The organism is Peteryoungia rhizophila, assembly GCF_004912145.1.
In the GTDB taxonomy this organism is placed as follows: Bacteria; Pseudomonadota; Alphaproteobacteria; order Rhizobiales; family Rhizobiaceae; genus Allorhizobium; species Allorhizobium rhizophilum.
Genome location: NZ_STGT01000001.1, coordinates 1,135,131 through 1,192,097 on the forward strand (window position 1 = coordinate 1,135,131; position 56,967 = coordinate 1,192,097).

Annotated in this window: 57 protein-coding genes (2 of these 57 running past the window's edge); 36 read left to right on the forward strand and 21 right to left on the reverse strand. The window is 61.6% G+C overall.

Annotated features, from left to right (window positions below):
- From E9677_RS05395 to deoA, 10 genes are all read left to right on the forward strand, one after another.
- A protein-coding gene (locus tag E9677_RS05395) for a hypothetical protein (RefSeq protein ID WP_235882853.1) crosses the window boundary here: on the forward strand, positions 1–68 show its 3' portion. Its footprint begins 223 nt before the window's first position; 68 of the gene's 291 nt are visible here — the last part of the coding sequence; its start codon lies beyond the left edge, outside the window; the stop codon is at positions 66–68.
- Positions 69–260: 192 nt separating this feature from the next.
- Positions 261–920: a peptide-methionine (S)-S-oxide reductase MsrA gene (gene msrA, locus E9677_RS05400; protein ID WP_136557020.1), complete on the forward strand. Its 660-nt coding sequence runs from the start codon at positions 261–263 to the stop codon at positions 918–920.
- A 256-nt stretch (positions 921–1,176) separates the two neighbouring features.
- Positions 1,177–2,169 carry a BMP family lipoprotein gene (locus E9677_RS05405; protein ID WP_136557021.1) on the forward strand — a complete coding sequence of 331 codons (993 nt, stop codon included), beginning with the start codon at positions 1,177–1,179 and terminating at the stop codon, positions 2,167–2,169.
- A 68-nt stretch (positions 2,170–2,237) separates the two neighbouring features.
- The gene (locus tag E9677_RS05410; protein WP_136557022.1) at positions 2,238–3,758 is read left to right on the forward strand and encodes an ABC transporter ATP-binding protein; all 1,521 of its coding nucleotides are present in this window, start codon (positions 2,238–2,240) and stop codon (positions 3,756–3,758) included.
- A gap of 7 nt (positions 3,759–3,765) precedes the next feature.
- Positions 3,766–4,869 (forward strand): ABC transporter permease, encoded by a 1,104-nt coding sequence (locus E9677_RS05415; protein WP_136557023.1) that lies wholly within the window; start codon positions 3,766–3,768, stop codon positions 4,867–4,869.
- A gap of 10 nt (positions 4,870–4,879) precedes the next feature.
- Positions 4,880–5,851 (forward strand): ABC transporter permease, encoded by a 972-nt coding sequence (locus tag E9677_RS05420; RefSeq protein WP_136557024.1) that lies wholly within the window; start codon positions 4,880–4,882, stop codon positions 5,849–5,851.
- Between the two features lie 2 nt (positions 5,852–5,853).
- Entirely contained in the window at positions 5,854–6,246 is a 393-nt protein-coding gene (locus E9677_RS05425) for a cytidine deaminase (protein ID WP_102020612.1), read from the forward strand.
- Positions 6,243–7,049: a purine-nucleoside phosphorylase gene (locus E9677_RS05430; protein WP_136557025.1), complete on the forward strand. Its 807-nt coding sequence runs from the start codon at positions 6,243–6,245 to the stop codon at positions 7,047–7,049. The genes E9677_RS05425 and E9677_RS05430 overlap by 4 nt, the downstream gene beginning before the upstream one ends.
- Positions 7,036–7,812, forward strand: a complete 777-nt coding sequence (gene deoC, locus E9677_RS05435; RefSeq protein ID WP_408014678.1) for a deoxyribose-phosphate aldolase — start codon at positions 7,036–7,038, stop codon at positions 7,810–7,812. Before E9677_RS05430 ends, deoC begins: the two co-directional genes overlap by 14 nt.
- Before the next feature lie 3 nt (positions 7,813–7,815).
- Entirely contained in the window at positions 7,816–9,132 is a 1,317-nt protein-coding gene (gene deoA, locus E9677_RS05440; RefSeq protein WP_136557027.1) for a thymidine phosphorylase, read from the forward strand.
- Positions 9,133–9,145: 13 nt separating this feature from the next.
- Here deoA and E9677_RS05445 read toward each other — a convergent pair whose 3' ends face one another.
- The 7 genes from E9677_RS05445 to E9677_RS05475 all read right to left on the reverse strand — a co-directional run bounded on the left by E9677_RS05445 (position 9,146) and on the right by E9677_RS05475 (position 14,511).
- The gene (locus E9677_RS05445) at positions 9,146–9,664 is read right to left on the reverse strand and encodes a TIGR02281 family clan AA aspartic protease (RefSeq protein ID WP_136557028.1); all 519 of its coding nucleotides are present in this window, start codon (positions 9,662–9,664) and stop codon (positions 9,146–9,148) included.
- A gap of 124 nt (positions 9,665–9,788) precedes the next feature.
- Positions 9,789–10,418, reverse strand: coding sequence for a uracil phosphoribosyltransferase (upp, locus tag E9677_RS05450; protein WP_006725188.1), 630 nt, complete (start codon positions 10,416–10,418; stop codon positions 9,789–9,791).
- Between the two features lie 106 nt (positions 10,419–10,524).
- Complete coding sequence (locus E9677_RS05455) at positions 10,525–11,493, reverse strand: adenosine deaminase (RefSeq protein WP_136557029.1); 969 nt, start codon at positions 11,491–11,493, stop codon at positions 10,525–10,527.
- Positions 11,490–12,710, reverse strand: coding sequence for a phosphopentomutase (locus E9677_RS05460; RefSeq protein WP_136557030.1), 1,221 nt, complete (start codon positions 12,708–12,710; stop codon positions 11,490–11,492). The genes E9677_RS05455 and E9677_RS05460 overlap by 4 nt, the downstream gene beginning before the upstream one ends.
- Before the next feature lie 89 nt (positions 12,711–12,799).
- Positions 12,800–13,411 carry a TadE/TadG family type IV pilus assembly protein gene (locus E9677_RS05465; RefSeq protein ID WP_235882854.1) on the reverse strand — a complete coding sequence of 204 codons (612 nt, stop codon included), beginning with the start codon at positions 13,409–13,411 and terminating at the stop codon, positions 12,800–12,802.
- A complete protein-coding gene (locus tag E9677_RS05470) occupies positions 13,408–14,049 on the reverse strand; it encodes a TadE/TadG family type IV pilus assembly protein (protein ID WP_136557031.1) in 642 nt (213 codons plus the stop codon). The genes E9677_RS05465 and E9677_RS05470 overlap by 4 nt, the downstream gene beginning before the upstream one ends.
- 108 nt (positions 14,050–14,157) lie before the next feature.
- Complete coding sequence (locus tag E9677_RS05475) at positions 14,158–14,511, reverse strand: pilus assembly protein N-terminal domain-containing protein (protein WP_408014687.1); 354 nt, start codon at positions 14,509–14,511, stop codon at positions 14,158–14,160.
- Positions 14,512–15,052: 541 nt separating this feature from the next.
- On the opposite strand from E9677_RS05475, the gene E9677_RS05480 reads away from it, so the two are divergent.
- From E9677_RS05480 to E9677_RS05520, 9 genes are all read left to right on the forward strand, one after another.
- Positions 15,053–15,232, forward strand: a complete 180-nt coding sequence (locus tag E9677_RS05480) for a Flp family type IVb pilin (RefSeq protein ID WP_136557033.1) — start codon at positions 15,053–15,055, stop codon at positions 15,230–15,232.
- 145 nt (positions 15,233–15,377) lie between these two features.
- Positions 15,378–15,890, forward strand: a complete 513-nt coding sequence (locus E9677_RS05485) for an A24 family peptidase (RefSeq protein ID WP_136557034.1) — start codon at positions 15,378–15,380, stop codon at positions 15,888–15,890.
- A 114-nt stretch (positions 15,891–16,004) separates the two neighbouring features.
- Positions 16,005–16,817 carry a Flp pilus assembly protein CpaB gene (gene cpaB, locus E9677_RS05490; protein ID WP_136557035.1) on the forward strand — a complete coding sequence of 271 codons (813 nt, stop codon included), beginning with the start codon at positions 16,005–16,007 and terminating at the stop codon, positions 16,815–16,817.
- A 70-nt stretch (positions 16,818–16,887) separates the two neighbouring features.
- Positions 16,888–18,384 (forward strand): type II and III secretion system protein family protein, encoded by a 1,497-nt coding sequence (locus E9677_RS05495; protein WP_168801139.1) that lies wholly within the window; start codon positions 16,888–16,890, stop codon positions 18,382–18,384.
- Between the two features lie 59 nt (positions 18,385–18,443).
- The gene (locus tag E9677_RS05500; RefSeq protein WP_136557037.1) at positions 18,444–19,121 is read left to right on the forward strand and encodes a CpaD family pilus assembly protein; all 678 of its coding nucleotides are present in this window, start codon (positions 18,444–18,446) and stop codon (positions 19,119–19,121) included.
- A gap of 33 nt (positions 19,122–19,154) precedes the next feature.
- Complete coding sequence (locus E9677_RS05505; protein WP_136557038.1) at positions 19,155–20,444, forward strand: AAA family ATPase; 1,290 nt, start codon at positions 19,155–19,157, stop codon at positions 20,442–20,444.
- Between the two features lie 26 nt (positions 20,445–20,470).
- Positions 20,471–21,955, forward strand: a complete 1,485-nt coding sequence (locus E9677_RS05510; RefSeq protein ID WP_136557039.1) for a CpaF family protein — start codon at positions 20,471–20,473, stop codon at positions 21,953–21,955.
- A gap of 5 nt (positions 21,956–21,960) precedes the next feature.
- Entirely contained in the window at positions 21,961–22,977 is a 1,017-nt protein-coding gene (locus E9677_RS05515; RefSeq protein WP_136557040.1) for a type II secretion system F family protein, read from the forward strand.
- Positions 22,978–22,989: 12 nt separating this feature from the next.
- Positions 22,990–23,976: a type II secretion system F family protein gene (locus E9677_RS05520; protein ID WP_136557041.1), complete on the forward strand. Its 987-nt coding sequence runs from the start codon at positions 22,990–22,992 to the stop codon at positions 23,974–23,976.
- Positions 23,977–23,989: 13 nt separating this feature from the next.
- Here the strand turns inward: E9677_RS05520 and E9677_RS25135 are convergent, their stop codons facing one another.
- The 9 genes from E9677_RS25135 to E9677_RS05560 all read right to left on the reverse strand — a co-directional run bounded on the left by E9677_RS25135 (position 23,990) and on the right by E9677_RS05560 (position 33,471).
- Positions 23,990–24,148, reverse strand: a complete 159-nt coding sequence (locus tag E9677_RS25135; protein ID WP_168801078.1) for a hypothetical protein — start codon at positions 24,146–24,148, stop codon at positions 23,990–23,992.
- Between the two features lie 92 nt (positions 24,149–24,240).
- The gene (locus E9677_RS05525; RefSeq protein WP_136557042.1) at positions 24,241–24,705 is read right to left on the reverse strand and encodes an SRPBCC family protein; all 465 of its coding nucleotides are present in this window, start codon (positions 24,703–24,705) and stop codon (positions 24,241–24,243) included.
- Between the two features lie 105 nt (positions 24,706–24,810).
- Entirely contained in the window at positions 24,811–26,115 is a 1,305-nt protein-coding gene (gene pncB, locus E9677_RS05530; protein ID WP_136557043.1) for a nicotinate phosphoribosyltransferase, read from the reverse strand.
- 132 nt (positions 26,116–26,247) lie between these two features.
- On the reverse strand, positions 26,248–26,547 hold the full coding sequence (locus tag E9677_RS05535) for a hypothetical protein (RefSeq protein ID WP_136557044.1): 300 nt from the start codon (positions 26,545–26,547) through the stop codon (positions 26,248–26,250).
- A gap of 102 nt (positions 26,548–26,649) precedes the next feature.
- Positions 26,650–27,612, reverse strand: a complete 963-nt coding sequence (locus tag E9677_RS05540; RefSeq protein ID WP_136557045.1) for a 2-hydroxyacid dehydrogenase — start codon at positions 27,610–27,612, stop codon at positions 26,650–26,652.
- A gap of 13 nt (positions 27,613–27,625) precedes the next feature.
- Positions 27,626–29,263: an ABC transporter ATP-binding protein gene (locus E9677_RS05545; protein WP_136557046.1), complete on the reverse strand. Its 1,638-nt coding sequence runs from the start codon at positions 29,261–29,263 to the stop codon at positions 27,626–27,628.
- The gene (locus E9677_RS05550) at positions 29,260–30,396 is read right to left on the reverse strand and encodes an ABC transporter permease (RefSeq protein ID WP_136557047.1); all 1,137 of its coding nucleotides are present in this window, start codon (positions 30,394–30,396) and stop codon (positions 29,260–29,262) included. The genes E9677_RS05545 and E9677_RS05550 overlap by 4 nt, the downstream gene beginning before the upstream one ends.
- A complete protein-coding gene (locus tag E9677_RS05555; protein WP_136557048.1) occupies positions 30,396–31,490 on the reverse strand; it encodes a microcin C ABC transporter permease YejB in 1,095 nt (364 codons plus the stop codon). Before E9677_RS05555 ends, E9677_RS05550 begins: the two co-directional genes overlap by 1 nt.
- 142 nt (positions 31,491–31,632) lie before the next feature.
- On the reverse strand, positions 31,633–33,471 hold the full coding sequence (locus tag E9677_RS05560) for an extracellular solute-binding protein (RefSeq protein ID WP_136557049.1): 1,839 nt from the start codon (positions 33,469–33,471) through the stop codon (positions 31,633–31,635).
- Positions 33,472–33,667: 196 nt separating this feature from the next.
- Here E9677_RS05560 and mepA point away from each other — a divergent pair, with 196 nt between their 5' ends.
- From mepA to E9677_RS05590, 6 genes are all read left to right on the forward strand, one after another.
- Positions 33,668–34,729, forward strand: coding sequence for a penicillin-insensitive murein endopeptidase (mepA, locus tag E9677_RS05565; RefSeq protein WP_136557050.1), 1,062 nt, complete (start codon positions 33,668–33,670; stop codon positions 34,727–34,729).
- An 87-nt stretch (positions 34,730–34,816) separates the two neighbouring features.
- A complete protein-coding gene (locus E9677_RS05570) occupies positions 34,817–35,197 on the forward strand; it encodes a methylglyoxal synthase (protein ID WP_136557051.1) in 381 nt (126 codons plus the stop codon).
- Between the two features lie 28 nt (positions 35,198–35,225).
- Positions 35,226–36,266, forward strand: coding sequence for a glucokinase (locus E9677_RS05575; protein WP_136557052.1), 1,041 nt, complete (start codon positions 35,226–35,228; stop codon positions 36,264–36,266).
- Between the two features lie 99 nt (positions 36,267–36,365).
- Positions 36,366–38,165: an ABC transporter ATP-binding protein gene (locus tag E9677_RS05580; RefSeq protein ID WP_136557053.1), complete on the forward strand. Its 1,800-nt coding sequence runs from the start codon at positions 36,366–36,368 to the stop codon at positions 38,163–38,165.
- A gap of 18 nt (positions 38,166–38,183) precedes the next feature.
- Complete coding sequence (dapB, locus tag E9677_RS05585; protein WP_168801141.1) at positions 38,184–38,996, forward strand: 4-hydroxy-tetrahydrodipicolinate reductase; 813 nt, start codon at positions 38,184–38,186, stop codon at positions 38,994–38,996.
- 21 nt (positions 38,997–39,017) lie between these two features.
- Positions 39,018–39,653: a 2,3-bisphosphoglycerate-dependent phosphoglycerate mutase gene (locus E9677_RS05590; protein ID WP_136557055.1), complete on the forward strand. Its 636-nt coding sequence runs from the start codon at positions 39,018–39,020 to the stop codon at positions 39,651–39,653.
- 69 nt (positions 39,654–39,722) lie between these two features.
- On the opposite strand, the gene pcaD is transcribed toward E9677_RS05590, so the two are convergent.
- Complete coding sequence (pcaD, locus tag E9677_RS05595) at positions 39,723–40,517, reverse strand: 3-oxoadipate enol-lactonase (protein ID WP_136557056.1); 795 nt, start codon at positions 40,515–40,517, stop codon at positions 39,723–39,725.
- Between the two features lie 65 nt (positions 40,518–40,582).
- Positions 40,583–43,558 carry a DNA polymerase I gene (polA, locus tag E9677_RS05600; protein WP_136557057.1) on the reverse strand — a complete coding sequence of 992 codons (2,976 nt, stop codon included), beginning with the start codon at positions 43,556–43,558 and terminating at the stop codon, positions 40,583–40,585.
- 426 nt (positions 43,559–43,984) lie between these two features.
- On the opposite strand from polA, the gene E9677_RS05605 reads away from it, so the two are divergent.
- From E9677_RS05605 to dnaJ, 7 genes are all read left to right on the forward strand, one after another.
- On the forward strand, positions 43,985–44,431 hold the full coding sequence (locus tag E9677_RS05605; protein ID WP_136557058.1) for a MarR family winged helix-turn-helix transcriptional regulator: 447 nt from the start codon (positions 43,985–43,987) through the stop codon (positions 44,429–44,431).
- Between the two features lie 106 nt (positions 44,432–44,537).
- Complete coding sequence (locus E9677_RS05610; protein ID WP_136557059.1) at positions 44,538–45,926, forward strand: dipeptidase; 1,389 nt, start codon at positions 44,538–44,540, stop codon at positions 45,924–45,926.
- A 314-nt stretch (positions 45,927–46,240) separates the two neighbouring features.
- Entirely contained in the window at positions 46,241–46,699 is a 459-nt protein-coding gene (locus E9677_RS05615) for a YbaK/EbsC family protein (RefSeq protein ID WP_136557060.1), read from the forward strand.
- A 181-nt stretch (positions 46,700–46,880) separates the two neighbouring features.
- On the forward strand, positions 46,881–49,106 hold the full coding sequence (locus E9677_RS05620; RefSeq protein ID WP_136557061.1) for a transglycosylase domain-containing protein: 2,226 nt from the start codon (positions 46,881–46,883) through the stop codon (positions 49,104–49,106).
- A 290-nt stretch (positions 49,107–49,396) separates the two neighbouring features.
- Positions 49,397–51,310, forward strand: coding sequence for a molecular chaperone DnaK (dnaK, locus tag E9677_RS05625; protein WP_136557062.1), 1,914 nt, complete (start codon positions 49,397–49,399; stop codon positions 51,308–51,310).
- A 146-nt stretch (positions 51,311–51,456) separates the two neighbouring features.
- Entirely contained in the window at positions 51,457–51,780 is a 324-nt protein-coding gene (locus tag E9677_RS05630) for a hypothetical protein (protein WP_235882855.1), read from the forward strand.
- A gap of 4 nt (positions 51,781–51,784) precedes the next feature.
- Positions 51,785–52,939 carry a molecular chaperone DnaJ gene (gene dnaJ / locus E9677_RS05635; protein ID WP_136557064.1) on the forward strand — a complete coding sequence of 385 codons (1,155 nt, stop codon included), beginning with the start codon at positions 51,785–51,787 and terminating at the stop codon, positions 52,937–52,939.
- 67 nt (positions 52,940–53,006) lie between these two features.
- Here dnaJ and E9677_RS05640 read toward each other — a convergent pair whose 3' ends face one another.
- Complete coding sequence (locus E9677_RS05640) at positions 53,007–53,258, reverse strand: hypothetical protein (protein ID WP_136557065.1); 252 nt, start codon at positions 53,256–53,258, stop codon at positions 53,007–53,009.
- Between the two features lie 98 nt (positions 53,259–53,356).
- Between E9677_RS05640 and E9677_RS05645 the strand changes: the two genes are divergently transcribed.
- A complete protein-coding gene (locus E9677_RS05645) occupies positions 53,357–53,971 on the forward strand; it encodes a TetR/AcrR family transcriptional regulator (RefSeq protein WP_136557066.1) in 615 nt (204 codons plus the stop codon).
- On the opposite strand, the gene E9677_RS05650 is transcribed toward E9677_RS05645, so the two are convergent.
- Both E9677_RS05650 and E9677_RS05655 read right to left on the reverse strand, forming a co-directional pair.
- Positions 53,965–54,174, reverse strand: a complete 210-nt coding sequence (locus tag E9677_RS05650) for a SlyX family protein (protein ID WP_136557067.1) — start codon at positions 54,172–54,174, stop codon at positions 53,965–53,967. The genes E9677_RS05645 and E9677_RS05650 overlap by 7 nt on opposite strands.
- Positions 54,175–54,251: 77 nt before the next feature.
- Positions 54,252–54,539 (reverse strand): hypothetical protein, encoded by a 288-nt coding sequence (locus E9677_RS05655; RefSeq protein ID WP_136557068.1) that lies wholly within the window; start codon positions 54,537–54,539, stop codon positions 54,252–54,254.
- 158 nt (positions 54,540–54,697) lie between these two features.
- Between E9677_RS05655 and recF the strand changes: the two genes are divergently transcribed.
- The 3 genes in view from recF to E9677_RS05670 are tightly spaced (at most 42 nt apart) and all read left to right on the forward strand, a layout consistent with a single transcriptional unit that may run on beyond the window.
- Positions 54,698–55,825 (forward strand): DNA replication/repair protein RecF, encoded by a 1,128-nt coding sequence (recF, locus tag E9677_RS05660; RefSeq protein WP_136557069.1) that lies wholly within the window; start codon positions 54,698–54,700, stop codon positions 55,823–55,825.
- 42 nt (positions 55,826–55,867) lie between these two features.
- On the forward strand, positions 55,868–56,626 hold the full coding sequence (locus tag E9677_RS05665; protein WP_136557070.1) for a molybdopterin-synthase adenylyltransferase MoeB: 759 nt from the start codon (positions 55,868–55,870) through the stop codon (positions 56,624–56,626).
- Positions 56,623–56,967, forward strand: the 5' portion of a protein-coding gene (locus E9677_RS05670) for a GNAT family N-acetyltransferase (protein ID WP_136557071.1). The gene runs 132 nt beyond the window's last position; the window shows 345 of its 477 coding nt (coding positions 1–345); its start codon is at positions 56,623–56,625; its stop codon lies beyond the right edge, outside the window. The genes E9677_RS05665 and E9677_RS05670 overlap by 4 nt, the downstream gene beginning before the upstream one ends.

Sequence of the window (56,967 nt, forward strand, 5' to 3'; positions counted from 1 at the left end):
TGCTGTCGCTGGTATTCTGGATGATCGGCTACAAGAAGCCTTCGCCGGCCGGGCGTTTCGCCGCCTGACCGGATTGCGACCGCCGCGAAAGGCGCAAGCCGCGCAGGGCGTCGGAATGGCCGAACTGTAAGTTTCGGGCGGTTGCCCCGACAAACAACACATGCACTGGAATTGCCACCGACGTGGCGTCCGGCACTCCGTCTCAAGGCGGAACTTCACACAACAAGAATGGGCCGACGTGCGGCCTCAGGAGGTAACAAATGTTCCTGATCGACATGTTCAACAAGAAGACGGCCATGCCGACCGCAGAAAACGCCCTGCCCGGCCGGGCAGAGCCAATCCCGACGGCAGCAACCCATTTCATCTCCGGACTGCCGCTCAAGGGACCGACGCCTGACGGCATGAAGACCGTCTATCTCGGCATGGGCTGCTTCTGGGGCGCCGAACGGCTGCTCTGGCAGACGCCCGGCGTCTATCTGACCGTCTCCGGCTATCAGGGTGGGATCACGCCCAATCCAACCTATCAGGAAACCGTGACGGGTCTGACCGGCCATACCGAAGTGGTGAAGCTGGTCTACGAGCCTGCGAAAATCTCGTTGGAAGGACTGCTGAAGATCTTCTTCGAGGCACATGACCCGACCCAGGGCATGCGCCAGGGCAACGATATCGGCACCACCTATCGCTCGGCCATCTATGTCGAGAACGAAGAGGACATGGCGGTTGCCTTGGCCATTCGCGACCGGTTCCAGGAAGCTCTGGTCAAGGCCGGGCGCAACAGCCGGGTGACAACGGAGATCGCCCATGCCGGGCCGTTCTACTATGCGGAAGACTATCACCAGCAGTATCTGGCGAAGAACCCGAACGGCTATTGCGGCTTGCGCGGGACGGGTGTCTCCTGCCCGATCGAGCCCGCAGCCTGAGGGCAAATGCCCAAAGCGGCAGCATAAATCCCATTGATCTGACTGATTTTTCAGCGCCCGGCGCTGAAAAATCAGCAGGCTTGTGAATCTTTACCAGATGAAAAAAATCTGGTGAATTTTCGTACCAGCCATGCAAGGATGAAAGCCAGCCAGGACCTCCGGAACAGGGGGCGGCGGTTCCGCAGACATGTCTTTCTCTTCAGGAAAGGCTTGCGGGAGGACCCAACAAGATCAATAGAAACAACAGGGCTGCACCATGAAGAAAACCCTCCTCAGTCTCTTTGCATTGGCCGCGATGTCGGCGACCGCGCTTGCGGCCGATGTCAAGCCGGCGCTGGTCTACGGCACGGGCGGCAAGTTCGACAAGTCGTTCAACGAAGCTGCTTACGGTGGCGCCGAGAAGTTCAAGGCCGAAACCGGCATCGACTATCGCGACTTCGAGCCGACCAGCGACACCCAGGGCGAACAGGCGATCCGTAACTTCGCTTCGCGCGGCTTCAACCCGATCGTCGCCGTTTCCTTTGCCTGGACGTCTGCCGTCGAGAAGGTCGCCGCAGAATTCCCCGACACCCAGTTCGTGATCGTCGACTCGGTCGTCGACAAGCCGAATGTCCGCTCTGTCGTCTACAAGGAAGAAGAAGGTTCGTACCTCGTCGGCCTGCTGGCCGGCATGGCATCGACCACCGGCAAGGTCGGCTTCGTCGGCGGCATGGACATTCCGCTGATCCGCAAGTTCGCCTGCGGCTACGAGCAGGGCGCACGCGCTGCCAACGCCGACATCCAGGTCTTCCAGAACATGACCGGCACGACGGGCGCTGCCTGGAACGACCCGGTTCGCGGCGGTGAGCTGACCAAGAACCAGATCGACCAGGGTGCTGACGTCGTTTACGCGGCAGCCGGCGCCACCGGTCTCGGCGTTCTGCAGACTGCTGCCGACAACGGCAAGCTGTCGATCGGCGTCGATTCCAACCAGAACCACCTGCATCCGGGTTCGGTCCTGACGTCCATGGTCAAGCGCGTCGACCTCGCCGTCTACAACGCCTATGCCGATTCCAAGGGCGACAAGTTCACCCCCGGCCTGCAGGTTCTCGGCGTGGCACAGGAGGGTGTTGCCTATGCGCTCGACGACAACAATGCCAAGCTGATCACCGAAGAGATGAAGGCTGCCGTCGAGAAGGCCAAGGCCGACATCGCCGCCGGCACCGTGAAGGTCCACGACTACATGTCGGACAATTCCTGCCCGAAGTGATTTGAGAAACGGGCGCAGGACGGCTCCATTGTCGTCTTGCGCCCTTATTGTATGTCTGGGGGACCGGAATGAGTGCAACGAACCAGGCACCAGCGATCGAACTGATCGGCATCGACAAGAAGTTCGGTGCGGTGCATGCCAACAAGAACATCAATCTGACGGTCGCCAAGGGCTCCATCCACGGCATCATCGGTGAAAACGGCGCAGGAAAATCGACGCTGATGTCGATCCTCTACGGCTTCTATCAGGCCGACCAGGGATCCATCCAGATCGACGGCAAGCCGATTACGATCAAGGACAGCCAGGCCGCCATCCATTCCGGGATCGGCATGGTGCATCAGCACTTCATGCTGGTTGAAAATTTCTCGGTGCTCGAAAACCTGATGCTCGGCGCCGAAGGCGGTGTCCTACTCGGCAAGGGCACGGATGCTGCGCGCGCATCACTGAAGAAGCTGGAAGAAGATTACGAACTGGAAGTGGATCCCGACGCGATCGTCGAGGAACTTCCCGTTGGTCTGCAGCAGCGCGTGGAAATCCTGAAGGCGCTCTATCGCGGCGCCGAGATCCTCATCCTCGACGAGCCCACGGGCGTTCTCACACCGGCCGAAGCCGATCACCTGTTCAAGATCCTCGGCGTGCTGCGCGACCAGGGCAAGACGGTCATCCTGATCACCCACAAGCTGCGCGAGATCATGGCGATCACCGACACGGTGTCCGTCATGCGCCGCGGCGAAATGGTTGCAACCCGCAAGACGTCGGAAACGACCGTCGAGGAACTCGCCGAGCTGATGGTCGGCCGCCGCGTGCTGCTGCACGTGGAGAAGAAGCCGGCCAATGCCGGCGAGATCTTCCTCTCGGTGCGCAACCTGACCGTCAAGGACAGCCGAGGCGTCGTCATGGTCGACAACGTCTCCTTCGACGTGCGATCGGGCGAGATCGTCGGGATTGCGGGCGTGGCTGGCAACGGCCAGAGCGAGCTTCTCGAAGCGATCACCGGGATCCGCAAGCCGACTGCAGGTGAAATCTGGATCAATGGTCAGAACGTGGCCGGTCTCGACCCGGCTGAGCTGCGTGGCATAGGCGTCGCGCATATTCCGGAAGACCGCCACCACATGGGTCTCGTGCTGCCCTTCGAGGAGAGCCAGAACGCGATCCTCGGCTATCACCGCGACGAGCGCTACGGGAAGGGCTGGTTTCTCAACCCCGACCTGATGCGCAAGGCGGCGGTCGAGGAAATCGAGAAATACGATATCCGTCCGCCGAACCCGCGGCTGAAGACCGCCAACTTCTCGGGCGGCAACCAGCAGAAGATCGTCGTTGCCCGCGAAATCGAGCGCGACCCGAAGCTTTTGATTGTCGGTCAGCCGACCCGCGGCGTCGATATCGGTGCGATCGAGTTCATTCACAAGCGGATCGTCGAGACGCGCGACGCCGGCAAGGCCGTGCTGCTCGTCTCCGTCGAACTCGACGAGATCCGCTCGCTTTCCGACCGTATTCTGGTGATGTTCGCCGGCAAGGTCGTTGGCGAGAAGACGCCTGATACAGGCGAACAGACACTCGGCCTGATGATGGCCGGCATTGCCGCTTGAGGATTTGATGAGCACTGCATCCGTACCACTTCCAAACTGGATCAATTATGCGCTGCTGCCGCTGATCAACCTCACGCTCGCCTTCCTTGTGTCGGGCCTCGTGGTCTGGATCATCGGGGAAAATCCGTGGGAGGCTCTCAAGCTGATGATCGAGGGCGCGCTCGGAAGCGGCGAGGGCATCGGCTTCACGCTGTTTTATGCGACGAGTTTCATTTTCACCGGCCTTTCGGTGGCGGTCGCCTATCATGCGGGCCTGTTCAATATCGGCTCGGAAGGCCAGGCCTATCTGGGTGGCCTGGGTGCTGCACTCGCAGCACTTGCGCTTGACCACTATATGCCGTGGTATGTCACCATGCCCTTCGCGATCATGGCGGCCGCCCTTTTCGGCGCTGCCTGGGCCTTCATCCCGGCTTGGCTGCAGGCCAAGCGCGGCAGCCATATCGTCATCACAACGATCATGTTCAACTTCATCGGCGCGGCACTGATGGTTTACCTGCTGGTCAACGTGCTGATCGTGCCGGGCAAGATGGCGCCAGAGACCCGCACCTTCCTCGAAGGCGGCCAGCTGCCGAAGCTCGACTGGCTGATCGGGATGTTCGGCGGCACGCTCGGACCTGCACCCTTCAACGTATCGTTCCTGATCGCGCTCGTCATGTGCGTGCTGGTCTGGGTGCTGATCTGGCGCACCAAACTCGGTTTCGAGATGCGAACGCTCGGGATCAGCCGGTCGGCGGCCGCCTATGCCGGCATTCCCTATGTAAAGATCGTCATGATCACCATGCTGATCTCAGGGGGCCTTGCCGGCATGATGGCGCTCAATCCGGTGCTCGGGGCGTCTGCCCGCCTGCAGGTGGAATTCGTGGCCGGCGCCGGTTTCGTCGGGATCGCGGTCTCGCTTATGGGGCGCAACCATCCGCTCGGCATCGTGCTCGCCGCCATCCTGTTCGGCATTCTCTATCAGGGTGGAGCCTGGCTCTCCTTCGATATGCCGAACATCACCCGCGAGATGATCGTGGTCATCCAGGGTCTCGTGATCCTGTTTGCCGGCGCGCTCGAATTCATGTGCCGCCCGATGATCGTGCGCATCTACCTGACACTGACAAAGGCCTGAGGACGCGACCATGGAATCTTTCGACATGCTCATCAGCATCCTTGGCTCGACGATCCGTCTGTCGATCCCGCTGATCCTGGCGGCCCTTGCCGGCCTCTATTCCGAACGGGCCGGCGTCTTCGACATCGGCCTCGAGGGCAAGATGCTGGCAGCGGCATTTGCAGCCGCTTGCGTGGCCTATCTCACCGGCTCCGCATGGCTCGGTCTTTTCTCCGGCATCGCAATATCGCTGGTTTTCTCGTTGATCCACGGCTTCGCCTCGATCACCAATCGCGGCAACCAGATCATCTCGGGCGTGGCGCTCAACTTCGTCGCCGCCGGCCTGACGGTCGTGCTGGGGCAGGCCTGGTTCGGCCAGGGTGGGCGTACGCCGCAGGTGTCGGGCGAAGGACGGTTTTCGCCGATCATCCTGCCGGGTGCGGACATGATGCGCGAGATCCCCTTCATCGGGCCGCTCTATTCGAACGTCATCTCTGGCAACAACATCCTGACCTATATCGCCTTCCTCGCCGTACCCATCTCGTGGTGGGTGCTCTATCGCACGCGGTTCGGCCTGCGGCTCCGCGCCGTCGGCGAAAATCCAGGTGCTGTCGATACTGCCGGCATCTCGGTGACTTTCTTGCGTTACCGGGCCGTGCTGATGGCCGGCCTGCTCTGCGGCATCGCCGGGACATATCTCGCGATCGCCCAGTCGGCGGCCTTCATCAAGGACATGTCGGCCGGCAAGGGCTTCATCGCGCTTGCAGCACTGATTTTCGCCAAGTGGAAGCCGGTGCCGGTGATGTTTGCCTGCCTGCTGTTCGGCTTCCTCGATGCCCTCTCCAACTTCATGCAGGGCAAGTCGATCCCTGTCATCGGTGAAGTGCCGGTGCAGCTTTTCCAGGCCCTGCCCTATATCCTGACCTGTATCCTGCTTGCAGGCTTCATCGGCGCTGCCAATCCGCCGAAGGCCGGCGGCGTCGCGTACTCCAAGGAGCGTTGATCATGGCGCATGATCTTTTCGAAGCGGCGCGCGACGCGATGAAGTTCGCGCATGCGCCCTATTCCAAGTTCCCGGTTGGGGCTGCGATCCGTGCCGATGACGGTCGCATCTATACCGGCGCCAATATCGAGAACCTCTCCTTCCCGCAGGGCTGGTGTGCCGAGCCGACGGCGATCGGCTGCATGATCATGGGCGGGGGCAAAAAGATCATCGAGATGGCCGTGATTGCCGAGAAGCTGGCGCTTTGCCCGCCCTGCGGCGGTTGCCGGCAGAAGATCTCGGAATTCGCATCCGCCGACACCAAGATCTTTCTCTGCGACGAAGTGGGCGTGCAGAAGACCATGACGATGGACGAACTGCTGCCACTCAGCTTCAAGACGGACATCCTCGGATGAAGGCCGCCGTGGATCTGCTCGTCGAGCGTCTGAACGGGCTCATGCCGCGGTTCGGCATCGTTCTCGGCTCCGGCCTGGGATCGCTGGTGAACGAGGTTCGCGACGCCGTTCGTGTGCCCTATTCCGATCTGCCGGGATTTCCCTTGAGCGGCGTGTCCGGCCATGCGGGCGAGATCGTTGCCGGTTATCTGGGCCGCACGCCCGTCATCATGCTTGCCGGACGCATGCATTACTACGAGCATGGCGATGCGAATGCGATGCGCAAGCCGATCGAAGTGCTGATGGGGCTCGGCGTGAAGTCGCTGATCCTCACCAATGCGGCCGGATCGCTGCGCGAGGACATGGCCCCGGGTTCGGTCATGCAGATCACCGATCACATCAACTTTTCTGGCAAGAACCCACTGATCGGCGAGCCGAGTGACGGGCGCTTCGTCGGCATGACCTCGGCCTATGATGCCGAGCTGCAGGCCGCCATGCGGGCAGCTGCTGAAGCAGAAGATGTGCCGCTCTCGCAGGGCGTCTATATGTGGTTCTCGGGCCCGAGCTTCGAGACGCCGGCGGAGATCCGCATGGCGCGTGTTCTGGGCGCTGATGCCGTCGGCATGTCAACCGTGCCGGAGGTCATTCTCGCCCGTTTCTATGGCCTGAGGGTTGCAGCCGCCTCTGTGATCACCAATTACGGGGCAGGCATGACCGGTGGCGAACTGAGCCACGAAGAAACCAAGGACATGGCGCCGATCGGCGGCAAACGTCTGGCCACCATCCTGAAACGGATGATCGGCGGAGGAAATGACATTGGATAATCAAGAACTGCGCGCTGTCGCTTCGCGGGCGCTTTCGCTGCTCGACCTCACCAACCTGAAGGACGACTGCACGCCCGAGCAGATTGTGACGCTGTGCGGACGCGCCCAGAGCGCCTTTGGCCCAACGGCTGCGATCTGCATCTGGCCACGCTTCGTGATGCAGGCGCGAACCCTGCTTGGCCCCGACAGTCCGATCCGGATTGCGACCGTCGTCAACTTCCCTTCGGGCGAGATGAAGACGGAGGACGTGCTGGCGGAGACGCGGGATGCCGTGGCTGATGGTGCCGATGATATCGACCTCGTGATCCCTTACCGGGCGCTCGCCAACGGCGACGAGAAGGCCGTGACGGACATGGTTTCGGCGGTCAAGGGCGCCTGCGGCCCGGCGATCCTGAAGACGATCCTGGAAACGGGTGAGCTCAAGGATATCTCGCTGATCCGCCGCGCCTCCGATCTTTCTATTGCGGCCGGTGCGGATTTCATCAAGACGTCGACCGGCAAGGTCGGCGTGAACGCGACGCTGGAAGCAGCCGACATCATGCTTCAGGCGATCCGCGACAGCCGCAAGAAGGTGGGCTTCAAGCCGGCCGGCGGCATTTCGACGGTCGCGGATGCGGGCCATTACCTGAGGCTCGCCGATACGATCATGGGTGAGGACTGGGTGATGCCGTCGACCTTCCGCTTCGGCGCTTCCGGCCTGCTCGACGATATCATCGCCGTGCTCTCGGGCGAGCGCTCGACGGCTGCGGCATCGGGATATTGAGCCATGCTTCCCCAGGAGATCATCCGGCGCAAGCGTGATGGCGGGACCCTGAGCGGGCAAGAGATTGCCGGCTTCATCGAGGGGCTTTCCAAGGAAACGATTTCCGAGGGGCAGGTCGCGGCCTTCGCCATGGCCGTGTTCTTCAAGGGCATGACGCCGGACGAGATTGTCGCGCTGACGCTAGCCATGCGCGATTCCGGCGATGTGCTCTCCTGGGCAGGCGTCGGCAAGCCGGTCGCGGACAAACATTCGACCGGCGGCGTGGGCGACAATGTCTCGCTGATGCTGGCGCCGATCGTGGCGGCCTGCGGGCTCGCTGTCCCGATGATCTCGGGGCGCGGGCTTGGCCATACGGGTGGCACGCTCGACAAGCTGCAGTCGATCCCCGGCTACGACGTGATGCCCGACAATGTGACCTTCCGCCGCACGGTGGACCGCGCCGGCTGCGCGATCATCGGACAGACGGGCGATCTGGCGCCGGCCGACAAGCGGCTCTATGCGATCCGCGACGTGACGGCGACGGTCGAATCCATTCCGCTGATCACCGCCTCCATCCTCTCCAAGAAGCTCGCGGCCGGCCTTGAGAGCCTGGTTCTCGACGTGAAGGTCGGCAATGGCGCCTTCATGGCGAAGAGCGAAGATGCGGGGGCCTTGGCGCGTTCGCTGGTTCGGGTTGCCAATGGGGCCGGTGTGAAGACGACGGCGCTCTTGACCGACATGAACGAGCCGCTCGCCGACTGCGCCGGCAATGCGATCGAGGTGCAGAACGCGGTCGATTTCCTGAAAGGCCAGAAGAGCGGTACGCGGCTCGAAGAGGTGACGCTCGCGCTTGGTGCCGAGATGCTGGTCAATGCCGGTGTGGAGACGGACCAGGCGGTGGCACTCGCCCGCTGCCGTCAAGTTCTCGCCTCCGGCCAAGCGGCCGAGATCTTCGGGAAGATGGTCAGCGAACTTGGCGGACCTGTCGATTTCATGGAGAAGGCGGAAGGCTATCTGCCGCGCGCCAAGGTCGAAGTGGCCGTTCTTGCCGAACAGGATGGTTATCTCGGCGCCTGTGATACGCGTGGGCTCGGGCTTGCCGTTGTCGCACTTGGTGGGGGTCGCCAGCGTCCGAGCGACACGATCGACCACGGCGTGGGTCTCTCCGGCTTCAAGCCGCTGGGAACGAAGGTCACGAAGGGTGAGCCGATCGCCTTTGTTCAGGCCAATGACGAAGCTACCGCGGCTCAAGCCGCCGGGACAGTGGCGGAGTGCTACCGCATTTCGGAAACGAAGCCGGCTGCGATGCCGGTCATCGGTCTCCGGATTGGCGCAGACTAAAGGCCCAAAGGCTTTACTGAATCATCCGCAGGATGCGCTTCTCGGCGGTATAGGACTTGAGCTTGCTCATGAAGCTCATGCCGACCAGCGTCGAGGACAGCGCCTGATCGGAGAGCACGAAGGCATCGACGTCCCTCACCCGGATGCTGCCGATCTCGACCCGGTCGAGCACGACATGGGCGGCCTTGATCGAGCCGTTGGCGGTATTCACGTTGTAACGGAAATCAAGCGCTGCGGGGCTGAAGCCAAGCCGACGGGCGGTGGAAACATTGATCGCCACCGTGGAGGCGCCCGTATCGACCATTGCGTCAACCGGCTTGCCGTTCATCTTGAACGTGCCCGTGTAGTGACCGCCCGGTCCCATGGTGAGAACCGTCTGACCGGCATGGGCCGCTGAGGGCTTGGCCGCGACCTCTTCCGGGGCGGTTGCCTCGCGTTCCGCCAGCATGGCCTGGACCTTCTCCGCGATCATCGGCCACTGGCTGGCGGACAAGGCGAGCGTCAGGACTGTGAACAGCGTGCGAGCGAACATCGGCGACCCCCGTGAGCGATGCGCCGATCGTAGCAGCCAAGCCCGAGAAGTTGGATAACCCGCCTTGCAAAACGGCCCGAAACCGGGGTTTCGGGCCGTCAAAGCTTGCGATCTGGTTAAGGAATCACTTCGTTCCGTACATGCGGTCACCCGCATCGCCGAGGCCGGGCATGATGTAGCCCTTCTCGTTCAAGTGGCTGTCGATCGACGCGGTGAAGATCGGCACGTCCGGATGGGCGGCGTGGAAATTCTTGATGCCTTCGGGCGCGGCGAGCAGGCAGAGGAAACGAATGTTCTTCGCGCCGCGTTCCTTGAGCTTTTCGATGGCGGCAATCGAGGAATTGCCGGTGGCGAGCATGGGATCGACGACGATGATCAGGCGTTCCGACAGGGCATCGGGTGCCTTGAAGTAATATTCGACGGCCTGCAGCGTCTCGTGATCGCGGTAGACGCCGACATGGGCGACGCGGGCGGCCGGAACCAGCTCCAGCATGCCTTCCAAGAGGCCGTTGCCGGCGCGCAGGATCGAGGCGAAGACGAGCTTCTTGCCTTCGAGGATGGGCGACTGCATCTCGGTCAGCGGCGTCTCGATCGTCTCCATGGTCAATTCGAGATCGCGGGTGACCTCGTAGCAGAGGAGCGTCGAGATCTCGCGCAGAAGGCGGCGGAAGCTCGAGGTCGACGTTTCCTTGCGGCGCATAATCGTCAGCTTGTGCTGCACGAGGGGGTGATCGATGACTGTAACGCCGTCCATGGTCGAGCCTTCTTTTCTTGTTTTCTGCGGTGTTTCTATTTTCACGTTCTCTCAAGATGCCGCAAGAGCGATGCCACTTTTTGGCCGGTCTTCAACAGTTGCGGTGTCACAACCGGGCGAGAAGCCGCGCGCGCGTCTCCTCATCGACGAAGGCCGCCTCGATTGCGGTGCGCGTCATGCCGTCGATCTCAGCATCCGTGAAGCCGAATTCGCTCGACGCCCAGTCATATTCCTGGGCGAGCGAGGTGCCGAAGAAGGGCGGGTCGTCGGAATTGATGCAAACCTTGACGCCTGCCTCGTGGAACTTCTTGAGCGGATGGCTTTTGAAATTCGGGAAGACCTTGAGCGCGATGTTGGAGCCCGGGCAGACTTCGAGCACGGTGCCGAGATCGACGAGGCGGCGGACGAGGTCGGGATCCTCGATGGCGCGGACGCCATGGCCAATGCGGGCGGGTTTGACGAGGTCGAGTGCATCCGTGACGCTGAAAGCACCGCAGACTTCACCGGCATGGATGGTGAGGCCGAGGCCGGCTTCCCGGGCGATATCGAAGGCGCGGGCGTAATCCACCACGCGGCCCATGCGCTCCTCACCCGCCATGTTGAAGCCTGTCACCAGCGGGTTGTTGCTGCGGGCGGCATATTCGGCGGCGGCGATCACGCTCTCCGGGCCGAAATGGCGCTCGCCGGTGACGATGATGCGGGCCTCGATGCCGGTCGCTGCCCTGGCGGACTCGATGCCGGCGGTGATGCCAGAGAGGTAGGTGTCGGCGCCGAGGCCAATGCGGTCGCCGTGATCCGGCGAAACGATGATCTCGCTGTAGATCGTGTCGACGGCTGCGAGTTCTCGCAGATAGGTCTCGGTCAAGAGTGCGTAGTCCTCTTCCGAGCGGAAGAGGGCCGCGACCCGGTCATAGGCCTTGATGAACTCGGCGAAATCGGTCCAGGCATAGGCGCCGTCGCGCATGAAGGTCTCAGGGTCCACGCCATATTTCTCGGCCTGGGACAGCGCCAGCGCCGGCGGTGCCGCACCCTCGATGTGACAGTGCAGTTCGGCCTTCTTCAATCGTTTCGTCACAGGAAGCTCCGTCCGTAGCGACCGGGGGCTATCCCCAGATGCGCCGCGATGGTTTCGCCGATATCGGCATAGGTGTTGCGGACCCCGATATTGCGCGAGCGCACACCGGGGCCAAAGCACATGATGGGAACGCGTTCGCGGGTGTGGTCTGTGCCGCGCCAGGTGGGGTCACAGCCGTGGTCGGCAGTCATGAGAACCATGTCGCCGGGCTTGAGCTTGCGATGGACTTCCGGCAGGCGGCGATCGAAAGCTTCCAGCGCCGCGGCATAACCCGGCACGTCGCGGCGATGGCCGAAGAGCATGTCGAAATCGACGAAATTGGTGAAGACCAGATCGCCATCGTCCGCTTCGTCCATGACCTTCAGCGTCGCGTCCATCAGCGCCATGTTGCCATTGGCCTTGATGACACGGGAGACGCCCTGATGGGCGAAGATATCACCGATCTTGCCGACGGCATGGACCTTGCGGCCGGCTTCCACCAGGCGGTCGAGCAGGGTCGGCTCAGGTGGCAGGACGGAATAGTCGCGGCGATTGCCGGTGCGTTCGAAGGTCTGGACCGTCTCGCCGATGAAGGGACGGGCGATGACGCGGCCGATGTTCAAGGGATCGAGCAGTTTGCGGACGATCTGGCAGAGTTTGAGTAGACGTTCGAGACCGAAATGGGTTTCGTGCGCGGCGATCTGGAAGACGGAATCGCTGGATGTGTAGCAGATCGGTTTGCCGGTGCGGATGTGTTCCTCGCCGAAGCGGGCGATCACTTCCGTGCCCGAGGCGTGGCAATTGCCGAGAATGCCCGGCAGATTGGCCTCGCGACAGATCGCTTCGGCGAGATCGACCGGGAAAGCTTCCTCGCCTTCCGGGAAATAACCCCAATCGAACATGACGGGCGTGCCGGCGATTTCCCAGTGGCCGGAGGGTGTGTCCTTGCCGTGCGAGACTTCGCTCGCTGCCCCGTGGAGGCCGAAGACCCGCTCGGGGATCGGCATGGCATCTGGCGTCTTGCCGGTGGCGAGCCGGGCTGCAGCAAGGAGGCCGAGTGCCGACATGTTGGGCAGGGCAAGTGGCCCCTGGCGGAGGCCCTTGCGATCACCCGCGCCCGCGGCACAGAATTCCGCAATATGCCCGAGCGTATCGGAGCCGTCATCGCCATAGGCGGGCGCATCGGGGGCACCGCCGATGCCGAAGGAATCGAGAACGAAAATGAAAGCGCGCGCCATGTGGAACCCACGGCCGGGTCTGGTTTGTTGTTCTGCCGGCCTTCGCCAGCATCCTTAGCGCCTTGCCCGGACCTTGGCAAACATCCCCGTCAGCAGTCGGTGCAGGTGACTTCCGTGCCCAGACGCTGGCGGAAATAGAACTCGCGGGCAAGCGTCAGGTTCTTCGTCTCGGTGCCGGTCAGACCGGGGAGGTACATCATCAATTCGTGCGAAACGCTGAGTTCGCTGCGGATCAGGAAGGTGTTTTCGACCAGCATGTCGGAGGGCACAGGCGCGTCGGTACCAACGGCATAGGGCGCGACGCCGGTCGTCGACCACGACCATGCCACCTTGGGAGCCTTTGCCGCATCGATCTTGATGCCGCTGACCTTGATCACCAGATTGTTGGACGGATAGGGAACGAAGATCGCGCCTGATACGTCGGTCATCGTCGTGAGAAAGGCCTTGTTGACCTTTTCCTGGCGCGCGACGAGATCCGCCACCGTGCTGCTCGCAAGCGACGTCTTCTTGGCGACGCTGAGGCCCATGGTGAGCTCGAAGGCCATCAGATAGAGAACGATGAGCATAGGGGCGATGATGGCGAACTCGACACCGCCGACGCCCTGCCGGTCGCGGACGAGGCGGCACAGGGTGTCGGAGACGGCTGCTCCCGCGAACCGAAGACGGGCGAACAGGGATATGTCTCTGCCTCTTGCGGTCATGGGTAATTCTCGTTCTGAAACGCAGTGGTCGCCACGATGAGGAAATCGGAGGGCATCGAGCCATCCGAAGGCCGGATCGTTGTAATGTAGGGGCGGATCAGATCCGTGATGACCTGCCAGCGATAATAGGCACGTAGCATGTTGATCGTGGAGGGACCGCCCGGCGTGAATTTGAAGCTGGTCGGATCGATGTCGGCGAAGGTGGCCGTCGAGACACGCGGGATGGTCTTCGGGATGGCACCGAAGCTCGCGAAGGTCCTGGCATCGATGTACAGCTTGCTCGGTGTGGATATCTCTGTTTCCGAGCATTGGATCATGATGTTGACCTCATCACAGAAAGCCTTGCGGAACTTCAGCATATCCATGTCGGTACTTGGCCGGTTCAGCTGGTATGTGATCTGTCCGGTACGCATCTGTCGTCCGAGTGTATTGACCGCATTGGTCACCAACTGCTCGGCGGCGAAGGCCACGAAGGTCTCGATGATCGCGAAGATGATCATGAAATAAGGGATTGCGAGGATCGCAAACTCGATGGCCGCGGCGCCGTCCTTCGATCGCGCGAGTTTCCGCCACAGGCGGAATCGTGGCCGCCGGCTGTTCTCAGCCTGATGATGTCGATCTATGTCGTGGCTCGTCATGGCCTGCTTATCCCCAAAGATGGAGAGAGGCTACGGGTCAAATATTGATTTTCCGTTTCCCGAATCTTTACACTTTGCCGGGCTCGCGCAACGGAAATCTCGTACACTTCACGGGGTAGCGCCCGTTTGAGCGTGCTGTTCGCAGTTCGGCGTACAGGAAAGGACGGTCCGTTCGGTCGATTTGAATACGCGCACCGTGCTCGACTCGTCGATCGACACCAGGATGCGCTCATCGACGATGGCATTGCCGTCAGCATCCAGCAGGACAAGGTTGGTCGTGCCGTATGAGCGCCCGGTGAGGACGATCGTGCGGGCATCCGCGACAGTCGCATCTGCCACTTCGGAGTTTCCGACGATCACCTTGCTCACGGGCCTGTCGAGCTTAAGGACGCGGGCGCTATTCATATAGACGCGCAGAATGCCCTCATCTTCTGCCTGCACGGCGGGCGCCGGCAACAGCATGGCCAAGGCCACGAACATGACGGCAGCTACGGCAAAACGACGGTCTGACATGGACATGCCTTTGAATACGCGCGTGAAGAGGTGCCAAAAGGATGCCCGGTTTAAGTGAATGAAGGGTTAAGCCGATATACAGCGCGATCCAGGGCCTCTCGGAGGCGGTCGCGCGTGCGTCACCCGACTCAAATCTGGCGCATCGTTCAGCCGGCTCACGCCTGCTTTTGCATCGATCCGGGACAGATCGAGCGAGGAAAGCGCGTCTCACCCATGCATGCGACCATCAGTGCGCCGCCAACGTCCTGGCAGGTCCGCCTCCCCGAACCACGTTCGCAGAGCAAAACACCGCAAAGCCCGGGGTTTCCGTCGCATCTTAGCGGCCTTCTGCAGCATTCGTTTACCACAGGAATGGCAAAGGCCGGTTCACCATCTGGTAACCGTTTTTCTTAAGCCGATGGCAACACGGCGGCAGTTAGGTTTGCTGCATCCGAGCAACGGCAAACAGTTGCCGGCAGTGCTGATCAACCTCGCGGAGTAGGAGAATAACATGACCAAGCTTTTCGCACGTTTCGTCAAGGACGAGTCCGGCGCAACCGCCATCGAATACGGCCTCATCGCAGCCCTGATCTCGGTCGCCCTGATCACCGGCGCGACAACCCTGGGCACCAAGCTGAATACCCAGTTCCACAACATCTCTACCAACCTTAACGCGGCAGCGAAAACCTAAGCTAAGGGTTTCCGTGCTGACAAGACGGAGGGCCGTCCTTGCGGACGGCCCTTTTTCTGCGACAAGCAAACGGAAACGATCGTTGTCAGCGTTTTCACTTTGTAAACAAGGTCGATGATAGTCTTGGGGCATTGGGAGGCCGCGTATGTACAACGCCATAGTGTTCGTGATCCCGCCAATTTGCCTGGTGCTAGCTGCACTCACTGACTTTCTTGAAATGACGATTCCCAATCGCATTTCAGTCGTTATACTGGGGGCATTCATCCTGGTCGCACCGTTTAGCGACCTCAACTCGGTGCAGCTGGGCTGGCACGCTGTTGCAGGAGCTGCTGTCTTCTTCGCCTGTTTTGCCCTCTTTGCAATTAACGTCATGGGCGGAGGAGATGCAAAACTTTTGACCGCCGCCGCGGTTTGGTTCGGCTTCAACCAATCCTTATTCGAGTTCCTCGCTTTAACGGGATTGATTGGGGGAGGACTGACCTTGGCAGTCATCTTGATGCGTGCAAACTGGGATATTTTGGCGGCGATAGGTATCAAGTTACCAAATACGTTTATGGTCGCTAACAAAATCCCCTATGGAATAGCCATCGGAGCCGCTGGACTGCTTACCTATCCGAGCTCTCCCTTAGTGATGTCTGCCATCCACAATTTTGCTTAGAGTGCCGCAAAAACCTTTCGTTAACTACGATTGTAAGTCGCTCATTAACCATAAGTACACCAATTCCTGATCAATCTCTGGGGCAGAACCTATTGCGTCGCCCGAGGATCGATCATGAAACCCGCCCGTCTCATCATACTCGCCGTTGCCGTCGTGGCCGCCGGTATGGCCGGTCTCCTCGCCATGCGGCTGAGCGGCAACCAGACAGTCATCGTTCAGGATTCCATCGTCGAGAAGGAGCCGAGCATCAATGTTCTGGTCTCGGCGAAGAACCTGCCGGTGGGCGCGCGTCTCGATGAAACCTCCATGCGCTGGATGCCCTGGCCGGAAGGCAGCGTCGTCGATGGCTTCATTACCTCCTCCACGCGGCCGGATGCGCTGACCGAGCTCACGGGCGTCGTCGTCCGACTGCCGGTGTTCGAGGGCGAGCCGCTGCGCCGCGAAAAGATCGCCGATTCCTCCTCCCGGATCCTGTCCTCGCTTCTGCCATCCGGCAAACGCGCGGTCTCGACCGAGATCTCCGTCGCGACAGGTGCCGGCGGTTTCATACTGCCGAACGACCGCGTCGACGTGATCATGGTGCGCAAGGGTGATGAGGACAATTTCCTGACGGAAACCATCCTCTCCAACGTGCGCATTCTGGCCATCGACCAGCAGATCGAGGAAGCACCTGACGGCTCCAGATCCGTCATCGGCACGACCGCCACGCTGGAGCTGACGCCGGAACAGACCAAGGTCATGGCCGTCGCCCAGCAGATGGCCGACCGTTTGTCTCTCGCGCTGCGTTCCATCGCCGATGCTCAGGAAGAAGACACTTCGGCCGCCGACCACCTTCTGAGCGGCGGGGACGGTCAGCCGACCATCCAGGTCATCAAGTCCGGCGAGGTCGTCAAGTCGACCTCCTCGCCTGCCAATTCCATGCAGTGAGTGGGGACACATCGTGGCCAGCCTGACGCACAAATTCAGAGTTTCCCTGACCGGTGGCATCGCCTTCGCCATGGCGCTCACCGGGTCACCCGCATCCTTCCCGACGCATGGCAGCCTGTTTCCGGCCGCCGAGGCCGCGCAAGAGACGGTGCTCAGGATCACCAATTCGGGGCCTGGTGCTCGCCGTACCGTCAAGCTCGGGCTGAACAAGGCGCTGGTCGTCGATCTGCCAGCAGATGCACATGACATCCTGGTTGCCGATCCTGCCATGGCGGATGCCGTGACCCGTTCGTCGCGCCGCATCTATCTCTTCGGCAAGACTGTCGGTCAGACGAACATTTTCATCTTCGGCGCCGACGGCAATGAGATTGTCAGCCTCGATATTGAAATCGAACGCGACATAGCGGGACTCGAGGCCAATCTGCGCCGGTTCATCCCGCAATCGGACATCAATATCGAAATCGTCTCGGACAATATCGTTCTGACAGGCACAGTGCGAACGCCGCAGGATGCGGCTCGCGCGCAGAGCCTCGCACAGGCCTTCCTCAGGGGTGGTGAAGCGACGACGCGCAACCAGACGGCTTCCGGAGGTGACAACGGCGGTGATGTCGCGATCTATGCGGAGGAGCGGCAGGAATCCCAGATCGTCAATCTCTTGACGATCGAGGGCGAGGACCAGGTCACGCTCAAGGTCACGGTGGCAGAGGTGAGCCGCCAGGTGCTCAAGCAGCTCGGCTTCTCCGGCAGCGTTTCCGACGGCTCGACTGGCATCAGCTATGCCAATCCGTCCAATCTCGGCAATGCCATCGATCCGACCGGCACCGCCACGATTTCTGCCGGCATCGGCGGCCTCGGGATCAACACCTACATCAACGCCATGGAACAGGCAGGCGTCATGCGCACGCTGGCTGAACCGAGCCTGACCGCCATATCAGGCGAAGCTGCGAAATTTTATGTGGGTGGCGAGTTCCGGCTTGCCGGACCACAGGAAGTGACGAGTGACGAAGAGGGCACGTCGATCGAGCGGACGACCCAGACGGTCGACTACGGGATCGAACTGAATTTCCGTCCGGTCGTTCTAGCGCCCGGCCGCATCAGCCTGCAGATCGAGACCAATGTTTCCGAGCCCACCTGGGAATCATCGCAGGTCACGGGCAATGTCCTGAACCAGGTTCCCGGCTCCACTTTCCTGTCGATCCGCAAGCGCGAGGCATCGACGACGGTAGAGCTTCCGTCCGGTGGCTCGATCGTGATCGCCGGCCTCGTGCAGGATAACATCCGCCAAGCGACGTCGGGACTTCCGGGTCTTTCGAAGGTACCGGTGCTGGGCACGCTGTTCCGCAGCAAGGATTTCCAGCGCAACGAAACCGAACTCGTCATCATCGCGACGCCCTATCTCGTGCGCCCCGTGGCACGCGGCGCGCTGTCGCGGCCGGATGACAACTTCAACCCCGAAAACGACGGCGCGACCTTCTTCCTGAACAAGGTGAACAAGGTCTATGGCCGCCGCGAGAACCCCGTAGCGCCAGGCCAATACCACGGCGCGGTGGGCTTCATCTACAAATGAACGGCGCGAGGATCATGATGGAAAACTCGTCACGTCAAGTCAGGGAAAGTCAGCCAGCCATGGCATCCGCACGTCACTCATTGCAGCGTCTCGTTCTCGGCAGCGTCCTTTTGGGTGCAGCAGCGGTGCTCGCCGGATGCGGCAGCATGAAGGACCAGATGTCCACCTCGGCCATCCCCGACGATTACCGTACACGCCATCCGATCATGCTCAGCGAAGTCGAGCATACGCTCGACGTCCCGATCGCCTCGGGCGACCGGAGGCTGACATTGAGCGTGCAGGATTCCATCGCCGGCTTTGCCGCCGACTATCTGTCGGCATCGACGGGGACGATCCAGATCATGATGCCGCATGGTTCGCCAAATTCGGGGGCAGCCTCCGCCATGCGCAAGCAGATCCGCCAGGTTCTGACCACCCGCGGCGTGCCGTCGAACCGGATCATCGAGACTTCCTATCAGGCCGAGGCGAACAGCAATGCGGCGCCGGTGCGGATCAGCTATGTGGCGATTACGGCGATGACCAACCCTTGCGGCGAATGGCCCGAGGACCTGCAGAACAACACGTTCAGCAACAAGAACTACCATAATTTCGGCTGTGCAACGCAGAGCAACCTCGCCGCACAGATCGCCAACCCGATGGATCTGGTGACCCCGCGCGACATGGCGCCGATCGATGCGACCAGACGGTCGAACGTGATCGGCCTGTATCGCGAAGGCAGCAATACGGCAACCGAGTGATGCGGCAGTGGTCCAAAAGGACAGGATGAGAGCATGAACGCGATCGACTATGAAATCGGCGAAACCAGTGGCGGATATCGCGGGGCTTCCGAGACCGTGATCGCGGGCGACGTCGATACCCTGCGCCCCCTGCCCCGCATTTCTATCCATGCCTTCTGCATCAGTGATGCGGTGCATCGTACGATGGAACAATGTGCCGGTGACCGCCGCATGGCCCGGGTGAGCATGCGCATCACGCATGGCAATGTCGCCGCGGCAGCGAACATGTTTTCCTCGACGCCGACGCCGAACCTGATCATCCTCGAAACAGACGCCGGCCCGCGCGACCTCTTGACCGAACTCGCGCCGCTCGCCGAAGTCTGCGATCCGAGTTCCCGCGTGATCCTGGTCGGCCGGCACAACGACATTGCTCTCTATCGCGAACTCATTCGCAGCGGCATTTCGGAATATATCGTCGCTCCCTTCACCATGGCGGACATGATGGGGTCGATATCATCCATTTTCGTCGATCCCGAGGCTGAACCGCTCGGACGCAGCATCGCCTTCATCGGCGCCAAGGGCGGTGTGGGCTCGTCGACGATTGCGCATAACTGCGCCTTCGGCATCTCCTCGCTGTTCTCCACCGAAACTGTTCTGGCCGATCTCGACCTGCCGTTCGGCACGGCCAATATTGACTTCGACCAGGATCCCGCACAGGGCATGGCCGAGGCCGTATTTTCGCCGGAGAGACTGGATGAAGTGTTCCTCGACCGCCTGCTGACCAAATGCGGGCAAAACCTTTCGCTGCTCGCGGCGCCCTCGATGCTCGACCGCGGCTACGACTACGAGCGCGGGGCCTTCCAGCCCATTCTCGACGTGCTGCAGCGGACGGCACCGGTCACGGTGCTGGACCTGCCGCATACCTGGGCCGACTGGACGAGGGCCGTGCTGTCTGACGTCGACGAGATCGTCATCACCTGTGCGCCTGATCTCGCCAATCTGCGCAACATGAAGAACATGCTCGATGCGCTGAAAAAGCTGAGGCCGCAGGACAAGCCGCCGCATCTGATCCTCAACCAGGTGGGCATGCCGAAACGACCTGAGATTGCACCGTCGGACTTCTTCGAACCGCTCGAACTCGATCCGGTCGCGATCATCCCCTTCGACGCGCAGCTTTTCGGCACCGCCGCCAATAGTGGACGAATGATCAGCGAACTCGATGGGAAGTCTCCGACGGCCGAGACATTTTCGCAGCTTGCGCACCTGGTGACGGGTCGTGCCACGATCAAGAAACCAAAGAAGGCGGGCCTCGGCTCGTTCATCGAGAAACTCCGCAAGAAGTAGACCGGTAACAGGAACAGGTAGAGCTCATGTTTGGCAAACGCGGAAACGACGGTTTCGGCAAAGGCGGGGCGGGCGTCGGCACGATCCCGGCGCAGCCGGCTGCTGCCGCACCTGCGGCCCGCTCCAGCACGCTCATCGAGCCCGGCAGCCCGGAAGTCAGCAGCCGGCAACAGGTCGCCGCGCCTTCGATGCAGACCCCGAGCCGCAAGAAGCCACCGCGGACCGAAGACTATTACGACACCAAGAGCCAGGTCTTTTCGGCGCTGATCGACACGATCGACCTGTCGCAGCTGGCCAAGCTCGACGGCGAAAGCGCGCGCGAAGAAATCCGCGACATCGTAAACGACATCATCACGATCAAGAACTTCGCGATGTCGATCTCCGAGCAGGAAGAACTGCTTGAGGATATCTGCAACGACGTTCTGGGTTACGGCCCGCTCGAGCCACTGCTGGCGCGCGACGACATCTCCGACATCATGGTCAATGGTGCCGGCCAGACCTTCATTGAAGTTGGCGGCAAGACGATCGAGTCCGAGATCCGCTTCCGCGACAATTCACAGCTTCTCTCGATCTGCCAGCGCATCGTCAGCCAGGTCGGCCGTCGCGTCGACGAATCGAGCCCGATCTGCGACGCCCGCCTTCCTGATGGCTCCCGTGTCAACGTCATTGCACCGCCGCTTGCGATCGACGGGCCGGCGCTCACCATTCGTAAGTTCAAGAAGGACAAGCTCAACCTCGCCCAGCTCGTTAAGTTCGGTGCGATTACCCCGGAGGGTGCCGAGGTCCTGCAGATCATCGGCCGCGTCCGCTGCAACGTCGTCATTTCGGGCGGTACCGGCTCGGGTAAAACCACGCTCCTCAACTGCCTGACGGGTTTCATCGACCAGGATGAGCGCATCATCACCTGCGAAGATACGGCCGAATTGCAGCTGCAGCAGCCGCATGTGGTGCGTCTCGAAACACGTCCGCCAAACATCGAAGGCGAAGGCGAGATCACGATGCGCGATCTCGTCAAGAACTGCCTGCGTATGCGCCCGGAACGCATCATCGTCGGTGAAGTGCGCGGACCGGAGGTTTTCGACCTTCTCCAAGCGATGAACACCGGTCACGACGGCTCGATGGGCACGATCCACGCCAACACGCCGCGCGAATGCCTGAGCCGTATGGAATCGATGATCGCCATGGGCGGTTTCTCGCTCCCGGCCAAGACCGTGCGCGAAATCATCTCCGGCTCGATCGACGTCATCATCCAGGCCGCCCGCCTTCGCGACGGTTCGCGCCGCATCACGCACATCACCGAGGTGATCGGGATGGAAGGCGACGTGATCATCACGCAGGACCTGATGCGCTACGAGATGGAAGGCGAAGACGCCAACGGCAAGATCATCGGCCGTCACATGTCGACCGGCATCGGCAAGCCGCATTTCTGGGATCGCGCCCGCTACTACAACGAGGATCGCCGGCTTGCGGCCTCGCTCGATGCCATGGAACAGAAGTCGAAGGGGATCTGATCACCATGTTCGGCATCGATCCGACAATCCTCGCCATCGTCCTCTTGGTCGCCGTGTCGACCGGAGCGGTGGCCTATGGCATGCTCTACTCCAGGATCGAAACCGACAAGAAGACGGCGAGCCGCATCAACCGGGTTCGCGCAGCCGAGACCGATACGTCGCAGGTGAAGGCAGCCCGCGACCGCGTGCAGGAAATCTCCAAGCGCCGCAAGTCGGTTCAGGATTCGCTGAAGGAACTGGAAAAGAAGCAGCAGCAGGAGAAGACCAAGAAGGCCAATGCCACCAGCCTCAAGGCGAAGCTGGTGCAATCGGGTCTGCCGGTGACCCTCCCGCAATTCTACATCCTTAGCGCCATTCTCGGCTTCGTGGTGCTGGCCGTAACCTTTCTCGCCGGCATGTCGCCGCTCGTGATCGCAGGTGCATCCTTCGTGGCGGGTCTGGGCCTGCCACGCTGGATCGTCGGCTTTCTCGTCAGCCGTCGTCAGAAGCAGTTTCTGAACGAGTTTCCGAATTCCCTGGACGTCATGGTACGGTCCATTCGATCGGGCCTGCCGCTGAACGACGCGATCCGCATGATCGCATCCGACGGCCAGGAGCCGGTCAAGACCGAATTTCGGCGCATCGTGGAATCGCAGCAGCTCGGCCTCAACGTGCCCGATGCGGTGGCGCGCATGCATCAGACCATGCCGCTTTCCGAAGTCAATTTCTTCTCGATCGTCGTCGCGATCCAAGGGCAGGCAGGCGGCAACCTCTCGGAAGCCCTGTCCAACCTTTCCCGCGTGCTGCGCGACCGCAAGAAGATGAAGGCAAAGGTCAACGCTCTATCGATGGAAGCGAAAGCATCCGCCGCGATCATCGGCGCCCTGCCCTTCATCGTCGCATTGCTGGTTTATCTGACATCCCCGCAATACATCATGATCCTCTTCACCGATTCACGTGGACACCTGATCCTTGGCATATCAGCCGTCTGGATGAGTATCGGGCTGCTTGTGATGCGCAACATGATCAATTTCGAGATCTGAAGGACAGGCGGGATGACCGAAGACTGGGCCGCACAAGTGACCAATCCGGCGTTGGTAATCGCGGTGCTGGTTGCGCTCGCGGTTTTCGGCACCTTCTACACGATCGCGATGCCGTATCTGGAACGTGGCGATCTCAACAAGCGCATGCGTGCCGTATCGACCGAGCGCGACCTGATTCGAGCGCGCGAACGCGCGAAGCTGAACGCGGAAGCCGCACAGAGCCGCGCATCGCTGCGGACGACGAACAACAAGTCGGTCCGCAATATCGTCGAGCGCTTCAATCTCAAAAAAGCGCTTGTCGACGACAGCACCGTCGACCGCCTCAAGGCTGCGGGCCTTCGTTCACAGAACGCGCTGAACATGTTTCTCGTCGCGCGCTTTCTGTTACCCTTTGCAACCCTGGCTCTGACCGCATTCTGGATCTTCGCGCTGGGAAATCTCGCCGAAAAACCGCTTCCGGTCCGGCTTTTCGCCACCATCGTCGGCGGCTATGTCGGCTTCTATCTGCCGAACATTTACGTCTCGAACCGCATCGGCAAGCGCCAGAAATCGATCCGGCGGGCGTGGCCAGACGCATTGGACCTGATGCTGATCTGCGTGGAATCGGGTATTTCGCTCGAAGCCGCCATGCGGCGTGTATCGGACGAAATCGGGGAACAATCACCCGAACTCGCCGAGGAAATGGTGCTCACCACCGCAGAGCTTTCGTTCCTGCCCGACCGGCGTCAGGCACTCGAAAACCTGGGTACCCGAACCCAACTCGACGGCGTCAAAAACGTCGTCCAGGCGCTGATCCAGGCAGACCGCTATGGTACGCCCGTCGCTCAGGCGCTTCGGGTGCTGGCTCAGGAAGGTCGCGACGAGCGCATGAACGAGGCGGAAAAAAAGGCTGCGGCCTTGCCGCCGAAGCTCACCGTGCCGATGATCCTGTTCTTCCTGCCCGTGCTGGTCGCAGTCATCCTCGGCCCGGCCGGTATCCAGGTGTCCGACCGGTTCTGACCCGCGGCTTAAATTAGTGAACGGTTGCGAGTTCTTCTTCGAGGAGCTTCAGCGCGTCTTGGAGCGCTTCCACCAGAATGTCCGTCAGTTCGTCGGACTTGTTTTCGATAAGCATCAGCTTGACCGCCATGTCCTGCTGCTCGAAATACTGATCAGGTCCTTCGTTCATCATCGTCATGTCCCCTTAAAGCCGAATCATCTCGGCAGGTTCCACGATGATGACCTATCCTTGCGCCGAGCTTTCACCCGATCGGAGCTGATTGGTCAAGCCTCGGCTTGCACATCCCTGGCTGTCACGGCCGCGCTGAAGTTCGAAAAGAACTCGCCCGCGAGTTTCTTCGACGTCGATTCGATCAGCCGGCTGCCAAGCTGGGCGATCTTGCCTCCGACTTCGGCCTTTACGGTATAGCTGAGCAATGTTGCTCCTTCGCCATCGGCTGTCAGCGTCACATCGGCACCGCCCTTGGCGAAGCCGGCAAGGCCGCCCTTGCCTTCACCTGATATCGTGTAGGAATTGGGCGGATTGAGGTTCTGCAACTCGACGGCACCCTCGAATTTTGCCTTGATCGGCCCGATCTTGAGAACGACCTTGGCCGCCATCGTGGTGTCAGAGGTCTTTTCCAGGCTCTCGCAGCCAGGGATCGCTTTCTTGAGTATCTCAGGATCGTTGAGGGCCAGCCATACGGTCTCGACCGGCGCCTCTATGCGCTCGCTTCCCTGCATATCCATCCCGCATTCCTCCTTGGCCGGTCACGGGCTCCCTCCCGTGAGATCAAGACTGCATGGCAGAAGCGGCGGATGCAAGACGTCTAAAGCATCAGAAGGACGTGGATGTCAGACGAGCACAGCCTGCTCGACACGATCCTGAGAGCCAAAGAAGCGGAGGTATCGCTCGACCTCGGCCGGATCTCCCGTCGCCTTGCGCGGATTGTCCGAAAGCTTCACGGCCGGGCGGCCATTGGCTTCAGACACCTTGCAGACGATCGAGATCGGCTTCAGGCCGGCGATTTCCATTGGCGCGCAGCCGGCGAAATCATTGGTGAGATTTGTCCCCCAACCGAAGGACATGCGCACACGGCCGGCGAAGTGGCGATATGTATCGATGATCGCGTCGACATCGAGACCGTCGGAGAAGATGAGCAGCTTCTTGCGCGGATCGCGGCCCGTCTTCTTCCACCAGTCGATGATCTTCTCGCCACCTTCGATCGGTGGCGCGCTGTCTGGACGGAAACCGGTCCAGTCGGCCACCCATTCGGGGGCGTGCTCGAGGAAGGAGGTGGTGCCGAAGGCGTCCGGAAGCACAATCAGCAAATTTCCGCCGTAGAGACGGTTCCAGTCCTTCAGGACCTGATAGGGGGCGGCGGCCAGCTGCTCATCGGTCCTTGCCAGGGCGGCGACCACCATCGGCAATTCGTGGGCGTTGGTACCGACCGCCTCAAGATCCGAATCCATGGCGAGAAGTACATTGCTCGTACCGGTGAAGGCCGGACCGATGCCTTCCTTCAGCGCTTCGACACACCAGCGCTGCCAAAGGAAGCTGTGGCGCCGACGGGTGCCGAAATCGGAAATACGAAGACCTGGAAGCTCGCTCAGGCGCTCGACCTTGGCCCACATCTTTGCCTTGGCACGGGCGTAAAGCACATCCAGCGTGAAAAAGCCGAGCGATCGCATGGCCGCGCGAGAGCGAAGCTCGTTGATAATGGCGAGGGCCGGAATCTCCCACAGAGTCGTTTCCATCCAGGAGCCATGGAAAGTCAACTCGTATTGGCCGTCCCGCTTGGCAAGCTCATATTCCGGCAGTTGGAGAGTGCCGAGCCAAGCGAGGAATTCGGGCTCGAAGATCTGCGCCCGACCATAGAATGTGTTACCCGCGAGCCAGATCATCTCCTTTTTGCTGAGCCGCAGCGAGCGGACGTGATCGAGCTGGTCCCGCAACTCCTGCTCGTCGATCTCTTCGGCGAGACGGACTGAGGTGGTGCGGTTTATCAAGGTGAAGGTGGCATTGACCTCTGGATAAAGCTTCCAGATCATCTGGAGCATCAGAAGCTTGTAAAAGTCGGTATCGATAAGGCTGCGGATGATCGGATCAAGCTTCCAGGTGTGGTTATAAACCCTAGTCGCAATGTCTGTCTTGGTCATGATCCACTGCCTTCCCGTCCGCAACTATAGCTGCGGCGAGCGACCGGAACTTTCGGCCGCTTCCGCCGCAGTTATCGGCAATCACTATCGGATTGTCCAGTGAGCCACGCGCACTCACAGGACAAGCAGCAATTACTGGCCCGGCGTGGGGTTGGACTGCGGCATGTTCTGGCCTTCACTGGCTGTCCCGCCCGAAGACGGCGCCGGAGCTGTCTGCTGGGATTCGTTTGCCGGGTTTTCCGGCGCAATCGAATTGCCCCACCATTCTGCGGGGATCCAGACCAGCATAGCCAAGATCAGACCGCCCAGAAGGACGATCAGAACGGGCTTGCCGCGAAAGCCCTGGCGGGCCTCGACCGGGGTCATGGGCTCGGGCGCCAGCCCGCGGGTACGGCGGTCGGTCGTGTCGGGCATGTCGGTTCTGCCGTTCATGTGAAAACTCCCTGTCATATCCTGGCGGCACAGCCCGGATGGGTGCGCCTTCCCAAAGCAAACGGGAGCTCTGGCGGTTTGTTCCGCGAATTCAGATCTCAGTCAGTAGCCAGAGGTGCGATCTACCACGAATTCGAGAGCCTTGCCGGCTTCGACCCTTGCAATCTGCGCTTCGACGTGGCGGAAGAGTGCACGGACATCCGACGCGGCTGCCGCGTGGGGCGTGACGATCACGTTGGGCATCGTCCAGAGCGGACTGTCAGCGGGGAGCGGTTCTTTTTCGAAGACGTCGAGGGATGCCGCGTTCAAGGTTCCGTCGGCGAGGCACTTGGTCAGTTCATTCTCTTTCTGGCTACCGCCCCGACCAGCATTGAGGAAGATCGGGCCGCCCAGTGGCCCGGTGCGACGGAGCTTCGAGAAAAGCGCGCGATCATAGATGCCGCGCGTATCGCCGGTCAGCGGCAGGAGGCCAACAAGGATGTCGGTTTGGCCCAGAAAGGCGTCTAGAGTTGCGGCATCGAAGGTTTTGATGCCTTCGATCGACTTGGCGCGACGCGACCAGCCGATGACGTCAAAGCCCATGACCTTGAGCTTGCGGACGGCATCGGTACCGAGGACGCCGAGGCCCATGACGCCGACGGTGACGTCGCGGGCTTCGGGCTGTTCAGCGATCTCGTGCCAGACGCGATCCCGCTGCTGGCTGGCATAGGCGATACCGTTGCGCAGGTGATGCAGGCATTGCCAGACGACCCATTCGCTCATGCGATCGGTCAGGCTGCGATCGACAAAGCGGATGATGGGAAGGTCCGGGAGCTCATAGGCCGAGAGGATGTGATCAACGCCGGCGCCACCGGAGAAGATGGCCTTCAGCCCCGTGGCACGGCGGAAGAGCTCTGGATCCGGTTTCCAGACCACCGCGAATTCGGCTTCGGAAAGGTCTCGGTCCGCACTGACCGGGTCGCCCATGTCGATGACCGGACGATCCGGGAAGGCTGAACGGAGGGCGGAGACCACGCTTTCGCGCGCGAAGCGGAGGTCGATGACGACGGGGCGTTTGTCGGACATGGGGAAACTCACATTATTGACGGATGCCGCCCGCCTCGACGGCTTCGAGATCGAAGGCTGCGGCCATCAGGGCACGGGTATAATCGGCCTTAGGGGCGGCGAAGACATCTGATGCCGGGCCCTTTTCAACCACCTTGCCGCCGCGCATGACAATCAGCTCGTTGGCGAGCGCTTTCACCACCTTGAGATCGTGGCTGATAAAGAGATAGGCGAGATCGTGTTTGGCCTGCAGGTCGCGAAGGAGATCGACCACCTGGGCCTGGACGGTCATGTCGAGGGCGGACGTGGGTTCGTCGAGCATGACGAAGCGGGGTTTCAGCACCATGGCGCGGGCAATCGCGATGCGCTGGCGCTGGCCTCCGGAGAATTCATGCGGGTAGCGCCAACGGGTGGCGGGATCGAGGCCGACTTCCTCTAGCGCCCAGGCGACGCGACTATCGCGCTCCTCCGCCGTCAGCTGCTTTTCGTGAACCTTCAGGCCTTCGGCGATGATCTCGCCGACCGACATGCGTGGGCTGAGCGAGCCGAAGGGGTCCTGGAAAACGATCTGGAGGCGATCGCGCAAGGGGCGCATCTCGCTGTAGGAGAAGGCGTGGATGTCCTTGCCGATGAAGCTGATGCGGCCCTTGGACGAGATGAGGCGGGACAGAGCAAGGCCGAGCGTGGTCTTGCCCGAGCCGGACTCGCCGACGACGCCGAGCGTCTGGCCGGCTCGGAGTGTGAGGTCGACGCCATCGACGGCCTTCACGTGGTCCACCGTGCGGCGCAGGAAACCGGCCTTGATAGGGAACCAGACACGGATGTCCTCGCCCTGCATGACAATAGGCTTTGTCTCGTCCAGCAACGGCGGCTCGCCGCGCGGTTCAGAGGCGAGCAGCTTCTTCGTATAGGGATGCTGTGGACGCTCGAAGATCTCTTCGACCGCGCCCGCCTCCACGATCTCACCCTTGGTCATGACGCAGACGCGATCAGCGAACTTGCGGACGATGCCGAGATCATGGGTGATGAACAGCATGGACATGCCATGCTCGGTCTTCAGGCGTCCGAGCAATTCCAGGATCTGTGCCTGGACGGTGACGTCAAGTGCGGTGGTCGGCTCGTCGGCGATCAGCAGCTTGGGGCGATTGGCGAGCGCCATGGCGATCATCACGCGCTGGCGCTGGCCGCCGGAGAGTTCGTGCGGGAAAGCCGTGAGTCGCTTCTCCGGCTCGCGGATGCCGACCTGATGAAGAAGTTCCAGCACCCGGGCTCGGCCGCCATCGCCTTCGAGCCCCTGGTGCAATGCCAGGATCTCGCCGATCTGCCGCTCGATCGTGTGCAGAGGGTTGAGCGAGGTCATCGGCTCCTGGAAGATCATGGTGATCTCATTGCCGCGCACCGAGCGGAGCTCGGACGCGCTGGCAGTCATCAGATCACGACCGTCGAAGAGGATCTGACCGGAGGGGTGGCTGGCGGACGGATAAGGCAGAAGCTTCAGGACCGAGGCAGCGGAGACGGATTTTCCGGAGCCGGATTCCCCAACGAGCGCGACGATCTCGCCACGGCCGATGTCGAAGGAGACACTGTCGACTGCCAGGCTCTCGCGGCCGCCCTGATGGAAGGCGACGGACAGATCGCGCACGGAGAGGAGAGGCTTCATATGTTCGCTCATCGGAAGGTCTTCCTCGGGTCGAATGCATCGCGCACGGCTTCGCCGACGAAGATCAGCAGCGAAAGCATGATCGACATGGTGAAGAAGGCCGTCAGTCCGAGCCAGGGGGCCTGGAGGTTGCGTTTGCCTTGCGCGATCAGTTCGCCGAGCGAGGGCGAGCCGGGCGGCATGCCGAAGCCGAGGAAGTCGAGGGAGGTCAGCGTGGTGATCGAGCCCGAGAGGATAAAAGGCAGGAAGGTCAAGGTTGCGACCATGGCGTTCGGCAGCAGGTGGCGGAACATGATCGTCCAGTTGCCGACGCCAAGGGCGCGGGCCGCATTCACATATTCGAAGTTTCGCGCACGCAGGAACTCGGCGCGGACGATGCCAACGAAGCCGACCCAGGAGAAGAGCAGCATGATGCCGAGCAGGACGAAGAAGCCGGGCGGCAGGATGGCTGCGATGATCAGCAGGATGTAGAGCACCGGCATCGAGGACCAGATCTCGATGAAGCGCTGCATCAGGAGATCGGTCCAGCCGCCGAAATAGCCCTGAACGGCACCGGCCGTCACACCGATCGCCGCGGAGGCGAGCGTCAGCACCAGACCGAACAGGATCGAGATGCGGAAACCGTAGATCATGCGGGCCATGACGTCGCGCGCCTGATCGTCCGTGCCGAGCCAGTTCATGTTGCCGAGCACGCAGTTCGGGTCCTCGGCGCCAAGCGGATAGGCGGCGCAACGGGTTTCCTTGTCCATCAGCCAGAAAGGCGCTGTCGGTGCCGAATGCGGCACTTCGGAATTGACCGTGCGGTAGGAATAGCGGATCGGCGGCCAGACCATCCAGCCGTTCGCGTTGATCTCATCCGAGATGAAGGGCGAGCGATAATCGGTGACGGCGAGGAAGCCGCCGAATTTCTCTTCCGGATAATCGACGACGACGGGGAAGAGGATTTCGCCCTTGTAGGAGGCGATGACCGGCCTGTCATTGGCGATGAACTCGGCAAACATCGAGAGCACGAACAGGACCATGAAGATCCAGAAGGACCAGAAGCCGCGGCGGTTCGCCTTGAAGTTTTCGAGGCGGCGGCGGTTGGTGGGCTTGAGCCACGTCTTGCGCGGCGGTGTAACACTGGCGGTATCGACGGCGGACATCAGACGTCCCTCCGGTCGAAATCGATGCGCGGATCGATCCAGGTGTAGATCAGATCGGAGATCAGGCCGACGACGAGACCCATCAGCGAGAAGATGTAGAGGGTGGCGAAGACGATCGGATAGTCGCGGTTGACAACGGCGAGATAGCCGAGGCGGCCGAGGCCATCGAGCGAGAAGATGTTCTCGATCAAAAGTGAGCCCGTGAAGAAGGCGGAGATGAAGGCTGCAGGGATCCCTGCAATGACGATCAGCATGGCGTTGCGGAAAACGTGGCCGTAGAGCACCTGGCGTTCCCCGAGACCCTTGGCGCGGGCGGTGACGACATACTGTTTCTTGATCTCGTCGATGAAGGAGTTCTTCGTCAGCAGCGTCGTCGTGGCGAAGGCAGAAAGAAGTAGGGCAGTCAGCGGCAAGGCGAGATGCCAGAAGTAATCGAGGATCTTCTGCCACCAGGAGAGCTGGTCAAAATTGTCCGAGGTGAGCCCCCGAAGAGGGAACCAGTCGAAGAAGGAGCCGCCGGCGAAGAGGACGATCAGCAGGATGCCGAAGAGGAAGCCCGGAACGGCGTAACCGATGACGATGATGCCTGATGTCCAGACATCGAAACGGGTGCCATCGGAGACGGCCTTCCTGATGCCGAGCGGGATCGAGATAGCATAGGAAATCAACAGCACCCAGAGGCCGAGCGAGATCGAAACCGGCATCTTTTCGATGATGAGATCAATGACAGACGTATTGCGGAAGAAGCTCTCGCCGAAATCGAAGCGGATATAATTCCACATCATTTCCAGGAAACGCTCCAGCGGCGGCTTGTCGAAGCCGAACTGCTTTTCGAGCTTGGCGATCAGCTCCGGATCGAGGCCTTGCGCACCGCGATAGCGCGAGCCGCCCTCCTCTGTTCCGACAGACTGGCTGAGCATGTCACCGCCACCGGAGAGGCGGGCATCGGCACTGTCGCCCTGGCCGCTCAATTGGGCGATGACCTGTTCCACCGGACCACCAGGGGCGAACTGGATGACGATGAAGGAGATGCCCATGATGCCGATCATGGTCGGAATCATCAACAACAGACGCCGCAAAATATACGCCGTCATGCGTGACGTCCCGCTTCAGCGTCCAGTCTGCCCATGATGTCCAAGCTCGTTTCGTCCGCCAATACCAGCCGCTCCGTTGTCCAGCGATTCGTCCCCTTCATTCCTAGAGTCTCACGCTGCCTACGCAAGCCCCGAGGCGGGTTCACGGGTTTTTCGCCCACCAGATCAGCGGGAAGCCGGTGGCATAGGTCGGCAATTCGGCCGGATGCTCGAACTTGTCCCAGAAGGCATAGCGGGCCGTGCCTCCATAGTAGAGGGGGATGACGTAGTCATGGGAGAGGAGCACGCGATCCATGGCCTTGGTGGCGGCGACCTGCTCATCGCGATCAGCCGGGAAGATGATCTTTTCGATCAGGGCATCGACGGCCGGATCAGAAATACCGGCATAGTTCTGAGAGCCTTCGCGGTTGACCGATGTCGATCCCCAATAGTCACGCTGCTCGTTGCCAGGGTTGAGCGTCTGGGCCCAGACGGTCCAGGTCATGTCGTAGTCGAAGCTGCGGGTTCGGTTGGTATATTGTGAAGGATCAACCGTGCGCACGGCCATTTCCACGCCGATCTTGCGCAATTGCTGCTGATAGGGAACCGCCACGACCTCCAGCTGGGGGTTGGACAATAAGAGTTCGAAGCGGAAGGGCTGGCCTGTCTGCGAATTGACCATGGCATTGCCACGCAGCTCATAGCCAGCCTGCTTGAAGAGCTCGACTGCCTTGCGCAGATTGTCGCGCGAGGCCTGAGGAGAACCGCCCACGGGATTTGTATAGGGCGTATCGAAGACAGAGGCGGGAACCTTATCCTTCAGCGCCGTGAGAAGCTCCAGCTCCTTGCCTTCCGGCAAACCGGAGGAGGCAAGCTCCGTTCCATTGAAGAAGCTGTCGACGCGGTGGTAGGCATTGTAGAAGACGGTGCGGTTCAACTCTTCGAAGTCGAGCACATAGTTCAACGCCTTGCGGACCCGCTGGTCCTTGAACATCTCGCGCCGCATATTCGGCACCAACGCCTGCATGACGCCCGTTGCGCGGAAGGGGTTCTCGTATTCTTCCTTCGTCACGCGCCCATCCTGGGCAGCGGGGAAGTCAAAGCCGGTTGCCCATCGGGCGGCCCGTGTCTCCTGCCAGAAATCGGTATTGCCCGAGCGGAAGGCCTCGAACTCGACATCTCGGTCGCCGAACATGGTGTAGGTCACGTTCCTGAAGTTGTTGTAGCCAATGTTGACGTTGATATCCTTGCCCCAATAGTCGTCGCGCAATTCGTAGCGGATCGTCGCGCCGGCGTTGAACTCAGCGATCTTGTAGGGACCTGAGCCTAGAACAGGTTCAAGCGTCGTGCGGGCAATGTCTCGCGGCTGGCCGTCAGGGCCGTTTGCTTCCCACCAGTGCTTGGGAACCACGGGAAACTGACCGAGGATCATCGGCAGTTCGCGGTTGTTCTTCTGGTCGAAGCGGAAAGTGACATCGCGCTCGCCGGTCTTTTCGGCCGAGATCACATGGCTGTAGTAGCTCGTGTAGAGCGGGTTCAACTCCTTGAGTTTTTCGAAGCTGAAGATGACATCCTCGGGTTTTACCGGCTCACCATCTGCAAAGCGGGCTTCGGCGCGAAGCCGGAACGTGGCGCTGGAAATGTCTGCCGGGAAGGAGACACCTTCAGCGAGCAAGCCATAGCCGGTGGAAATTTCGTCACTCGTGTCTTTCAGAAGCGTATCAAAGACATAGGCGAGAGCCGGCGCTGCCTCGCCCCTGTCGAGCACGGGATTGAAACTGTCAAAGGTACCGGTGGAGGACATGCGCAAGGTGCCACCCTTGGGGGCATCCGGGTTCACATAATCGAAATGGGGAAAGTCAGGCGCGTATTTCACGTCGCCGAGAATTGAAACGCCGTGGCGGAACGGCTCCGCCGGCTCCTGTGCGGATGCCAGCATGGGGGTCAGCCCCAGTATGGCAATCACTCCCCAAGTGGCGATGCTCGTCTTGCTCCGACCCATACTCCAGAATCCCCTTATTCTTCCGTTGTTGCAAAGCAGAATAGGACAAATGGAGGCAAAATACAGGCGACTGACAGAGAAGTGAGCGGCGTCCCATCCGCAGATTCACCCCATTTCTCTTTCACGCTAGAGTGACAAGTGATTCACCCCGGGAACGACGACGGGGAAACCAGGACAGACCGGGGACAAACAGACGATGAAAACGACATGGGGCAGCCGCCCGATCGCCACGGCACTGATGCTCGCGGCGGCCTTCGCGACCGTGATCGGCGACACTGCCCTTGCCGAGGGCCGCCCGGCCAAGGAGCTTTTCGGTGGCATGGCTTTGCCGGCGAAGGCTGCTCCCTCGCCTTACGGGTCTTATGCCAAGGGCTGTATCGCCGGTGCCGTCGCCATTCCGACCGACGGGCCGACCTGGCAGGCGATGCGGCTGTCGCGCAACCGCCGCTGGGGCCATCCGCAGATGATCGCGCTGCTCGAACGCTTTTCCAGGGATGCGGTGCAGCTCGGCTGGGGATCGGGGATTCTGATCGGGGACATTTCGCAGCCGCGCGGCGGGCCAATGCTCTCGGGCCATGCCTCGCACCAGATCGGACTCGATGCCGATATCTGGTTCACGCCGAAGCCGGCGAGCCCGCTGTCGCCGCAGCAGCGGGAGGACATGCCATTCACCTCCATGCTGGAAAAGGAGAAGTTCCTGACCGTGGACCGGCGGCTTTGGACCAATACCCACGCTCAGGTCGTCGTGCAGGCCGCGAGCTATCCGCAGGTCGAGCGCATTTTCGTCAATCCGGCGATCAAGAAGAAGCTCTGTGACACCTGGACGGGCGATCGCTCCGTGCTCGGCAAGATCAGGCCGATCTACGGCCATGATGCGCATTTCCATATCCGTATGCGCTGCCCGGAAGGGGCTAGCGGTTGCAAGCCGCAGGCCGCCGTGCCGCCCGGCGACGGCTGCGACAAGTCGCTGGCCTGGTGGTTCACTAAGGAGCCATGGGCAGCACCGAAAAAGGAGCCGAACGCCAAGCCGGCGCCGAAGCCGAGAGCCACGCTGGTTTCCGAGCTGCCCAAGGCCTGCGCCATGGTGCTGGACGCCCGTGGACCATCGAGCGAGATGGAAGTGACCTATCAGGCGGGCGGTGGCGCAATGCCGAGCAGCGCTGCCTCGGCCTTCGTTGCGCCGAGTCCTGCGGCGGGCCAGGCCTTCGAGTTGCCAGCGGTCGTTCCCGTCCCCGCCCCGCGCCCTTCGGGCTGGTGAGCCATCGGTCCGAGATGCCTTTTCAAGTCCGGCAGGCTGCGCTAGATGGATTTATCAAATCGATTTAAATGAGCTGGGGGACCCGTAGTGAGCCGCACCCGTTGCATCGCCCTGATTGCGCATGACCAGAAGAAAGACGACATGGCGGAGTTTGCCAGGCGCAATCAGGCCAAGCTCATGTCATGGCGGATCGTGGCGACGGGTACGACGGGCGGCCGGATCAAGGACGCCGTTCCCGAACTCGACGTCACACGGTTAAAGAGCGGGCCGCTCGGCGGCGACCAGCAGATCGGCGCGTTGATCTCGACCGGTGAAGTGGACATGCTGGTCTTCTTCGTCGACCCCTTGACTCCCATGCCCCATGATGTGGATGTCAAGGCGCTGATGCGGCTGGCGACCGTCTACGACATTCCAATGGCGCTGAACCTCGCGACCGCAGACATTCTGATGCAGACCCTGACTGCCTGAGGCAGCAGGGCCCAAGACCGGACGGACCATGGCCCAGACACAGCGCGACGACCAACTCCCCTTTCCGATCCTGATCGGCGATATCGGTGGCACCAATGCCCGCTTTTCGATCCTGATCGACGAAAGCGGCGAGAGGATCAGCTTCCCCAATGTGGTGAACAAGGACTTCGCCACGATCGACGAAGCGATCCGGGTGAGCGTGCTGGAAACGACAAGCCACAAGCCGCGCTCACTGATCCTGGCACTGGCTGGTCCTATCAAGGGCGACGAGGTTCCGCTGACCAACTGCCCCTGGGTGGTCCGTCCGAAGGTTCTGATGGCCGATCTCGGCTTTTCGGATGTGCTGCTGCTGAACGACTTCGAGGCCCAGGCGCTCGCGGCGGCTACGCTTGGTATCGATGACCGACAGCATCTCGGTTCGCTGCACGATGCACCGCTCGGGTCACGCGTGGTGCTGGGTCCGGGTACTGGGCTCGGCGTCGCCGGCCTTGTCAGGGCGCGGGACATGTGGTTTCCGGTTCCGGGCGAAGGCGGACATGTGGATGTGGGGCCGCGCACAATTCGCGATCACCAGATCTGGCCGCACCTGACGCCGGTGCGCGACCCGAACGCAGCCCTCGGGCGCATCTCTGCCGAAGAACTTCTCTCCGGACGCGGCCTGATGAACATCTACCAGGCGCTCTGCAAAGCGGATGGAAACCTGACGCCGCGCTACGACGAACCGGCGGAGGTTTCGGCCGCTGGGATTTCCGGGGCGGATGCCCGTGCGGGCGAAGCGCTCAGCCTGTTTGCCACCTATCTCGGCCGGGTCGCCGGCGATCTCGCTCTCATTTTCATGGCAAAGGGCGGCGTGTTTCTCGCCGGTGGCATCTCGCCGAAGATCCTTCCGGCGCTGCAGAGCGGAGAGTTCCGGGCCGCCTTCGAGGACAAGGCGCCGCATCAGGCTCTGCTACACAGCATTCCGACCTTCGTCGTGACCCATCCCCAGGCCGCCTTGCATGGGCTCGCCGCCTTCGCGACCGCGCCTGCCGACTTCGGGCTGGCGACCGAGGGGCGCCACTGGCGCTGAGCGCCCACCGGTCCGCCTATGGTCAAAGCCGCCGCGACTGGCTATAGAGCGGCGGCGCCTGCGCGGGCGTGAAAGAGCAATCGCACAGGACATTTTTTCTTGGACGCCAGGAACACCGAAACCCGCAAGACGGATATCGAAAGCGTCTCCGCCATCCTGAAGCGCGTGATCGCGGAAAACGGACGCGAACACGTCAAGGGCTACGCCTTTGCCATCGTCTGCCTGCTGACGGTCGCCGCGACGACAGCCTTCACCGCCTGGATCATGGAGGCCGTGATCAACGAGGCTTTCGCCAACCGGCGGGCAGACCTTGTCTGGATCATCTGCGGATCGATCTTCGCGGCCTTCGTCATCCGTGGTTTTGCCGGCTATGGCCAGGCCGTGACGCTGTCGAAGATCGGTAACAACGTCGTTGCGCGCTACCAGAAAAGGCTGTTCTCACACCTGATGACGCTTTCGGTGGGCTATTTCAGCGAGTCCCGCTCAGCAAGACTTGCAGCGCAGATCAACGAGAACATCAACGGCATCCGCGACGTCCTGAACATGACGATCACGTCGCTTGCCCGTGATCTCGTTACCCTGCTCGCGCTTCTCGGCGTGATGTTCTACCAAGACATAATTCTCTCTTTGATCGTGTTTACCGTAGCCCCGCCGCTCTTTCTCGGCTTGCGCTACCTGTCCAGGCGCCTGCGCAGCGCGACGAGAGAATCCGTCATTCTCAATTCGCACGTGCTGGGCGCTATTCAGGAGACGGTTCAGGGCATTGCCATCGTTAAAGCCTTCACGATGGAAACCCAACTGCAGGAAAAGATCCAGTCAACGATCAATCAGGCCGAGGGTCGCGCCAACAGGATCGCACGCCTGAGTGAGCGCAACGGCCCGCTGACCGAGGCAGTCGCCGGATTTTCCATCGCTGGAGTGATGGCCTATGCCGCTTATCAGTCCATTTATGGCGGCGTGTTGCCAGGCGCATTCTTCTCCTTCGTCACCGCGCTGCTGCTCGCTTACGAGCCAGCCAAGCGCTTGGCGCGATTGCAGGTTCACATGGAACGTGCCGCCGTCAACGCCCGGATGATTTATGAAATCCTCGACATGGAGCCGCACCAGAGTGACAAGCCGGGTGCTATCGGCCTGTCCGTGACGGATGCGAAGATCGAATTCCGCGATGTCACCTTCGGCTATGGCTCCAACCCGCCTGTTCTGCGCAAGCTCAACTTCACTGCGGAAGGCGGCAAGACGACAGCACTGGTGGGGCCTTCGGGCGCGGGCAAATCGACCGTCATCACACTTGTTCCGCGCTTTTACGATCCGGCCAGCGGCGAAATCCTGATCGATGGGCAGAATATTGCAAACGTGACGAAGTCGTCGCTCCGCCAGCATCTCGCCTATGTCTCGCAGCAGCCATACCTCTTCGAAGGTACGATCCGTGACAACATTCGCTATGGACGCCCTGAAGCTACCGATGCCGAGATCGAGGATGCGGCACGGCTCGCCAATGCCCATGACTTCATCCTCGCGCAGGCACAGGGATATGACACACCCGTCGGCGAAAACGGCGTGACGCTCTCCGGCGGCCAGCGGCAGCGGCTGTCGATTGCGCGCGCTCTGGTGCGCAATGCGCCGATCCTGTTGCTCGACGAAGCGACGTCAGCGCTCGACACGGAATCGGAAGCCGCCGTGCAGCAGGCGCTCGACGCCGCGATGGCCGGGCGTACCGTCATCGTCATCGCGCACCGCCTGTCGACCGTCGTCAATGCCGACAAGATCATCGTCATGCAGGCGGGCGAAGTGGCCGAGGAAGGCACGCATGAGAGCCTTGCACAGCAGCCGGGCGGTCTCTACGCTCGCCTCAACAATCTGCAGGCCGCGCCGAACGGTCTGCACAGCATTCAGGAATAGACCCGCATGGATACGCCCATGAAGCTCGTCGTCGTCGGTGCCGCAGGCCGGATGGGCAAGACGCTGATCAAGCTGATCTGCGACACGCCGGGCGTGGTGTTGCATGCGGCGGTCGAACGAGCGGGCTCTGTGGTTCTCGGACAGGATGCCGGCGAACTGGCGGGTGTGCCGAAACTCGGTGTTGCCGTCACCGACGATCCGCTGGCGGCTTTCGTCCATGCGGATGGCGTGATCGACTTCACCACACCGGCGTCGACCGTCGAATTCGCGGCACTCTCCGCACAGGCGCGCATCGTGCATGTGATCGGCACCACCGGCTGCCTGCCGGAGCATGAGGAGAAGATCGACGCGGCAGCAAGGCATGCGCGGGTCGTGAAGTCGGGCAATATGAGCCTCGGCGTCAACCTGCTCTCGGTTCTGATCAAGCAGGCGGCGCGCGCGCTCGAAGCCTCCGGCTGGGATATCGAGGTGCTGGAAATGCACCACAAGCACAAGGTCGATGCACCCTCCGGCACGGCGCTTCTGCTCGGCGAAGCAGCGGCTGAAGGCCGCGGCATTGCGCTTGCCGATCATTCGGTCAGGGTGCGCGACGGCCATACCGGGCCGCGCGAGGAAGGGTCGATCGGCTTTGCCACGCTGCGCGGCGGCTCCGTGATCGGTGAACACTCCGTGCTGTTTGCCAGCGAAGGTGAGATGGTGACCCTGTCTCACAGTGCGACCGACCGTTCGCTCTTTGCTCGTGGTGCGCTGAAAGCCGCGACCTGGGCCCGGGACAAGAAGCCCGGACGCTATACCATGCTCGACGTGCTCGGGCTCAACTCCACCCCCTGATCGTCAAGAGAGGAATTGTCGATGACCGGTACACTCGTGCTCGTGCGCCATGGCCAGAGCGACTGGAACCTGAAGAACCTGTTCACAGGCTGGCGTGATCCGGACCTGACTGAACTCGGCGTGACGGAAGCCAACGCCGGCGGCAAGGCGCTTGCCGATTACGGCATCAAGTTCGACATCGCGTTCACGTCCGTCCTGACGCGCGCGCAGAAAACCTGCAACATCATCCTCGAAAACGTCGGTCAGACCGGTCTTGAGACGATCAAGGACGAGGCGCTGAACGAGCGCGACTACGGCGATCTTTCCGGTCTCAACAAGGACGATGCGCGCGCCAAGTGGGGCGAGGAGCAGGTGCATATCTGGCGCCGGTCCTATGACATCCCGCCGCCGGGCGGCGAAAGCCTGCGCGACACCGGTGCGCGCGTCTGGCCCTATTACATGACCGAAATCCTGCCCCGCGTGCTGCGCGGCGAGAAGGTGCTGGTGGCTGCCCACGGCAATTCGCTGCGCTCGCTGGTGATGGTGCTCGACAAGCTGACCAAGGAGCAGATCCTCAGCGTCAATCTCGCGACCGGCATTCCTATGGTCTACAAGCTGAACGCGGATTCGACTGTGGCTTCCAAGGAAGTTCTGGGCGACATGTCCGGCGCTCACTAAGCGCTGTCACCTGCCCTAACATGAAAGAAGCCGCCCATGAGGCGGCTTCTGCATTTCTAGAGACTATTCTCAGTTCGCTTGCTTGCGCATGAAGCCCTGGATCAGCTCGGCGAGCGCCTCCGGCTGTTCGACCGAGGGGATATGGGCGCAGTCGTCGATCACCTCGAAACGCGCGTCCGGCACGAGCTGCGAACCGGCTTCGACGGTGGCGGGCGGCGTCGAGCCATCCTGGTCGCCGACGACGAAGAGGGTGGGCACAGTGATGGTCGGCAGGACGTCGGAGAAATCCGTGTCGCGCAGGGCGGCGCAGGTCGAGAGATAGCCGGCCTTTGACTGGCGCGTCATCATCAGACGGTAGCCTGCCAGTTCGTCGGCGCGGTCTTCGTGGAAGGCCGGTGTAAACCACCGCGCCATGGCGCTGTCGGCGGCACTTTCGATCCCGTCTTTCTCGATGCCGGCGATGCGCTCGGCCCAGATCTCGGCCGTACCGATGCGGGGTGCGGTGTCGCAGAGGATAAGCCTGCGGAACAGGTCCGGCCGCTCCTGCCAGAGGCCTTGGCAGACGAGACCGCCGACGGAGAGGCCGCAGAAAGTGGCCTTGCGGATGCCGAGTTCGTCGCAGAGGGTCGCGAGATCCGAGACCAGATCGGCCATGCCGAAGGGCTTGTCGGCACCGCCGGAGAGGCCGTGGCCGCGGCTGTCATAGAACAGCACCGAGACGTCGTCGCCGAGTTCATCGAAGAGCGGCAGCCAGATGCGGAAGTCGGTGCCGAGCCCGTTTGAAAAAACGATCAGGTTCTTGGCTTTCGCCTCCCCGATCAGCTCGTAATGGACGACATTGCCGTTGATGGTGGTGAAAGCCAAATCTCATACTCCTGTGGGGCCGTTCTCGACCCCGTTGTTTTCGTTTCGGCCGAAGCCGGGAATTCTCAGTGCGCCTCGTCCCAATTGTGGGCGGCGCGGGCGTCGACCTTGAGCGGCACGCGCATGGAGACGGCCGGCATGGCGGCGTTTTCCATGATGTCGACGATGACAGGCATTGCGGTATCGACGGCCTCGTCCTCGACCTCGAAGATCAGTTCGTCATGCACCTGCAGCAGCATGCGGCACCGTTCGGCAAGACCCGCAGCCACGAGTGCGGGTTCGATCTGGATCATGGCGCGACGAATGACGTCGGCGGCCGAGCCCTGGATCGGGGCGTTGATCGCGGCGCGTTCGTTGAAGGCGCGCATGGAGGGGTTGGACGACTTGATTTCCGGATAATGCGCGCGGCGGCCGAAGATGGTTTCCACATAGCCCTTTTCGCGGGCGAAGGCCTTGGTGCTCTCCATGTAGTCCTTGATGCCGGGGAAGCGCTCGAAATATTTCTTGATGTAGTCGCCGGCTTCCGAACGCTCGATGCTCAGCTGGTTGGCAAGACCGAAGGCGGAGATACCGTAGATGATGCCGAAGTTGATTGCCTTGGCGCGGCGGCGGACGTCCGACGGCATGCCTTCGACCGGCACGCCGAACATTTCCGACGCCGTCATCGCGTGAATGTCGATGCCATCGGCGAAGGCCTGACGGAGCTGCGGGATGTCGGCGACATGAGCTAGGACGCGCAGTTCGATCTGGCTGTAATCGGCCGACAGGAGCTTGTGGCCGGGCGTCGAGATGAAGGCCGTGCGGATCTTGCGGCCTTCGGCGGTGCGGACCGGGATGTTCTGCAAGTTTGGTTCCGACGATGACAGGCGGCCGGTGGTGGTCGATGCCAGGGAGTAACCCGTGTGGACCCGCTTCGTCTGTGGGTGCACGTAGCCGGGAAGCGCGTCGGTATAGGTGGATTTCAGCTTTGTGAGCTGGCGCCAGTCGACGATCTTGCGCGGCAGCGGCGCGCCTTCGGCGGCGAGGTCTTCCAGAACCTGGGCGGAGGTCGACCATTGGCCGGTCTTGGTCTTGGAGCCACCGGGCAGGCCCATGCGACCGAACAGGATATCGCCGAGCTGCTTGGGTGAGCCGATGTTGAAGCGCTCGCCGGCGAGTTCGTAAACCTCGTCCTCGGTGGCCGCGGCCTTCTGGGCGAGTTCGCCTGACAGGCGGGAGAGGATCTGGCGGTCGACGGTGATGCCGCGCTCTTCCATATGGGCGAGCACCGGCACCAGCGGGCGCTCAAGACGCTCGTAGATGCGGGTCAGGCCTTCTGCGGCCAAGCGGGGTTTCAGCACCAGCCAAAGGCGCAACGTCACATCAGCATCCTCGGCGGCATAGGCCGTAGCGCGATCGATGTCGACGAGATCGAAGGTGATGGAAGATTTGCCGGAGCCGGCAACGTCCTTGTAAGGGATCGGGGTGTGGCCGAGCCATTTCTCCGACAGGCCGTCCATGCCGTGATTGCCCTTGCCGGCGTCGAGCACGTAGGACATCAACATGGTGTCGTCGAAAGACTGGAGCGTGACGCCGTGGCGCTTCATCACCAGGTAGTCGTATTTGAGGTTCTGCGCGACCTTGAGCACGGAGGGGTCTTCCAGCAGACCCTTCAATGCCGCGAGCGCATCCTTCATCGGGATCTGGCCCTCGGCATGACCGCCGCCAAGGAGATCGCCGATGCCGGTCTTGTGGGTCAGCGGGATATAGGCGGCGCGAATGTCGGTCGATCCCGGTGACAGGACGTTGTCCTGGATCGCAAGCGAGACGCCGACGAGTTCGGCCTGCATCGGATCGAGCGACGTCGTCTCGGTGTCGAAGGCGACGAGGCCGGTTTCGCGGGCAGCGGCGATCCAGAGTTCGAGGGTCTCGATGTCGCGGATCGTCACATATGTGCTGGTATCGATAGGCTTGCCGGCGAATGCATTGGCCCGGCTCGCTACGAGATCGGCCGGGGTGTTGCCGTCGGGGCTAGCTGCCGAGGCAGCAGCGGCTGTCGCTGAATTCGGCGACGCGGACGCCGCAGGCGCTTCGCCGGCGTCGAGATCGGGACCGCGGGCGGCGTCACCCCATTCGACTGGAACGGCGGCCGGTTCGATGGCCCCGGCATCGCAATCGCAGACCTCGGCCACACGACGCGTAAGCGTGGTGAACTCCATCGCCTTGAGGAAGCCGATGAGCTTCGGCCCGTTCTGCGGCTCCAGCACCAACTCCTCGAGCTTCATGTCGATCGGCACGTCGGTGCGCAGTTCGACGAGCTGGCGGGAGAGCCGGGCGAGCTCAGCATTGGCGACGATGTTTTCGCGGCGCTTGACCTGCTTGATCTCACCGGCGCGGGCGAGCAGCGTTTCCAGATCGCCGAATTCTTCCAGAAGCTGGGCTGCTGTCTTCGGGCCGATGCCGGGGATGCCAGGGACATTGTCGGTCGAATCGCCCGTCATCGCCTGGAGATCGATCATTTTTTCCGGCGGCACACCCCATTTCTCGATGACATCGGGAATGCCGATCTGCTTGTCCTTCATCGCGTCGTACATATGCACATTCGCGGTCACGAGTTGCATCAGGTCCTTATCGGAGGAGACGATCGTGACGTCTGCGCCGGTCGCTTCCGCCTGGCGGGCATAGGTGGCGATGATGTCGTCGGCCTCGAAACCTTCAGTCTCGATGCAGGGCAGGTTGAAGGCGCGTGTGGCGTGGCGGATCAGGCCGAACTGCGGGATGAGGTCCTCAGGAGGAGCCGATCGGTTCGCCTTGTAGAGCGGGTAGATTTCCTTGCGGAAGGTCGTCGACGAATAGTCGAAGATGACGGCCAGATGGGTCGGCGTCACCCCAACATCGGTGTTGCGGGCATCCCGCAGGAGCTTCCACAGCATGTTGCAGAAGCCGGAGACCGCGTTGACGGGAAGACCGTCCGACTTGCGGTTGAGGGCCGGGATGGCGTGGAAGGCGCGGAAGATGAAACCGGAGCCGTCGACGAGGAAGAGATGATCGCCTTTTTTCATGTCGGCATGGATAGCGCGGGGCGGCTGAAACGTCCATGATGGTTTGCCGCAAGGCACGCAAAATCGCGCTGCAAGACCGATCAGATCCGTCCAACGGATCACACCAGACCATCACGAAAAGCTTACCGATTTGTAATCCCGTCTTCCCTTGAAAAACCACATTCCAAGCCACAAATCTTAGTCATCGGCGCCTGATCACGCCGTAGTCTGAAAGAGGCTCGTCCCCCGCCGCTTCAGACTTGGACAAAGGCCTTATCCCCCTCTCCGGGCCTTTGTCCCTATATTCTGGAGCCGTCGTGGCAGTCCCCCGCCTAAAGCCACGGCGGCTTCCGTCCCTCTCTGCGAAAACCCAAAATTAGTCAGCCTCGGAAATGGATCGCATGCGATCATTCCCGAACGACGAACCACGACGACGTGTCGAGTGCCATGGCCCATGACCGTACGATCCCCGACCGCTCCGAATCCGCCACATGGTTGGCGAGCCAGCTGGCACGTGGTTTCACCCGCGCGCTGCACGCACGCGCGGCCAAGCTCGGCTTCTCTCCGGGTCAGTTTCCGATCCTGATCGAACTCTGGGAGGAAGAAGGGCTGACCCAGAGGCAGCTTCTCGACCGCGTCGACGTGGAACAGGCGACGATCGCCAACACGCTCGCGCGCATGGAGCGCGACGGGCTGATCGAGCGCCGTGTGCATCCCACGGACAAGCGGGCGCAACAGATCTTCCTGACAGCGAAGGCGCGCGACATGCGCGAGGAAGCGCTTGCTGCGGCCGATGAGGCGGAACAAGCTGTCTTCCGCGGTTTTCGCCGCTTCGAGAAGGAATTACTCAAGGAATACATACGCTGGGCGATCGCCAACGCGCGAAAGCTGTGAGCGGACGTTGATAGTGTGTTGAGAAAAATTCGCGGTCAGAACGCCTCGAAACATGAGGAGGTTTGGTCTATCGTCCGCCGCACTTTCAAATTTGCAGGACATGACCATGACCGATCTCTCCCCCATCCTCGCCAAGGCTGACGAGGCCCTGCCGCAGAGCCTCGAGCGCCTGTTCGATCTCGTGCGCATCCCGTCGATCTCGACGGATCCGGCCTATAAGGCCGATTGCCGCAAGGCCGGCGAGTGGCTGGTTTCTGCCCTCTCCGAGCTGGGCTTCGAGGCCTCGCTGCGGGATACGCCCGGTCACCCGATGGTGGTGGCCCATCACGCGGCCGATGCGGCCGACGCACCGCACGTGCTGTTTTACGGCCATTACGACGTGCAGCCGGTCGATCCGCTCGATCTGTGGGAAGACGATCCCTTCGCGCCCGCGATCAAGGAAAAGGACGGCCGCAAGATCATCACCGGTCGCGGCACCTCCGACGACAAGGGGCAGTTGCTCACCTTCGTCGAGGCCTGCCGCGCCTACAAGGCGGTGAAAGGTTCGCTGCCGGTCAAGATCACCATCCTGTTCGAGGGCGAAGAAGAATCCGGCTCGCCATCGCTGAAGCCGTTCCTCGCTGCGAATGCCGACGAGCTGAAGGCAGACTTTGCGCTGGTCTGCGACACCAGCATGTGGGATCGCGAGACGCCAGCGATCGCTGCGGCCCTGCGTGGCCTCGTCGGCGAAGAAGTCACCATCATCGCAGCCGACCGCGACCTGCATTCGGGTCTCTTCGGCGGTGCCGCTGCCAATCCCGTTCATATCCTGACCAAGATCCTCGCCGATCTGCATGATGAAACCGGCAAGGTCACCCTTCCCGGCTTCTATGATGGTGTCGAGGAGACGCCCGCCAACATCAAGGCCTCCTGGGAGAGCCTGGGGCGGACGGCGGAGAGCTTCCTCGGCGAGGTGGGCCTGTCGGTCCCCGCTGGTGAGAAGGGCCGTTCCGTGCTGGAACTCACCTGGGCGCGTCCGACGGCCGAAGTGAACGGCATTATCGGCGGTTATACCGGCGAGGGATTCAAGACCGTGATTGCGGCCAAGGCCTCGGCGAAGATCTCGTTCCGTCTGGTCGGGACGCAAGATCCCGCCAAGGTGCGCGAGAGCTTCCGCGCCTTCGTACAGGCCCGCATTCCCGCTGACTGCAAGGTGGAGTTCCATGAACATGGCGGTTCGCCGGCCATCCAGCTCTCCTATGATTCGCCGGAACTGACCAAGGCGAAGAACGCGCTGTCGGATGAATGGCCGAAGCCGGCCGTGATCATCGGCATGGGCGGCTCGATCCCGATCGTCGGCGACTTCCAGAAGATGCTGGGCATGGATTCGCTGCTGGTCGGCTTTGGCCTGACCGACGACCGCATCCATTCGCCGAACGAAAAGTATGATCTCAACTCGTTCCACAAGGGCATCCGCTCGTGGATCCGCATCCTTGACGCGCTCGCAAACGGCTGAGGCCAGAAAAGCAAAAAGGCCGGTCAAAAACCGGCCTTTCCTTTACGCTTCTACGCTTGCCTGCCAGTACATCCGTGGTCAGGGACGGAAACGTGCCATTCGATGTCTCGGATGTTGGCCCACCTTCGTGAACCGCATCCCGGATCTTGATGATCGCTCTGGATGCTTAACAACCGGTTAAGCGTTTTGAAGTTCCTGGAACAGGATTTCTGCAAACGCTCTATCGTCTGGTGATCTAGAGATGGGGATGCTCGATCCGGCTTTCAAGATGCGTGCGCTTGAAAAGCCTTGAGCGCTCCGGTTAGACTTCTCCCATGAGCCTCGAATCCGTCCGACAGTTCTTCCGGGAAAAAGCACCCGACATCTCCGTCATCGTCACCGAGGCAAGCTCCGCGACCGTGGCGCTTGCAGCCGAGGCACATGGCGTGGAGCCGGACCAGATCGCCAAGACGATCTGCCTGAGGATCGGCGACGACGTGGTTCTCGTCGTCACGGCCGGCACAAAGCGGCTCGACAATCGCAAGTTCAAGGACCGTTTCGGCGTGAAGCCGCGCATGCTCGATGCCGAAGCGGTGGTCGAGGCAACGAGCCATCCTGTCGGTGGTGTCTGCCCCTTCGGCCTGCCCTCACCGCTCAAGGTCTATGGCGATCTGTCGCTCAAGGCCTTCGACGAAGTAGTGCCAGCAGGTGGTGCGACCAATGCTGCGGTGAAAATCGCACCGGAGCGGATGATTGCCTTGGTCAATGGCGATTGGGCGGATCTCTGCCAGTAGGTTCACGGAGCGTTCAAGGCTTGTTTACGGGGCTTTAACCACCCCTTAAATCGCCGCATTTACTGTGCAATTGCGCGATCATGCATGTCAGCACAGGTTTGATCGCCCGACGTTTCTTGAAGCAATTTTCGTGCATGCTTCCAGGCATTGCACACCGAACATCTGGAGCACGACCACCGCAATGGTGAGCCGAGGAAAATCCCGCGACCGCATTGAGCCGAGCTTCGACAACGAGCGCGAGGACGAGGATTTTCGGCTGGATGCGGACGACCGCGTCATCGGCAGCCGCCGGGCAAAATCGGGTGGCAAGAAAACGGGATCCACGGCCAAGCGGGGCAAGTCGAGCAATCCGAGATGTCGCAAGGCCCAAAGCAGTGGCGTTGGTTTCGGTCTCGGCAAGCTGATCTATTGGGGTTTCGTATTTTCCATCTGGTGCGGGATCGCCGTCGTTGGGCTTGTCGCCTATTACGGCTCGCAGATGCCGAGCGCCAGCAGCTGGTCGATCCCCGAACGTCCGCCGAACATGAAGATCGTGTCCGTCGAGGGCACGGTCATCGCCAATCGCGGCGCGACCGGCGGGGAAGCCCTGCCGCTCGAGGAAATGTCGCCCTTCATTCCGCAGGCGGTGATGGCGATCGAAGACCGGCGCTTCTACTCGCATTTCGGCGTCGATCCGCTGGGGCTTGCGCGTGCGATCGTTACCAACGTCACGAATGGGCGGGCGGTGCAGGGCGGCTCGACGCTCACCCAGCAGCTGGCCAAGAACCTCTTCCTGTCGCCTGAGCGTACCATCGAGCGCAAGGTGCAGGAAGTGCTGCTCGCCTTCTGGCTTGAGCAGAAATACACCAAGGACCAGATCATGGCGATGTATCTGAACCGGGTGTTTTTCGGCTCCAACGCTTACGGCGTGGAAGCCGCATCACGGCGCTATTTCAACAAGTCTGCGCGTGACGTGAACCTCGGAGAAGCAGCACTTCTGGCGGGCCTCCTGAAGGCGCCGTCAAGGCTGTCGCCGGCGCGTGATCCGGAAGCGGCGGAGGCGCGGGCCCAGGTCGTGCTGCAGGCCATGCTCGAAGAGGGCTATATCACCGCCGACGAGATCAAGACGGCGATGTCGCAGCCGCCGACCAAGGCGAAGCGCTACTGGAGTGGTGCCGGCCAGTATGTCGCAGACCTCGTGCGCGACGAGGTGACCCTGCTGATCGGCCAGGTGACCGAGGACATCCTCGTCGAGACCACGATCGACATGACGCTCGAAAAGAAGGCGGAAGCGGCGCTGACGGAATCGCTGTCGGCCGAGGGTGCGAAGGTCAACGCCTCGCAGGCCGCACTTGTCTCCATCGACGGAACGGGCGCGATCCGCGCATTGGTTGGGGGACGCGACTATTCGGAGAGCCAGTTCAACCGTGCCGTCAAGGCCAAACGCCAGCCTGGATCGGCCTTCAAGCCCTTCGTCTATGCGGCAGCCGTCGAAAACGGGCTGCGTCCGACATCCGTGCGCAACGATGCGCCGATCCGGATCGGCTCCTGGACACCTGAGAATTACGACCAGAAGTATAGGGGACAAGTGACCGCCACACAGGCGCTGGCAGAATCGCTGAACACGATTGCGGCCCAGCTGGTGATGGAAGTCGGGCCTGATCAGGTGATCAAGGTGGCGCATCGGATGGGGATCGAATCGGAGTTACAGAACAATGCATCGATCGCGCTCGGCACGTCGGAAGTCTCGCTGCTCGAGCTGACGGCCGCTTATGCACCCTTCATGAACGGCGGATACAAGGCGACACCGCATATAGTGCGCCGGATCTCGAAGGCCGACGGCTCGCTGCTCTACGAGAACAACTATCTCGAGCCGCCCAAGGTGCTCAACGATGGCGTTGTGGCTGCCATGAACGGCATGATGCGCGATGTCATCGACCACGGGACGGGAAAAAATGCGCGGCTTTCGGGCTGGGAAGCGGCCGGCAAGACCGGTACGACACAGTCTTTCCGCGATGCCCTCTTCGTCGGCTATACGAGCAACCTGACAACCGGCATCTGGTTCGGCAATGACGACGGCCAGTCGATGAAGAAGGTCACCGGTGGCGGCCTGCCGGCCAAGGCCTGGCATGATTTCATGACGGCGGCTCATCAGGGGCTTGCGCCTGCCCCGCTACCGGGCGGCGACTTCATCGAACCAGCACCCGCCCAGGACCCGATGACGATCGGCACGATCATCTCCGACGTACTGCAGGGAGGTGGCGAAGAGCGCTATTCGGGCGATCCCGTCTATGCGGAGCAGTATCCTGCGGAGCCGGCTCCATCCGGGAACTTCAACAGCTCGCAGGGGCCGGTTCCTCCAGCGGAAGTCGGCGCGACACAGGGCACGCGACGCACCACGCTTCTCGACTTGATCCTCGGACAATAACGCCCACATGTAGACGGCGAAACGCCGTCGGCTTGACGCAAGGCCGGCGCACTAGCATACCCGGTCGACAAGGGACGGACAGCCGGCGCAAAACACATGAACGCGGTGCGCCAATCTGTTCTTTTTTACCGGTTTTCGGCGGATTTCCAGCCTTGCAGTCGGAAAAACCGCTTCTTATATACGCGACATAACCGCAGCGGCGCTGCAGTATATCCCAGACCATCCACGTCGAGGGGCTATCAGGAATGCCTGATTGGGGTTCCGACGGCCTGCTTCAAGGAGAGAATGACATGGCTAAAGTAATCGGTATCGACCTTGGAACGACCAATTCCTGCGTCGCCGTCATGGACGGCAAGGATGCAAAGGTCATTGAGAATTCGGAAGGCGCTCGTACCACGCCTTCGATGGTTGCATTTTCGGACGATGGCGAACGCCTCGTCGGCCAGCCGGCCAAGCGCCAGGCGGTCACCAACCCGACCAATACGCTCTTCGCCGTCAAGCGCCTGATCGGCCGCCGTCACGAAGATCCGACGGTCGAAAAGGACAAGGGCCTGGTTCCCTTCCCGATCATCAAGGGTGACAATGGCGACGCCTGGGTCGAAGCTCAGGGCAAGGGCTATTCGCCCTCGCAGATCTCGGCCATGATCCTCCAGAAGATGAAGGAAACGGCAGAAGCCTATCTCGGCGAAAAGGTCGAAAAGGCCGTCATCACCGTTCCGGCCTACTTCAACGACGCGCAGCGCCAGGCAACCAAGGATGCCGGCCGCATCGCGGGTCTTGAAGTTCTGCGTATCATCAACGAGCCGACCGCTGCAGCACTTGCCTATGGTCTCGACAAGACGGAAGGCAAGACCATTGCCGTCTACGACTTGGGCGGCGGTACCTTCGATATTTCCGTTCTGGAAATCGGCGACGGCGTCTTCGAAGTGAAGTCGACCAACGGCGACACCTTCCTTGGCGGTGAAGACTTCGACATGCGTCTCGTCGAATATCTCGCAACCGAGTTCAAGAAGGACCAGGGCATCGACCTGAAGGGCGACAAGCTTGCCCTGCAGCGCCTGAAGGAAGCCGCTGAAAAGGCCAAGATCGAGCTGTCCTCCTCGCAGCAGACTGAAATCAACCTGCCCTTCATCACGGCAGACGCTTCCGGCCCGAAGCACCTGACGATGAAGCTGACCCGTGCCAAGTTCGAAAGCCTGGTCGACGACCTCGTCCAGCGCACGATCGCACCTTGCAAGGCAGCCCTCAAGGATGCCGGCGTCACCGCTGCCGATATCGACGAAGTCGTTCTGGTCGGCGGCATGAGCCGCATGCCGAAGGTGCAGGAAGTCGTGAAGCAGCTGTTCGGCAAGGAGCCGCACAAGGGCGTCAACCCGGATGAAGTCGTCGCTCTCGGCGCTGCCATCCAGGCCGGCGTTCTGCAGGGTGACGTCAAGGACGTGTTGCTGCTCGACGTGACCCCGCTGTCGCTCGGCATCGAAACGCTTGGTGGCGTCTTCACTCGTCTGATCGACCGCAACACGACGATCCCGACGAAGAAGAGCCAGGTCTTCTCGACCGCCGACGACAATCAGCAGGCCGTGACCATCCGTGTTTCGCAGGGCGAGCGCGAAATGGCCCAGGACAACAAGCTGCTCGGCCAGTTCGACCTCGTCGGCCTGCCGCCGTCGCCGCGTGGCGTTCCGCAGATCGAAGTCACCTTCGACATTGACGCCAACGGCATTGTCCAGGTTTCGGCCAAGGACAAGGGCACCGGCAAGGAACAGCAGATCCGCATCCAGGCTTCTGGTGGTCTCTCCGACGCCGATATCGAAAAGATGGTGAAAGACGCCGAAGCCAATGCCGAGGCCGACAAGCAGCGTCGTGCCGTGGTCGAAGCCAAGAACCAGGCCGAAAGCCTCGTCCACTCCACCGAGAAGTCGGTCAAGGAGTATGGCGACAAGGTTTCGGAGACCGACCGCAAGGCGATCGAAGATGCGATTGCTGCCCTCAAGGCCGCAACCGAAGCTTCCGAACCTTCTGCTGAAGACATCACGGCCAAGACCCAGACCCTCATGGAAGTCTCCATGAAGCTGGGCCAGGCCATCTACGAGTCCCAGCAGGCCGAGGGTGGCGCAGGCGACGCCGATGGCGGCGGTGACGACAACGTGGTCGATGCCGATTATGAAGAAGTGAAGGACGAAGACGCGAAGAAGTCGGCCTGATGCAGGGTCGCTTCGGACGCCGTTCGACGTGCTGGCTGGCCCTTGGGCCAGCCGCCATCTCGTTGATCCTGACGACCAGTGCCGTGGCACAGGACAGGGGGCAGGTCAGCGCCGTTCACCGCCAGGTGAGCGCCGCCGAGGCCAGAGTGGCCAAGGCGATCTCCGCGAAGGACAGCAATTCCCTTTCCCGCCTCGGCAACGAACTCGGCAAGATCATCGAAACCGCGCTTCAGCGACGCGAGAACGGTGGCGAAGTCTCGTCCTGTGACATGGCTGCGCATTCTCTGGCGTTCGCGGCCGTCACATCCGCCGACGGCCTGATCAGCAGGGGCGAGGCGCGCAAGCTCCTGATGCAGGATGCGATTTCCGCAGCGTCTGATTTTCAAAAAGACATGCAGGCATGCGACAGGCAGGCCAGCAAGGCAGCGGGCAGCCACACGAGCGTCGTGAAAGCTTTGAGGGCTTTGTAAGACTATGGCAAAGGCAGATTTCTACGAGACCCTTGGGGTCGGCCGTACGGCAGACGAGAAGGAGCTGAAAAGCGCCTTCCGCAAGCTAGCGATGAAATACCACCCGGACAAAAACCCGGGAGACGATGAGGCGGAAAAGAAGTTCAAGGAACTCAACGAGGCCTATGAAACCCTGAAGGATCCGCAGAAGCGGGCGGCCTATGACCGCTTCGGCCACGCTGCCTTCGAACAGGGTGGCATGGGTGGCGGCTTCGGCGGTGGCGGCGGTGGTTTTGCCGGCGGCGGCGGATTTTCCGACATCTTCGAGGACATCTTCGGCGAAATGATGGGCGGTGGCCGCGGCGGTCGTGCTCGCTCCAGCGGCGGCCGCGAACGCGGTGCCGACCTGCGCTACAACATGGAAATCAGCCTCGAAGAAGCCTTTACCGGCAAAACGGCGCAGATCCGGGTTCCCACCTCGATCACCTGTGACGTCTGCACGGGATCGGGCGCAAAGCCCGGGACGCAGCCCAAGACCTGCACGACTTGCCAGGGTTCCGGCCGCGTACGCGCCGCGCAAGGCTTCTTCTCGATCGAACGCACCTGCCCGACCTGTCATGGTCGCGGCCAGACGATCAGCGATCCCTGCACGAAGTGCAACGGCCAGGGCCGGATGACCGAAGAACGGTCGCTGTCGGTCAATATTCCGTCGGGCATCGAGGACGGTACACGCATTCGCCTGCAGGGCGAGGGCGAGGCCGGACTGCGCGGTGGTCCGTCGGGTGATCTCTACATTTTCCTGTCGGTGAAGCCGCACGAGTTCTTCCAGCGTGACGGGGCGGATCTCTACTGCTCCGTTCCGATCTCGATGACGACGGCGGCACTCGGCGGCACCTTCGATGTGGTGACGCTGGATGGGACAAAGTCGCGTGTGACGGTTCCGGAGGGCACCCAGCCCGGCAAGCAGTTCCGCCTGAAGGGCAAAGGCATGCCGGTCCTTCGCTCGACGCAGATTGGTGATCTCTACATCCAGATCCAGATCGAGACGCCGCAGAAGCTGACGAAGCGGCAGCGCGAACTGCTGCAGGAATTCGAGCAGCTGTCGTCGAAGGAGAACAATCCGGAATCGACGGGCTTCTTTGCCCGGATGAAGGATTTCTTCGACACGCTCAGCGACTGAGCTCGGCAGAGTGAAGACAAGATTTGCAAGGGGCGGGCCAACAAGGTCCGCCCCTTTTGCATGGGCGTCAGGCGAGGAGGCGCGGCTGGCGTAGGATGAACCAGGCGAAGTGCTTCTGGATCGTGGGTGCGATTCCATAAACGATCGACAGCACCATGATCGGTGCCAGGAGAGCCGTGCGAGCCCAGATCGGCCAGCCCTCGGTCAGCGGCATGAGCACGTAGAGAATGGCGGTGACAAAGGGGTAGATCACTAGGAGCATCAGAAGGGCGAGCCGATGCTTGGAAGGTGTGGGACGCTGCGCAGACGGGATGGACATGGGAGGCTCCATAAGAACGATACGTTTCGTTTATATTGAAACGGGCCGTTTCGTTCAATAGATTTTTCTGCTAGGGATCGGGCAAAGGAGCATCGACTGTGACGAGCATCATACCCGACATCACAAAGCGCACGTCGATCGGCGCGCAACGGAACCCCGCTAGCGAGGAGGCGATCCTCACAGCTGCGGCCGAGATCCTCAGCGAAGGCGGGCTGTCCGCCTTTTCCATCGAAGCGGTGGCGCGGCGAGCCAAGGCCGGAAAGCCGACCATCTATCGCTGGTGGCCCTCCAAGGCGGCGCTGCTGCTCGACGTCTATCATCGACAGAAGGGAGAGACCTTCTATCCCGACACCGGGAGCACGCGGGGGGACCTGATCGCCTTCCTCGAGACCCTGCTCGGATTCTGGACGAAGAGCGGTGGAGAGGTGTTTCGGTCGATCATTGCCGAGGCGCAGAGCGACCCAGCGGCGTTGGAGGCGCTGCGCGACTATGCGGTAACGCGTTGTCGGGCAAGCGGCATCATCCTGGAGCGGGGAGTGGCGCGCGGAGAGATCCAGGCCGATCTCGACATTCCGCTGGTCATGGAGCTGTTCTCCAGCTTCTGCTGGCAGCGACTGCTGACCGGGCGCCTGGATGCATCACGCGAACAGCTCTCGCATCTCGTCGATGCGGTGCTGACCGGCTTCGCGACGCAGAACCGCCACGCTCAGTAGTGTGGCGGTCGGGTGATGGCGGGGGCTTCGAGGCCCTGCTCTTCCAAGGACAGGAAACGCTCCGTCAGACGATCCAGCTTTGCGCGGGTTTGCTCGACTATCTTCCACTGTTCCGTCAGCTGGTCCGACAGTTCCTCGATCACACGCGTCTGATGCGCAACGGTCTCTTCCAGACGCGTGATGCGTTCTTCCTGCGTGTCCATGGCTTTCTCCATCGTCTCGATACGGCCTAGATGCCGCAAGACGCGGGCGCGGTCAAACGCCGTCGGGCGCGATGCCTTCAGCGCTGCTTCTTCCTGCGATAGGGCATGGCCATGACGGCCGATGCCGTGACGGCGGCGGCAAAGATCAGTGCGAGGGGAACTGCCAGCATGATGGTCGGCAAGATCGGGTGGCTGGACCGGGCGAGCGACGTGCCAAGCCCGCCGAAATCGAGCCAGACGATGGCGAAGGCCACCAGAAAACCCAGGGCCGCACCGAAACTGGCATTGAGCGCGAGGAAGCCCAACATCTCCCAATGGTCTCGGCGGGCTTCTTCGGGTGTCAGATCATCGGGATGGAGGGGCATGGCAAAGCCTCCGGCTTGGGTGTTCTGTCAAACTACAGTGATGGCTGGAGAGTTCCATGTCGCCAAGCGCCGCATGCCCTGTTCGACCAGAGATTGGCGCTTGCGCCTTGCCATCGACAGTCAATCGGCCTAGCTCAAGGCGACAACGATTCCGACCGATGACCCAGAAGACACAGATCCACCGGCTCAAACTCAGCGATTTCCGCAACTACACGCAGGCCGGCCTTTCGCTGGACGGGCGGCATGTGGTGCTGGTCGGCGACAATGGTGCGGGCAAGACCAATTTCATGGAGGCGATCTCCTTCCTGTCGCCGGGGCGCGGTCTTCGCCGCGCCGTACTCGCCGATATTCCAAGGCTTGGAGCCACGGGAAGCTTCACGGTCTTTGCCGCGATCGACGGAATGGCAGGTGAAGCCGATATCGGCACCGGTACCGAGACCACGGAAGAGGACAATCTGGTCCGCCGGCTGAGGATCAACGGCGCGGCTGCGAAATCTGTCGATGAACTCACCGATCATCTGCGGATCCTCTGGCTGACCCCGGCCATGGATGGGCTGTTCACCGGCCCATCGGCAGACAGGCGTCGCTTCCTCGACCGGCTGGTGCTGTCGCTCGACCCCGCCCATGGGCGGCGCGCGAACGACTTCGAGCGGGCGATGCGGAGCCGCAACCGGCTCCTGTCGGAAGGGCGCTTCGATCCGAGCTGGCTCTCCGGCATCGAACAGCAGATGGCAGCCCTCGGGGTCGCGATGGCCGCGGCGCGGCGGGAGATGCTCGGCCTGCTTTCAGGCCTTATAGAAGCGGATCGGGAAACATCCGCATTTCCTTCCGCATCCCTGTCTCTCAACGGTTTCCTCGATGACCTCGCCGACCTGCCGGCCTTCGAGTTCGAAGAGCGGTATATCGAGATCCTCGCTCAGTCGCGTCACCGGGATGCTGCGGCAGGACGGACGCTGGACGGGCCACATCGGGCCGATCTGATCGTGCGGCACATCGAAAAGGATATGGATGCGGAGCGCTGTTCGACCGGCGAGCAGAAGGCACTGCTGATCGGGCTCATACTCGCCCATGCTCGGCTGGTGGCGACGATGACCGGATTTGCACCGATCCTGCTGCTCGACGAGATTGCAGCGCATCTTGACGAAGGGCGGAGGGCAGCCCTGTTCGAACGCATCGACGCACTCGGCGGACAGGCCTTCATGACGGGAACCGACAAGGCGATGTTCTCGGCGCTGGGTGAGCGCGCGCAGTTCGTCACCGTGCGGGATGGAGGTCTCGATGGCTGACACGACTTTTCATCGCCCCGCTCGGGTGGCAAGGTGACGCCCATGGATCCGCTGTCGCCCGAAGAACTCTCTCGCTATCACCGCCATATCCTGCTGCCGGAAGTGGGTGGCCATGGGCAGCAATTGCTCAAAGCAGCGCGCGTCATGGTGATCGGCGCCGGCGGGCTCGGCTCGCCTGTGCTGCAATATCTCGCGGCAGCGGGTGTCGGTACGCTCGGGATCGTCGACAATGATGGCGTGTCGCTGTCCAATCTCCAGCGGCAGGTCATTCATGACACGGGAACGCTCGGGGAGAGAAAAACCGAAAGTGCCGCCCAGGCCATTGCGAGGCTCAACCCGCATTGCCGGATCATGCGGTATGAGGAGCGCTTCGATGCCGGTTTCGCGCGGGACTATCTTCCGCGCTATACGCTGCTGATCGACGGGTCCGACAATTTTTCCACGCGCTACGCGGCAGCTGATGCGGCCGAGCTTGCGAAGGTGCCGCTGGTGACGGGGGCAGTCGGGCGGTTCGACGGGACCGTGACGGTGTTGAAGCCGTATGAGAATGGTCCCGATGGCGAGCTCCATCCCCGCTACACCGACCTCTTCCCCGAACCGCCCCCCGAAGGCCTCGTGCCGGCCTGTGCGGAAGCGGGTGTGATCGGGGCGCTGACCGGTGTGATCGGCACGCTGATGGCGATGGAGGCGATCAAGGTGATCACCGGCATCGGCGAGCCTTTGGTCGGGCGGCTGTTGATGTATGACGGGCTCGCGGCCCGCTTCGATACTATTCGCTACAAGCGACGGGCTGGCGCATGAGCGTGAACATCAGCCGGATCGACGACAGCTTCTCATGCTTCGAGGAATTGCTGGCGCTGATTATGGGCTCCTTCGCCTATATGGACGGCGTGATCGACCCGCCCTCCTCTGCCCATCGGCTGACTGTCGCAACACTCCAGGACAAAGTCCGAGACGAGATCGGGCTGACTGCTGAGATCGACGGGCGACTGGTCGGCTGCGCTTTCTTAAGGCCGGAACCAGATTTCCTCTATGTCGGCAAGCTGGCGGTTTCGCCTGAGGCCCAGGGGGCCGGCATCGGCAGCCGATTCCTCGCCGAGGCCGAGGCTATCGCTCGACAGATGCGCAAGCCCGCCCTGCGG

Bases quoted from the DNA above. Each gene is read 5' to 3' on its own strand.
- E9677_RS05405 (WP_136557021.1), top strand. From the start codon at position 1,177: ATGAAGAAAACCCTCCTCAGTCTCTTTGCATTGGCCGCGATGTCGGCG.
- E9677_RS05545 (WP_136557046.1), bottom strand. From the start codon at position 29,263: ATGAGCGAACATATGAAGCCTCTCCTCTCCGTGCGCGATCTGTCCGTC.
- E9677_RS05650 (WP_136557067.1), bottom strand. From the start codon at position 54,174: ATGGACACGCAGGAAGAACGCATCACGCGTCTGGAAGAGACCGTTGCG.
- E9677_RS05410 (WP_136557022.1), top strand. From the start codon at position 2,238: ATGAGTGCAACGAACCAGGCACCAGCGATCGAACTGATCGGCATCGAC.
- E9677_RS05555 (WP_136557048.1), bottom strand. From the start codon at position 31,490: ATGACGGCGTATATTTTGCGGCGTCTGTTGTTGATGATTCCGACCATG.
- E9677_RS05640 (WP_136557065.1), bottom strand. From the start codon at position 53,258: ATGTCCATCCCGTCTGCGCAGCGTCCCACACCTTCCAAGCATCGGCTC.
- E9677_RS05620 (WP_136557061.1), top strand. From the start codon at position 46,881: ATGGTGAGCCGAGGAAAATCCCGCGACCGCATTGAGCCGAGCTTCGAC.
- E9677_RS05665 (WP_136557070.1), top strand. From the start codon at position 55,868: ATGGATCCGCTGTCGCCCGAAGAACTCTCTCGCTATCACCGCCATATC.
- polA (WP_136557057.1), bottom strand. From the start codon at position 43,558: ATGAAAAAAGGCGATCATCTCTTCCTCGTCGACGGCTCCGGTTTCATC.
- E9677_RS05415 (WP_136557023.1), top strand. From the start codon at position 3,766: ATGAGCACTGCATCCGTACCACTTCCAAACTGGATCAATTATGCGCTG.
- deoA (WP_136557027.1), top strand. From the start codon at position 7,816: ATGCTTCCCCAGGAGATCATCCGGCGCAAGCGTGATGGCGGGACCCTG.
- E9677_RS05550 (WP_136557047.1), bottom strand. From the start codon at position 30,396: ATGTCCGCCGTCGATACCGCCAGTGTTACACCGCCGCGCAAGACGTGG.
- E9677_RS05480 (WP_136557033.1), top strand. From the start codon at position 15,053: ATGACCAAGCTTTTCGCACGTTTCGTCAAGGACGAGTCCGGCGCAACC.
- E9677_RS05470 (WP_136557031.1), bottom strand. From the start codon at position 14,049: ATGACGAGCCACGACATAGATCGACATCATCAGGCTGAGAACAGCCGG.
- recF (WP_136557069.1), top strand. From the start codon at position 54,698: ATGACCCAGAAGACACAGATCCACCGGCTCAAACTCAGCGATTTCCGC.
- E9677_RS05425 (WP_102020612.1), top strand. From the start codon at position 5,854: ATGGCGCATGATCTTTTCGAAGCGGCGCGCGACGCGATGAAGTTCGCG.
- E9677_RS25135 (WP_168801078.1), bottom strand. From the start codon at position 24,148: ATGATGAACGAAGGACCTGATCAGTATTTCGAGCAGCAGGACATGGCG.
- E9677_RS05590 (WP_136557055.1), top strand. From the start codon at position 39,018: ATGACCGGTACACTCGTGCTCGTGCGCCATGGCCAGAGCGACTGGAAC.
- upp (WP_006725188.1), bottom strand. From the start codon at position 10,418: ATGGACGGCGTTACAGTCATCGATCACCCCCTCGTGCAGCACAAGCTG.
- E9677_RS05560 (WP_136557049.1), bottom strand. From the start codon at position 33,471: ATGGGTCGGAGCAAGACGAGCATCGCCACTTGGGGAGTGATTGCCATA.
- mepA (WP_136557050.1), top strand. From the start codon at position 33,668: ATGAAAACGACATGGGGCAGCCGCCCGATCGCCACGGCACTGATGCTC.
- cpaB (WP_136557035.1), top strand. From the start codon at position 16,005: ATGAAACCCGCCCGTCTCATCATACTCGCCGTTGCCGTCGTGGCCGCC.
- E9677_RS05420 (WP_136557024.1), top strand. From the start codon at position 4,880: ATGGAATCTTTCGACATGCTCATCAGCATCCTTGGCTCGACGATCCGT.
- pncB (WP_136557043.1), bottom strand. From the start codon at position 26,115: ATGACCAAGACAGACATTGCGACTAGGGTTTATAACCACACCTGGAAG.
- E9677_RS05460 (WP_136557030.1), bottom strand. From the start codon at position 12,710: ATGGCGCGCGCTTTCATTTTCGTTCTCGATTCCTTCGGCATCGGCGGT.
- E9677_RS05445 (WP_136557028.1), bottom strand. From the start codon at position 9,664: ATGTTCGCTCGCACGCTGTTCACAGTCCTGACGCTCGCCTTGTCCGCC.
- msrA (WP_136557020.1), top strand. From the start codon at position 261: ATGTTCCTGATCGACATGTTCAACAAGAAGACGGCCATGCCGACCGCA.
- E9677_RS05540 (WP_136557045.1), bottom strand. From the start codon at position 27,612: ATGTCCGACAAACGCCCCGTCGTCATCGACCTCCGCTTCGCGCGCGAA.
- dnaJ (WP_136557064.1), top strand. From the start codon at position 51,785: ATGGCAAAGGCAGATTTCTACGAGACCCTTGGGGTCGGCCGTACGGCA.
- E9677_RS05615 (WP_136557060.1), top strand. From the start codon at position 46,241: ATGAGCCTCGAATCCGTCCGACAGTTCTTCCGGGAAAAAGCACCCGAC.
- E9677_RS05495 (WP_168801139.1), top strand. From the start codon at position 16,888: ATGGCGCTCACCGGGTCACCCGCATCCTTCCCGACGCATGGCAGCCTG.
- E9677_RS05430 (WP_136557025.1), top strand. From the start codon at position 6,243: ATGAAGGCCGCCGTGGATCTGCTCGTCGAGCGTCTGAACGGGCTCATG.
- E9677_RS05515 (WP_136557040.1), top strand. From the start codon at position 21,961: ATGTTCGGCATCGATCCGACAATCCTCGCCATCGTCCTCTTGGTCGCC.
- E9677_RS05500 (WP_136557037.1), top strand. From the start codon at position 18,444: ATGGCATCCGCACGTCACTCATTGCAGCGTCTCGTTCTCGGCAGCGTC.
- E9677_RS05465 (WP_235882854.1), bottom strand. From the start codon at position 13,411: ATGACCGCAAGAGGCAGAGACATATCCCTGTTCGCCCGTCTTCGGTTC.
- deoC (WP_408014678.1), top strand. From the start codon at position 7,036: ATGACATTGGATAATCAAGAACTGCGCGCTGTCGCTTCGCGGGCGCTT.
- E9677_RS05475 (WP_408014687.1), bottom strand. From the start codon at position 14,511: ATGCTGTTGCCGGCGCCCGCCGTGCAGGCAGAAGATGAGGGCATTCTG.
- dnaK (WP_136557062.1), top strand. From the start codon at position 49,397: ATGGCTAAAGTAATCGGTATCGACCTTGGAACGACCAATTCCTGCGTC.
- E9677_RS05520 (WP_136557041.1), top strand. From the start codon at position 22,990: ATGACCGAAGACTGGGCCGCACAAGTGACCAATCCGGCGTTGGTAATC.
- E9677_RS05485 (WP_136557034.1), top strand. From the start codon at position 15,378: ATGTACAACGCCATAGTGTTCGTGATCCCGCCAATTTGCCTGGTGCTA.
- E9677_RS05610 (WP_136557059.1), top strand. From the start codon at position 44,538: ATGACCGATCTCTCCCCCATCCTCGCCAAGGCTGACGAGGCCCTGCCG.
- E9677_RS05505 (WP_136557038.1), top strand. From the start codon at position 19,155: ATGAACGCGATCGACTATGAAATCGGCGAAACCAGTGGCGGATATCGC.
- E9677_RS05535 (WP_136557044.1), bottom strand. From the start codon at position 26,547: ATGAACGGCAGAACCGACATGCCCGACACGACCGACCGCCGTACCCGC.
- E9677_RS05575 (WP_136557052.1), top strand. From the start codon at position 35,226: ATGGCCCAGACACAGCGCGACGACCAACTCCCCTTTCCGATCCTGATC.
- E9677_RS05510 (WP_136557039.1), top strand. From the start codon at position 20,471: ATGTTTGGCAAACGCGGAAACGACGGTTTCGGCAAAGGCGGGGCGGGC.
- E9677_RS05525 (WP_136557042.1), bottom strand. From the start codon at position 24,705: ATGGATATGCAGGGAAGCGAGCGCATAGAGGCGCCGGTCGAGACCGTA.
- E9677_RS05655 (WP_136557068.1), bottom strand. From the start codon at position 54,539: ATGCCCCTCCATCCCGATGATCTGACACCCGAAGAAGCCCGCCGAGAC.
- dapB (WP_168801141.1), top strand. From the start codon at position 38,184: ATGAAGCTCGTCGTCGTCGGTGCCGCAGGCCGGATGGGCAAGACGCTG.
- E9677_RS05605 (WP_136557058.1), top strand. From the start codon at position 43,985: ATGGCCCATGACCGTACGATCCCCGACCGCTCCGAATCCGCCACATGG.